The sequence below is a fragment of the Caldimonas tepidiphila genome (assembly GCF_003569765.1).
Classification (GTDB): domain Bacteria; phylum Pseudomonadota; class Gammaproteobacteria; order Burkholderiales; family Burkholderiaceae_C; genus Caldimonas; species Caldimonas tepidiphila.
Map to the genome: position 1 here is coordinate 1 of NZ_QXMG01000030.1, position 55,638 is coordinate 55,638.

Annotated in this window: 49 protein-coding genes and 2 pseudogenes (1 of these 51 only partly in view); 26 read left to right on the forward strand and 25 right to left on the reverse strand. The window is 70.3% G+C overall.

The annotated features are described in order from the left end of the window. Positions 1 to 1,633, forward strand: a 1,633-nt coding sequence (locus D3A59_RS16255; RefSeq protein ID WP_119156132.1) for a hypothetical protein, incomplete at its 5' end; no start/stop codon positions are given. Beyond that, entirely contained in the window at positions 1,614 to 2,048 is a 435-nt protein-coding gene (locus D3A59_RS16260; RefSeq protein ID WP_119156134.1) for a hypothetical protein, read from the forward strand. The genes D3A59_RS16255 and D3A59_RS16260, both read left to right, overlap by 20 nt. 72 nt (positions 2,049 to 2,120) lie before the next feature. Here D3A59_RS16260 and D3A59_RS26415 read toward each other — a convergent pair. Then, a pseudogene (locus D3A59_RS26415) lies at positions 2,121 to 2,782 on the reverse strand (transposase family protein); the annotation flags it as partial. Positions 2,783 to 3,675: 893 nt separating this feature from the next. Here D3A59_RS26415 and D3A59_RS16270 point away from each other — a divergent pair. Together D3A59_RS16270 and D3A59_RS25455 are read left to right on the forward strand one after the other, a co-directional pair. Beyond that, positions 3,676 to 5,043 (forward strand): radical SAM protein, encoded by a 1,368-nt coding sequence (locus D3A59_RS16270; protein WP_119156245.1) that lies wholly within the window; start codon positions 3,676 to 3,678, stop codon positions 5,041 to 5,043. Continuing rightward, positions 5,036 to 5,749 (forward strand): hypothetical protein, encoded by a 714-nt coding sequence (locus D3A59_RS25455; RefSeq protein ID WP_157991559.1) that lies wholly within the window; start codon positions 5,036 to 5,038, stop codon positions 5,747 to 5,749. Before D3A59_RS16270 ends, D3A59_RS25455 begins: the two co-directional genes overlap by 8 nt. Before the next feature lie 522 nt (positions 5,750 to 6,271). Here D3A59_RS25455 and D3A59_RS16275 read toward each other — a convergent pair. Further along, the gene (locus D3A59_RS16275) at positions 6,272 to 7,207 is read right to left on the reverse strand and encodes an IS5 family transposase (RefSeq protein WP_119156138.1); all 936 of its coding nucleotides are present in this window, start codon (positions 7,205 to 7,207) and stop codon (positions 6,272 to 6,274) included. A 319-nt stretch (positions 7,208 to 7,526) separates the two neighbouring features. On the opposite strand from D3A59_RS16275, the pseudogene D3A59_RS16280 reads away from it, so the two are divergent. Next, positions 7,527 to 7,799 (forward strand): annotated as a pseudogene (locus D3A59_RS16280) (flavodoxin family protein); the annotation flags it as partial. A 56-nt stretch (positions 7,800 to 7,855) separates the two neighbouring features. Next, entirely contained in the window at positions 7,856 to 9,520 is a 1,665-nt protein-coding gene (locus tag D3A59_RS16285) for an MFS transporter (protein WP_119156140.1), read from the forward strand. 81 nt (positions 9,521 to 9,601) lie between these two features. Here D3A59_RS16285 and D3A59_RS16290 read toward each other — a convergent pair whose 3' ends face one another. Beyond that, entirely contained in the window at positions 9,602 to 10,543 is a 942-nt protein-coding gene (locus tag D3A59_RS16290; protein WP_119156142.1) for a LysR family transcriptional regulator, read from the reverse strand. Between the two features lie 113 nt (positions 10,544 to 10,656). Here D3A59_RS16290 and D3A59_RS16295 point away from each other — a divergent pair, with 113 nt between their 5' ends. Next, the gene (locus D3A59_RS16295; RefSeq protein WP_119156144.1) at positions 10,657 to 11,307 is read left to right on the forward strand and encodes an NAD(P)-dependent oxidoreductase; all 651 of its coding nucleotides are present in this window, start codon (positions 10,657 to 10,659) and stop codon (positions 11,305 to 11,307) included. A gap of 1 nt (position 11,308) precedes the next feature. Further along, complete coding sequence (locus D3A59_RS16300; protein ID WP_119156146.1) at positions 11,309 to 11,953, forward strand: DsbA family protein; 645 nt, start codon at positions 11,309 to 11,311, stop codon at positions 11,951 to 11,953. Positions 11,954 to 12,042: 89 nt separating this feature from the next. Here D3A59_RS16300 and D3A59_RS16305 read toward each other — a convergent pair whose 3' ends face one another. The 6 genes from D3A59_RS16305 to D3A59_RS16330 are packed head-to-tail and all read right to left on the reverse strand — an operon-like array spanning position 12,043 to position 18,100. Beyond that, positions 12,043 to 13,494, reverse strand: a complete 1,452-nt coding sequence (locus tag D3A59_RS16305; protein WP_119156148.1) for an aldehyde dehydrogenase — start codon at positions 13,492 to 13,494, stop codon at positions 12,043 to 12,045. Between the two features lie 13 nt (positions 13,495 to 13,507). Next, positions 13,508 to 14,272 (reverse strand): ABC transporter ATP-binding protein, encoded by a 765-nt coding sequence (locus D3A59_RS16310; RefSeq protein WP_240636087.1) that lies wholly within the window; start codon positions 14,270 to 14,272, stop codon positions 13,508 to 13,510. Next, on the reverse strand, positions 14,269 to 15,030 hold the full coding sequence (locus D3A59_RS16315) for an ABC transporter ATP-binding protein (protein WP_119156152.1): 762 nt from the start codon (positions 15,028 to 15,030) through the stop codon (positions 14,269 to 14,271). Before D3A59_RS16315 ends, D3A59_RS16310 begins: the two co-directional genes overlap by 4 nt. Further along, on the reverse strand, positions 15,023 to 15,970 hold the full coding sequence (locus D3A59_RS16320) for a branched-chain amino acid ABC transporter permease (RefSeq protein ID WP_119156154.1): 948 nt from the start codon (positions 15,968 to 15,970) through the stop codon (positions 15,023 to 15,025). Before D3A59_RS16320 ends, D3A59_RS16315 begins: the two co-directional genes overlap by 8 nt. Further along, positions 15,967 to 16,842, reverse strand: coding sequence for a branched-chain amino acid ABC transporter permease (locus D3A59_RS16325; protein WP_119156155.1), 876 nt, complete (start codon positions 16,840 to 16,842; stop codon positions 15,967 to 15,969). Before D3A59_RS16325 ends, D3A59_RS16320 begins: the two co-directional genes overlap by 4 nt. Before the next feature lie 40 nt (positions 16,843 to 16,882). Then, positions 16,883 to 18,100: an amino acid ABC transporter substrate-binding protein gene (locus tag D3A59_RS16330; protein WP_119156157.1), complete on the reverse strand. Its 1,218-nt coding sequence runs from the start codon at positions 18,098 to 18,100 to the stop codon at positions 16,883 to 16,885. Between the two features lie 187 nt (positions 18,101 to 18,287). On the opposite strand from D3A59_RS16330, the gene D3A59_RS16335 reads away from it, so the two are divergent. The 3 genes from D3A59_RS16335 (at position 18,288) to D3A59_RS16345 (ending at position 22,138) form a co-directional block, all read left to right on the forward strand. Further along, positions 18,288 to 19,232 (forward strand): AraC-like ligand-binding domain-containing protein, encoded by a 945-nt coding sequence (locus tag D3A59_RS16335; RefSeq protein WP_240636091.1) that lies wholly within the window; start codon positions 18,288 to 18,290, stop codon positions 19,230 to 19,232. A 258-nt stretch (positions 19,233 to 19,490) separates the two neighbouring features. Next, a complete protein-coding gene (locus D3A59_RS16340; protein ID WP_119156161.1) occupies positions 19,491 to 19,736 on the forward strand; it encodes a hypothetical protein in 246 nt (81 codons plus the stop codon). A gap of 164 nt (positions 19,737 to 19,900) precedes the next feature. Continuing rightward, positions 19,901 to 22,138 carry a sugar nucleotide-binding protein gene (locus tag D3A59_RS16345; protein ID WP_119156163.1) on the forward strand — a complete coding sequence of 746 codons (2,238 nt, stop codon included), beginning with the start codon at positions 19,901 to 19,903 and terminating at the stop codon, positions 22,136 to 22,138. 87 nt (positions 22,139 to 22,225) lie between these two features. On the opposite strand, the gene D3A59_RS16350 is transcribed toward D3A59_RS16345, so the two are convergent. The 3 genes from D3A59_RS16350 to D3A59_RS16360 all read right to left on the reverse strand — a co-directional run bounded on the left by D3A59_RS16350 (position 22,226) and on the right by D3A59_RS16360 (position 25,352). After that, entirely contained in the window at positions 22,226 to 22,933 is a 708-nt protein-coding gene (locus tag D3A59_RS16350; RefSeq protein ID WP_119156165.1) for a competence protein CoiA family protein, read from the reverse strand. Positions 22,934 to 22,974: 41 nt separating this feature from the next. Further along, entirely contained in the window at positions 22,975 to 24,255 is a 1,281-nt protein-coding gene (locus D3A59_RS16355) for a M16 family metallopeptidase (RefSeq protein WP_119156166.1), read from the reverse strand. Positions 24,256 to 24,326: 71 nt separating this feature from the next. Further along, a complete protein-coding gene (locus tag D3A59_RS16360; protein ID WP_119156168.1) occupies positions 24,327 to 25,352 on the reverse strand; it encodes an AI-2E family transporter in 1,026 nt (341 codons plus the stop codon). Positions 25,353 to 25,753: 401 nt separating this feature from the next. Here D3A59_RS16360 and D3A59_RS16365 point away from each other — a divergent pair, with 401 nt between their 5' ends. From D3A59_RS16365 to D3A59_RS16375, 3 genes are all read left to right on the forward strand, one after another. Next, a complete protein-coding gene (locus tag D3A59_RS16365) occupies positions 25,754 to 27,184 on the forward strand; it encodes a sensor domain-containing diguanylate cyclase (protein WP_119156247.1) in 1,431 nt (476 codons plus the stop codon). A gap of 105 nt (positions 27,185 to 27,289) precedes the next feature. Then, positions 27,290 to 28,171 carry a ZIP family metal transporter gene (locus D3A59_RS16370; RefSeq protein ID WP_119156170.1) on the forward strand — a complete coding sequence of 294 codons (882 nt, stop codon included), beginning with the start codon at positions 27,290 to 27,292 and terminating at the stop codon, positions 28,169 to 28,171. A 148-nt stretch (positions 28,172 to 28,319) separates the two neighbouring features. Beyond that, complete coding sequence (locus tag D3A59_RS16375) at positions 28,320 to 29,231, forward strand: recombination-associated protein RdgC (RefSeq protein ID WP_119156172.1); 912 nt, start codon at positions 28,320 to 28,322, stop codon at positions 29,229 to 29,231. 87 nt (positions 29,232 to 29,318) lie between these two features. Here the strand turns inward: D3A59_RS16375 and D3A59_RS16380 are convergent, their stop codons facing one another. Continuing rightward, positions 29,319 to 31,241 (reverse strand): PhoX family protein, encoded by a 1,923-nt coding sequence (locus D3A59_RS16380; RefSeq protein ID WP_240636088.1) that lies wholly within the window; start codon positions 31,239 to 31,241, stop codon positions 29,319 to 29,321. A 134-nt stretch (positions 31,242 to 31,375) separates the two neighbouring features. On the opposite strand from D3A59_RS16380, the gene D3A59_RS16385 reads away from it, so the two are divergent. Further along, on the forward strand, positions 31,376 to 31,843 hold the full coding sequence (locus D3A59_RS16385) for a CreA family protein (RefSeq protein WP_119156176.1): 468 nt from the start codon (positions 31,376 to 31,378) through the stop codon (positions 31,841 to 31,843). A 19-nt stretch (positions 31,844 to 31,862) separates the two neighbouring features. Here the strand turns inward: D3A59_RS16385 and D3A59_RS16390 are convergent, their stop codons facing one another. After that, positions 31,863 to 32,192 (reverse strand): hypothetical protein, encoded by a 330-nt coding sequence (locus D3A59_RS16390; protein ID WP_119156178.1) that lies wholly within the window; start codon positions 32,190 to 32,192, stop codon positions 31,863 to 31,865. A 245-nt stretch (positions 32,193 to 32,437) separates the two neighbouring features. Between D3A59_RS16390 and D3A59_RS16395 the strand changes: the two genes are divergently transcribed. Beyond that, positions 32,438 to 32,893, forward strand: coding sequence for a hemerythrin domain-containing protein (locus tag D3A59_RS16395; RefSeq protein WP_119156180.1), 456 nt, complete (start codon positions 32,438 to 32,440; stop codon positions 32,891 to 32,893). A gap of 580 nt (positions 32,894 to 33,473) precedes the next feature. Further along, positions 33,474 to 36,614 (forward strand): sensor domain-containing protein, encoded by a 3,141-nt coding sequence (locus D3A59_RS16405; protein WP_119156183.1) that lies wholly within the window; start codon positions 33,474 to 33,476, stop codon positions 36,612 to 36,614. 38 nt (positions 36,615 to 36,652) lie between these two features. Here D3A59_RS16405 and D3A59_RS16410 read toward each other — a convergent pair whose 3' ends face one another. Continuing rightward, positions 36,653 to 39,688: a bifunctional diguanylate cyclase/phosphodiesterase gene (locus D3A59_RS16410; RefSeq protein ID WP_119156185.1), complete on the reverse strand. Its 3,036-nt coding sequence runs from the start codon at positions 39,686 to 39,688 to the stop codon at positions 36,653 to 36,655. 294 nt (positions 39,689 to 39,982) lie between these two features. Between D3A59_RS16410 and D3A59_RS16415 the strand changes: the two genes are divergently transcribed. Beyond that, a complete protein-coding gene (locus D3A59_RS16415) occupies positions 39,983 to 40,639 on the forward strand; it encodes a lytic transglycosylase domain-containing protein (protein ID WP_119156187.1) in 657 nt (218 codons plus the stop codon). Positions 40,640 to 40,655: 16 nt separating this feature from the next. Here the strand turns inward: D3A59_RS16415 and D3A59_RS16420 are convergent, their stop codons facing one another. Beyond that, complete coding sequence (locus tag D3A59_RS16420) at positions 40,656 to 41,303, reverse strand: nitroreductase family protein (RefSeq protein ID WP_119156189.1); 648 nt, start codon at positions 41,301 to 41,303, stop codon at positions 40,656 to 40,658. Between the two features lie 211 nt (positions 41,304 to 41,514). Here D3A59_RS16420 and D3A59_RS16425 point away from each other — a divergent pair, with 211 nt between their 5' ends. Then, entirely contained in the window at positions 41,515 to 41,913 is a 399-nt protein-coding gene (locus tag D3A59_RS16425) for a YkvA family protein (RefSeq protein WP_119156191.1), read from the forward strand. A 110-nt stretch (positions 41,914 to 42,023) separates the two neighbouring features. Next, positions 42,024 to 42,716, forward strand: a complete 693-nt coding sequence (locus tag D3A59_RS16430; RefSeq protein WP_119156193.1) for a type 1 glutamine amidotransferase domain-containing protein — start codon at positions 42,024 to 42,026, stop codon at positions 42,714 to 42,716. 46 nt (positions 42,717 to 42,762) lie between these two features. Here the strand turns inward: D3A59_RS16430 and D3A59_RS16435 are convergent, their stop codons facing one another. Continuing rightward, on the reverse strand, positions 42,763 to 43,353 hold the full coding sequence (locus D3A59_RS16435; protein ID WP_119156195.1) for a thioredoxin fold domain-containing protein: 591 nt from the start codon (positions 43,351 to 43,353) through the stop codon (positions 42,763 to 42,765). Between the two features lie 232 nt (positions 43,354 to 43,585). On the opposite strand from D3A59_RS16435, the gene D3A59_RS16440 reads away from it, so the two are divergent. Then, positions 43,586 to 43,939 (forward strand): DUF2845 domain-containing protein, encoded by a 354-nt coding sequence (locus D3A59_RS16440; RefSeq protein WP_157991560.1) that lies wholly within the window; start codon positions 43,586 to 43,588, stop codon positions 43,937 to 43,939. On the opposite strand, the gene D3A59_RS16445 is transcribed toward D3A59_RS16440, so the two are convergent. Next, positions 43,918 to 44,772 carry a nucleotidyltransferase gene (locus tag D3A59_RS16445; protein WP_119156199.1) on the reverse strand — a complete coding sequence of 285 codons (855 nt, stop codon included), beginning with the start codon at positions 44,770 to 44,772 and terminating at the stop codon, positions 43,918 to 43,920. The two genes, D3A59_RS16440 and D3A59_RS16445, sit on opposite strands and share 22 nt — an antisense overlap. Before the next feature lie 199 nt (positions 44,773 to 44,971). On the opposite strand from D3A59_RS16445, the gene D3A59_RS16450 reads away from it, so the two are divergent. After that, on the forward strand, positions 44,972 to 45,241 hold the full coding sequence (locus D3A59_RS16450; RefSeq protein WP_119156201.1) for a hypothetical protein: 270 nt from the start codon (positions 44,972 to 44,974) through the stop codon (positions 45,239 to 45,241). A 244-nt stretch (positions 45,242 to 45,485) separates the two neighbouring features. Further along, positions 45,486 to 46,742 (forward strand): hypothetical protein, encoded by a 1,257-nt coding sequence (locus D3A59_RS16455; RefSeq protein WP_119156203.1) that lies wholly within the window; start codon positions 45,486 to 45,488, stop codon positions 46,740 to 46,742. A gap of 33 nt (positions 46,743 to 46,775) precedes the next feature. Here D3A59_RS16455 and D3A59_RS16460 read toward each other — a convergent pair whose 3' ends face one another. Next, positions 46,776 to 47,414, reverse strand: coding sequence for a lysozyme inhibitor LprI family protein (locus D3A59_RS16460; RefSeq protein WP_119156205.1), 639 nt, complete (start codon positions 47,412 to 47,414; stop codon positions 46,776 to 46,778). A 186-nt stretch (positions 47,415 to 47,600) separates the two neighbouring features. Between D3A59_RS16460 and D3A59_RS16465 the strand changes: the two genes are divergently transcribed. Further along, positions 47,601 to 48,119, forward strand: a complete 519-nt coding sequence (locus tag D3A59_RS16465; protein ID WP_157991561.1) for a hypothetical protein — start codon at positions 47,601 to 47,603, stop codon at positions 48,117 to 48,119. A 40-nt stretch (positions 48,120 to 48,159) separates the two neighbouring features. Here D3A59_RS16465 and D3A59_RS26725 read toward each other — a convergent pair whose 3' ends face one another. From D3A59_RS26725 to D3A59_RS16490, 5 genes are all read right to left on the reverse strand, one after another. Continuing rightward, the gene (locus D3A59_RS26725; protein WP_119156209.1) at positions 48,160 to 49,902 is read right to left on the reverse strand and encodes a methyl-accepting chemotaxis protein; all 1,743 of its coding nucleotides are present in this window, start codon (positions 49,900 to 49,902) and stop codon (positions 48,160 to 48,162) included. Positions 49,903 to 50,078: 176 nt separating this feature from the next. Next, positions 50,079 to 50,885 carry an EAL domain-containing protein gene (locus tag D3A59_RS16475; RefSeq protein ID WP_119156211.1) on the reverse strand — a complete coding sequence of 269 codons (807 nt, stop codon included), beginning with the start codon at positions 50,883 to 50,885 and terminating at the stop codon, positions 50,079 to 50,081. Between the two features lie 82 nt (positions 50,886 to 50,967). Beyond that, a complete protein-coding gene (locus D3A59_RS16480) occupies positions 50,968 to 51,579 on the reverse strand; it encodes a L,D-transpeptidase (RefSeq protein ID WP_240636089.1) in 612 nt (203 codons plus the stop codon). Between the two features lie 136 nt (positions 51,580 to 51,715). Then, the gene (locus D3A59_RS16485) at positions 51,716 to 52,510 is read right to left on the reverse strand and encodes a Mut7-C RNAse domain-containing protein (protein ID WP_119156215.1); all 795 of its coding nucleotides are present in this window, start codon (positions 52,508 to 52,510) and stop codon (positions 51,716 to 51,718) included. Positions 52,511 to 52,536: 26 nt separating this feature from the next. Continuing rightward, on the reverse strand, positions 52,537 to 53,784 hold the full coding sequence (locus D3A59_RS16490) for a cytochrome P450 (RefSeq protein WP_119156217.1): 1,248 nt from the start codon (positions 53,782 to 53,784) through the stop codon (positions 52,537 to 52,539). 120 nt (positions 53,785 to 53,904) lie between these two features. Between D3A59_RS16490 and D3A59_RS25990 the strand changes: the two genes are divergently transcribed. Beyond that, on the forward strand, positions 53,905 to 54,777 hold the full coding sequence (locus D3A59_RS25990; protein ID WP_205665215.1) for a hemerythrin domain-containing protein: 873 nt from the start codon (positions 53,905 to 53,907) through the stop codon (positions 54,775 to 54,777). A gap of 309 nt (positions 54,778 to 55,086) precedes the next feature. Here D3A59_RS25990 and D3A59_RS25460 read toward each other — a convergent pair whose 3' ends face one another. Beyond that, the gene (locus D3A59_RS25460) at positions 55,087 to 55,278 is read right to left on the reverse strand and encodes a hypothetical protein (protein WP_157991562.1); all 192 of its coding nucleotides are present in this window, start codon (positions 55,276 to 55,278) and stop codon (positions 55,087 to 55,089) included. A gap of 218 nt (positions 55,279 to 55,496) precedes the next feature. Here D3A59_RS25460 and D3A59_RS16500 point away from each other — a divergent pair, with 218 nt between their 5' ends. Next, positions 55,497 to 55,638: the 5' portion of a DUF3293 domain-containing protein gene (locus D3A59_RS16500; protein ID WP_119156219.1), read on the forward strand. Its footprint extends 761 nt past the window's final position; only the first 142 of its 903 coding nucleotides appear in the window; its start codon is at positions 55,497 to 55,499; its stop codon lies off the right edge, out of view.

Genomic DNA, 55,638 nt, shown 5'->3' on the forward strand with positions numbered 1-55,638 from the left:
CGAGGCTGTCAAGCGCCGCGCCCTAACCGACAGCACCGCCATTTGTGCAACAGAGCCCCTCCACCGGCTCTATGACGCCCGTGAAGCGCTTGGCTTCACCCTCGTGGACCCAGAGGGGCTGAAGAGGCTGGCTGCGGCCTCGCCCGATCACGACGGTAAGCAGACTCCGTACATTCCGCCGCGTATCTGGGTGTACCAGGTGGAGCGCCTGCGCGAGTGCTTGGCGGATTTCCTAGAGCACAGGTCACAAGTCGAGGCGTGCTTCCGGTTTTGTCTTGACGCCTATATCGCGAACTACGGGTCGCTGGAGGTGGCGCTCACCTTGGGAAAGAATAGTCAAAAGAATCCCTTCTCGTTGACTTGCCTCCAATGGAAAAGCTGCACCTACCAGGGCAAGTTCCCTGAGACGGCCAGCCGCTTCGGCATCGCTGGCCTGCTGAAGAAGTGGATTACAGGGGGCCAGGAGATCGATTGGGTCTCGTATTTCTCGTCCTACCTGTCACTCGTTACTGCCGCCGGGCTGGCGTACATCGCCAACTTCACGCTGCAGCGCAAGGAGGAGGTCGCGGCGCTCAGAGCATCCTGCCTGCTCTGGGAGGAAGACGAGAAGCTCGGCCGGGTGCCTATCATCTGCGGCGAGACCACCAAGACCGACCCAGATTCGGACGCGAGGTGGGTGACCAGCCCGAGCGTCGAGATCGCCGTTGAGGCCGTCTCGGCCATTGCACGCTTGAGGATGTCGAGCGACGTTGCGCATCCAGTGATCCGCCCCAGCGCCTCGGACCAGGAGGATCCCTACCTGTGGAACAACGCGACCGAGCCTTGGAGTTCCGGATCAGGGAAGGCGAAGCCGTATGGCATTCGGTCGACGCTCGGAGACTTTTCACTCATCCTCAAGTCGTACCCGCTGCTGCTCGATCAGGAGCGGATGAGGATAACGGCCGAGGACTTGAATATAGCGCTGCAAATCACGCCCTCCCTCCGTCTGTCTCCCGACATCTATGCCGTCGGCGAGGTTTGGCCGCTGAGGTGGCACCAGTACCGGCGCACCGGCGCCGTGAACATGTTCGCCTCGGGGATCATCTCGGACAGCACGATGCAGCAGCTGATGAAGCACTGCTCGCGCCTGATGCCCCTCTACTACGGCAGCAACCACACCCGCCTGCACTTGAACCAGGAGGTTGAGAAAACCTTAGTGAATGCGATGTACGAGGCGCAGGCCAAGACAATCAAGAAGGTCTCCAGCGAAGAACGGTTCATCTCGCCGCACTCCCAGGAGCGCAAGGATGCGCTCGTCACGAGAGTGATCAGCGTGAAGACCGAGAAAGAACTGATCGCAATGGCAAAGAGAGGGACGACCCCCTACCGTCAGACTCGCTTGGGTGGATGCATGTTGGGTGGGGCCTGTGAGTACGGCGGCATCGAGTCGGTCGCGCACTGCGCGGGCGGAGACGGCCGCAAGCCATGCGCGGAAGCCATCTATGACCGCGAGAAGGAACCGCAGGTACGCGCCGACCATCGCCGAGTAATTGGGGAGATGGAACGGCTGCCCAAGAACAGCCCGCGCTACAAGGCGCTCGCTGCCGAGCGTGTCGCAATGGAGAACTACTTCAATGCCATTTCTGCCCGATGAACCAAAGAGCGCGGAAGAGCGCTTCCGCCAAGCCTTCGAGCGCTTGAAGGCAGGCGATCCGAAGGTGCTGCCACCTGGGACGCCCGTCACCCAGAACAATGTGGCCAGGGAGGCCGGCTGTGACCCGTCGGCCCTCAAGAAGGCACGATTCCCTGTGCTCATTGCCCAGATCCAAGACTACGTCGAGAACCACAATGGCGCCGAGCAGTCCACTGCCAAGAAGGCCAAGAAGCAGCGAAACGCCAACAGGTCCCTGCAGGAGCGGCTCGATGATGCAGTTCGACAGCGCGATCAGATTCAGTCGGTGCTTGCAAGTGCCATCGCGCACATCGTCGATCTGACTGAGCAGGTTGAGATTCTGCAGCAGGAGTTGGATGGGCTTCGCCCTCCGCCGATAAGGCTGCCCGGCCGTTGAACCGGCAGATCCTCCTTATGCAGTGCTGTTCTGCATCGCCCCGTGCAGCTAACTTAACCGGCGACCTGTTGAGGACTGCCCAGTGCGCCTGTACCTGAGGTGCTCGGCGAAGGCCATGCCATTGCCGGTCAGCACCGTGAGGATCTTGTACGGGAAGGCCTCCACAACCTCCTGCAGGAAGGCCGCGCCGTTGAGCTTCGTGGTCGTGTAAAAGAAGGCAACGTGGGTGAACTTCGAGACACGGTCGATCGCCAGGAACATGTGCAGCTTGCCCTGAGCCAGGCGAGTTCGCTGCTATCGATGTGCACGTAGCCGATCGGCGTCTCGGAAAAACGCCCTCGCTTGGAGTCCTTCTCGCTGCGCGGTAGCCGGCTGATGCCATGGCGTACCAGGCTGCGGTGCAGTGCACTGCGGCTGAGCTGCGGGAACGTCTCGCGTAGGCACCCCAGGACAGCGTCCAGGGGCAAGAGCGTCCTGCGCCGCAGCTCCACTACCGCCGCTTCCTCGGCTTCGCTGAGACTGGCGCAATGGGGCTTCGTCGTTCCGATCGGTGCATCGGCAGTCGTGGTCCGCCGTCGCCACTTCGCCACCGTCTTCTCGTTCAGCCCGTATCGGGCGGCCAGGGAGCGGGTCGTCTCTTGCGACGCTTAGAGTTCGGCTCGAATTCGCGGCGTCGTGCGGGCTGAGCCATGAAGGCTTGCTGCCTTAGCGCATCCTCCTGCTGAGCAGTCAATGATGCACCATGACTTCCCAGGACTGCACACCTAGTGCCCTCGGTCGGCGCCACACCGCCTGAAGCAGGCGCTCGTGACAGGAGGGTGATATGTAAAATAAAGCCATTACGATTCACGCCAAACAATTGAAATAAGGAAAATTTCTCTGGATTCCTTAAAAATGCACAGTAGAGGTGTGGTGTCAGCACTTCACTGGCTTGATAGTCGTGTTACATTCTAGCACTTTCAGTATCCCGATCTTCATGGTCCGCATTTCCCCCGCATCCTCGTCAAAGTCGGCCCTCAGCGTCAGAGACCGCCTGGAGTTGGAGTTGTCGTCGAGGCTAGAGCGCGTCCTGTCGGACGCTTGCGTGCCCCACTCTGTTGCCAGGACACCGGGAAGGCGTCGCGACAAAGTTGACATTAGTGTACTTTACTAGGCAGGCGAGACACTCTTGCTGAAGTTCAAGGCCAGACCGATTGATGGCAGACTTGAGGGGATCATCAAACGCAATGTCGGTAGTGCCAAGAAAGCCTTACGCAAAATCTGTGGACAGTTCTCCCGCATATGTACCTGAGAGCTCAATAAAGTTGGCCTCGCTGTTCATCTTCACCATCTTCAAGCCCCGCAGGATTTCAACATGCTGCAAGACGTCAGGGGTGGTCGCGTATACAGATTGCTGACACGGATGACATGCAATGCCTCGTCTCGCATATGTGGGACCTTCTGAGTTCTAAGGTATGTGGCCCGGAACCTGTGCAAGTTCACTCCTTCTTCAAGAACAGCTTTTGTGCTGCCGTCAATGTCAATGCACTAATTAAGTGCCTCGATAGGGGCAGCAATCAGTTTGTTAATTAACAAAACCCAACAATCCAACTCTCTGGTTTATTTCCAACCCCAATACAATCATCCCATGGCCTATCATATTTCTCACTCCGTAACCGCCCACAAAAACATTGATGGTGATTGGGTTCTATACAACTGGACCAATGGCGAGTACGCGTCAATCTATGATAAGGAACACCCGATATATAAAATAAAAGAACGCTCCGAATCTGTGGTTGAGCCCTTTTTATATCAGGGAAGCCATGATGATTTCAACTGGCTGCTGGAAAATAAATTTCTTGTGAAAAATAGGGAGGAAACAATAAATGAGGTGTTGCTTTCTTATAACAAAATTCGCTCCGATGATATTTTGCACCTAATAGTTTTGCCGGTCGATCAGGCCTGCAACTTCTCATGCGTTTATTGCTATGAGGATCATGCGCAAAAATCAAGAATGGGGGAAATGCATATAAATGCAATTCTTGCATTGGTGCGAAGAAAACACCCCAAAATGCTCCATATAGAATATTTTGGGGGCGAGCCGCTGTTAAACAGCAAATTTATTCTGGAGCTAAACAAAAGGGTTATGGATTTATGCAGGGAGATTGAGATAAGCTTCAAGTCTAGTGCCACCACAAATGGATCTCTGCTTAGCGAGGATCTGATAAGAGGCCTCTATGATAATGGATTGAGATCCTATCAAATTACGATAGATGGCCTCCCGGAAGACCATAACAAGCTTAGAATTGCCAACAATGGGAAGCCCACCTTTGAACTTGTTTGGCGCGCGCTTGCGTTAATGGCAAAAATGGAGGGGCTTGATAATTTGAATGTACTTATTCGAATTAATTTCAATGAAAAATCTGCCCAGGAATCGAAGAGATATGCCTTTATCGAGAAAATCAAGTCCTTGATTGGCAAGGACGGGCGCTTCTCTGTTCTCCCTAGGCAGATTGGGGATTACAGTGGCCTGAATGGATCCCCCAAACCTGAATCAGATTACCTTTGCTCACCAAAGAAAGGGGGCGCTCTAAAAGAGGATTACGAGCGCGACATTATAAATTCGGGACTTCGACTGGGTGACATTAGCACTTGGGTTGGCGTGGGTGGCTCCGCATGTTATGCGGGGAGGCCCAATAGTTTAGTTGTATTCCCAGATATGAAGTTGCAAAAATGCACGGTTGCAATTGACAATCCACTGAATACAGTTGGCGAACTAAAAGTTGACGGCACTTTGGAGCTTAACGGCAACTGGGATTTGTGGACAAGGCCCTCAATTTTTGGAAAAAATGAATGCAACACCTGCCATTTTTCAATGCAGTGCAACAGTTCGGCCTGCCCATTAATTAATATTCAAGAAAAAAAACAGATATGCCCGCCTGACAAACTCAACCCTCAAGACAAAGTAGAAAAAATTATATTTTATAATGAAATGATGGAGCCTGGAAATGAATAACAAATTTACGATTGACTCTAGACAGAAATTTACATTGCGCGCCAACGGAAAGGTCTTTGTTAAGCTTGTCGGAGTGAGTGATGGTAATGGGGAGATTTCGGTTGTCAGTCAATCGAGCGCAGTTGTGGCGTCATTGTCATTCAAGGAAGCCGAGGTTGATTTAAATATTAATGACCAGGAGAACTCCGAGCGTCAGAGGGAGCGAGCAAAAGCTTTTTTTGATTCCATCAATGGAAGAGAGGGGTTTTGGGGCGCAATAAAAGGCGTCATAAGCAAAGCGACATTTTTATCCGGCGAGGAGTCGAGCGATGATGGCGCTATTTTTGTAGAGGTAGCACTCCCGCCTTCTTTCAAAAATATTCTAGCAATTACGGAGAATGCCGATTTTTTGTTTGAAGGAATGGCTGTTGGGGAATTGGACTTGAGGGGCAACAACCTCAAGGCACGCTGCGCTCCAGATGTTTCCATTAAGAGCATTAATTTGGAGTCGAACAATCTTCGGCTTGAATTCTCTGCTACTCAAGAGCTTGCGGGAGCGAAAATAAAATCCAACAACGCAAAGATTAATGTTATGAGAAACGATGGGTTTGATGGTGTGTTTGAAGTCAAAGCCAACTCTTCTAAAATAGAAGGCGTCCTAGGGGGGGCGAACCATTCAAAAAAGATTTCCATTAAAGCTAACAACTTGAAGTTGCGGGTCAGTTAGTCTTGCCGGCCTTGCCAAATGGGGGTGCCCTTAATATTCCTGCATTGACGTCGGCGCCTGTTTGCGTTATAATCCATGACGCCCAATTGGCGTCATTTTTAAACGGGCGCGGCTTCTTGGTCGTGTTTCGTGTTTTTTCTTATTATCTAAATACTTTGGCAATGAAAAAAAGCTCTGTTAATTCGATCAAAAATAAAGATTCCCAAATTGATGTTTTCTGCAACAGCCCCGTAAATATCCCCTGCAGATAAAAAGTCGCGCCATGAAAAAATCGAACAGAAAGATTGAAGCCAAAGCCGACCAATATGGTGCCGATAAAAGCTGCAACTTCATTTGCTGGTAGTTGATTTTCGCCGACCGGCCTTGTCTTTTATTTGGCAAGGTCGTGATGCCTATACTTGCATTAAAAATTGCTTCAATAAACCGCACCTTTCAAGCTTGAGGCAGGTGGTGCTTGGTGGTGCCGGACGGCTCTGTTGCACAAATGAATTGAGAACGAGCTTCCCCTGACCCCGGACGGAGTTACGCCACGGCCATCGTTTGTGGCCGGCCGAGGGCGGTAAAGCGGTTGAGCAGTGCGGCGCGCACCTGCAACTCCGCGACCTGACGATCGAAGGTGCGGGCCATGACGCGCTCGCCCAGCAGCTTGAAGCAGCGCATCTTGGTCTCGACAAGGCTGCGGCGGTGGTAGCCGCTCCAGGTCTTCCAGATGCTGCGTCCCAGGCGCTGGATCACGCGCATCGTCTCGTTACGGGCCAGTGCACCCGCCGTCAGCTTCTTCTTCCACTGCCGCGCGTTGCTGCGCGTGGGAATCACGGCCGCGGCCTGGCGTTGCGCAATGGCCTCATGGCAGCTTCGTGTGTCGTAGGCGCCGTCGGCACTGACGCTGGCGATGGTCCCGCCCACTTGCTGCAGCAGCGCTGGCAGCATCGGCGCGTCGCCCACCGAGCTGTCGGTGACCTCGATGGCTCGGATCTCCAGGCTCTGCGCATCGATGCCCAGATGCACCTTGAGCCAGCGCCGGGCGTAGTCGGCCCCGTGCTTCTTACGCTTCCACTCGCCTTCGCCCAGCATCTTCACGCCGGTGCTGTCCACCAGCAGGTGCAACGCCGGGCTGGCCCGATAGTCGATATGGACCTGCAAGTCCTTCTGGCGGCGGCTCAGCGTGCTGAAGTCCGGCACCGGCCAGTCCAGCCCTGCGAGCTTGAGCAAGCTCTCCACCATCCCGATGCTCTGGCGCAGGGCCAGGCCAAACAGGCACTTCACACTCAGGCAGAACTGCATCGCCGCGTCCGAGAAGGTCCGGTTGCGCCCTCGCCTGGCCTGCGGCGCGGCCAGCCACTGCATGTCCCGGTCGAGCCACACCAGCAGCGAGCCCCGCGCTTTGAGCGCCGCGTTGTACTGCGCCCAGTTCGTGGTCTTGTAGCGGCGCTTCGTCTTGTCTTCTTGCTTCGTCACGCCTTCAGCCTACCGAGGCTGTCAAGCGCCGCTCCCCGGCCTGCCGGCACCGCCATTTGTGCAACAGAGCCCCTCCAGACCACCCTGTCAAACAGAACCTAGCGGTTTCTGCACGCATAACGGAACGAGATTGCGGAAAGGCATGAATTCTTTTGTTGCTACATCGATACGAAACAGAGGCAGTATTCTCCATGGACACAGAAGGTTAAAAAACCACCTTTTTTTGAAAAATCGCATGGACATCGAGAGTTGTGCCAAACTCCTGTCAGGACAAGGAAATCTCAAATGTCCATGGTTGGCAACTCGCGGGTGGCTAAGCCGCAGCTACTACCCGGCGCTCGGCCGCATCGAGGGCCGCCCCTACGCGACGCTGGTGTGCGCCGGCAGCGACGGCCGCGGCGCGGCGCGACAGATCGAGCGCATCGTCACCGGCTGGCGGCTGCGTGCCGTCGCCGAGCCGCTGATCGTCCTCACGCACGCGCAGACGCCCGAGGCGATCCTCGCGCCCAAGCGCATCGCTGCCCAGGAGCTGGCCCGCTGCGCGGAACTCGGCGCCGCGCTCGCGCTCGGCCTCGCGCTGGGCGTGTTCTGATCCGGCCGGGCCGGGGGCGTGCCCGCCCGGTGCGCGGACAAGCGCGCGCCGCGACAATGCCCTCTGCGCCGTCTCCCGATCCGACCGCCTTGAGCATCCCGCCCTCCGCCGAACCCACCCCGCCCCCCGCCCCGGCCCGCCGCGAGGGCACCGCGCTCGAGCCGCTGAGCGGACCGGTGTTCCGCATGCTGTGGCTCGCGTGGCTGACCGCGAACATGTGCATGTGGATGAACGACGTCGCGGCGGCGTGGCTGATGACCACGCTGAGCGGCTCCCCCGGCATGGTCGCGCTGGTCCAGACCGCCTCGACGCTGCCGGTGTTCCTGCTCGGGCTGCCGAGCGGCGCGCTCGCCGACATCCTCGACCGCCGCCGCTACTTCATGGCCACGCAGTTCTGGGTCGCCGGCGTCTCGCTGCTGGCCTGCGCGGCGCTCGCCACCGGCTCGATGACGCCGTCGCTGCTGCTGGTGCTGACCTTCGCCAACGGCATCGGGCTCGCGATGCGCTGGCCGGTGTTCGCCGCGATCGTGCCGGAGATCGTGCCGCGGCCGCAGCTGCCGGCGGCGCTCGCGCTCAACGGCGTGGCGATGAACGCCTCGCGCATCTTCGGGCCGCTGCTGGCCGGCGCGCTGATCGCGAGTGCCGGCAGCACCTGGGTCTTCGTGCTCAACGCGGTGCTGTCGGTCGCCACCGGCTTCGTCATCATGCGCTGGCGGCGCGAGGCCAGGCCGAGCGGCCTGCCCGGCGAGCGCTTCGTCGGCGCGATGCGCGTCGGCCTGCAGCACGTGCGGCAGTCGCCGCGCATGCACTTCGTGCTGATGCGCGTGTCGCTGTTCTTCTTCCAGGCCGCGGCGACGATGTCGCTGCTGCCGCTGGTGGCCAAGGGGCTGCCCGGCGGCGACGCCGGCACGTTCACGCTGCTGCTGTCCTCGCTCGGCGCCGGGGCGATCGCCGCGGCGCTCGGCATGCAGCAGCTGCGCCGCCGCTTCGGCCGCGACCAGCTGCTGCTCGGCGGCAGCCTCGTGCAGGCGGCGGCGACCGTGGGACTGGCGTTCGCGCCGAACGTCTTCGTCGCCGCGCCGGTGATGGTGATCAGCGGCGCGGCCTGGATCTCGGTGGCCAATTCGCTGACCGTGACGGCGCAGATGGCGCTGCCCGACTGGGTGCGCGCGCGCGGCATGTCGGTCTACCAGATGGCGCTGATGGGCAGCTCCGCCCTCGGCGCCGCGGTGTGGGGCCAGGTCGCGAACGTGATCGACGTGCAGGCCAGCCTGATCGCCGCGGCGGCGACCGGGGTCGCGGCGCTGTGGTTCGCCCGCGGCTACGGCGAGAACGTGGCGGAAGAGGAGGACCTGCGCCCGGCGCGGCTCGCGTCGCTGCCGGTGACCGCCGAGCCCGTGGACCCCGACGCAGGCCCGGTGCTGATCACGATCGAGTACCGGATCGACCCGGCGCGCGCGGCGGAATTCCGTGCCGTGATGGCCGAGACGCGGCGCGCGCGGCTCAAGCAGGGCGCGCTGTCGTGCGAGCTGTTCCGCGACACCGCCGACAGCAGCCGCTACATCGAGCACCTGATCGACGAGTCGTGGACCGAGCACCTGCGCCGCTTCGACCGCACCACCGCCGCCGACGCCGCGCTGCGCGAGCGGCGGCTGCAGTTCCACATCGGCGCCGAGCCGCCGGTGATCCGGCGCTGCATCGCGGAGCCGGAGGGGCGGTAGGACCTCGCGCCCGGGCGGCGCGGAGATCCGCCGGTGCCGCCCGATGACGGCCCTGCGGCTCGCCCGGAACCCCGCCGGGACTCAGCCCCGAGGTGCCTTCGGCCGCGTGCTCCGTGCAGGAGCGGGGGTGACGCGGCTGCGGTAGAACTCCACGAAGGCCCGTGCGAGCGGCGAGATGCCGCGTCCCGGCGGATAGACCGCATGGATCCCGCCGGCCGGCAGCTGCCACTGCGGCAGCAGCCGCAGCAGCCGGCCCTCGCGCAGGCCCGCCTCGGCGCTCAGCGAATCCAGCACGGCCACGCCTGCGCCCCCCTCGATCAGGGTGCGCAGGCCCCGGGCCGAGTCGACCCGCAGGCGGCTGCGCATGCGCACCGTGCAGGTGCTGCCGTCCGGCGCGGTGAAGGTCCAGGTCAGCGGTGCGTCCAGCAGGCTCAGCGCGACCCACTCCAGCGCGACCAGTTGCTCGGGGTGCGTCAGCTCCGCGCCGAGGCGCTGCAGGTAGGCAGGCGAGGCCGCGACCACCTGTCCGAAGTCACCCAGCCGGACCGCGCGCTGCGACGAGTCCCGCAGCCAGCCGACGCGAAAGGCCAGGTCGATGCCGGTCTCCACCGGGTGGACCACCTGGTCGCTCGCGCGCAGATCGACCTGCACCAGCGGGTGCAGCCGCATGAACTCGACGATGGCGCCGGCCAGGCCCTGCGCCAGGAAGTCCGAGGTGCAGGCGATGCGCAGCGCCCCGGCCAGGGCCTGCCGGCCCTCCTGCACCTCCGAGACGCTGTCCAGGATGGCCGCCAGCGGCGCGGCGCAGCGCTCGTACAGGGCGCGGCCGGTCTCCGTGAGCGACACGCGCCGGGTGGTGCGGGTGAAGAGGCTGGCGCCGACCTGCTGCTCCAGCCGCGCGACCGCGAAGCTGACCTTGGCCTTGCTCAGGCCCAGCCGCGCGGCCGCCGCGGTGAAGCCGCCGGCCTGCGCCACGGCAAGGAAGATCGGCAGCTGGTTGAGGTCGAGGCGCGCGGGGTCCATGCGAGAGATTGTATGGATTCCGATGACAGTGAATTCCGGACTGGGCTGTTTTTCCGAACGACTGGAGGACGCAAGATCACGCCATCGATTCACTCCCTCACGAGGTTTTCACCATGTCCGCTCCCCAGAACATCGCCCTGATCGGCGCCACCGGCTTCATCGGCAGCGCCCTGCTGCAGGAAGCCCTCGCACGCGGCCACCATGTCACCGCACTGGTCACGCGCCCTGAGCGCCTGCCGGCACAGCCGCGGCTGCGCGCCGTGAAGGCCGACGTGACGGAAACCGCGGCGCTCGCGGATGCGCTGCACGGCCACGACGCGGTCCTCAGCGCCTTCAGCGGCCACGCCCAGGGCGACGTGCGCGGCTACTACCTGCAGGGCGTGCGCAGCATCCTCGCTGCCGTGCGCACGAGCCGCGTGCCGCGCCTGCTGATGGTCGGCGGCGCGGGCAGCCTCGAGGTCGCGCCGGGCGTGCAGGTGCTGGACTCGCCGGACTTCCCGGCGCAATGGCGCGCCTCCGCCGAGGGCGCCCGCGACGCGCTGAACCTGCTGCGCACCGAGACCGGGCTCGACTGGACCATGCTCAGCCCCGCGGCGCTGATCGAGCCGGGTGCGCGCACCGGGAGCTTCCGCCTCGGCGGCGACCAGCTCGTCGTGGATGCCGCCGGCGTGAGCCGCATCTCGGTGCAGGACTACGCGGTCGCGATGCTCGACGAGCTGGAGCGCCCCGCGCACAGCCGCCGCCGCTTCACGCTGGGGTACTGAGATGACGGCGGCCGTGCTGCACTACCTCCACGACCCGCGCTGCGGCTGGTGCTATGCCGCCGAGGCGCTGGCCAGCACCGCCGCCGCGCTGCCCCTGTCGCTGCGCCTGCACGGCGGCGGCCTGTTCCCGCCCGGTCCGCTGCCACAGGCGATGCGCGAGCACATCCGGGTCGCCGACGCGCGCATCGCCGCGCTCAGCGGGCAGGTGTTCGACGCCGCCTACCTCGACGGCCTGCTGGCCGACCCGCAGGCCAACTTCGGCTCGCGCCCCGCGATCGCGGCGGTGCTGGCGGCCGAGGCGATCGATCCCGCCGCGGCGCTGCCGATGCTGCAGGCCCTCCAGCACGCCCATTACCGCCGCGGCCTGCACATCGCGGACATGGACGTGCAGGCCGGGCTCGCCGCCTCGCTGGGACTGGACCGGACGGACTTCGAGGCGGCGCGGGCGAAGGCGCTGCAGGGCGCGGTGGATGCGCACATCGCGCAGACGCGCCGGCGCATGGCGGGCTGGGGCCTGCAGGGGTTCCCGTCCTTCGTCCTGGAGCACGACGGGCGCGAGCAGGTCGTGCCGCACCAGGACTGCTACGGCAGCCCCGGGACATTCGCGGCACGGATCGGGGCACTCCTCGCGGCACGCCGGGGCTGAGCGGCGGGAGCGGCCCGTGCCGTCCGGCCCGTGCCGTCCGGCCCGTGCCGGGCGTCGCGGGCGCGAGGAGCTTCTGCCTGCGTCCCGCCTCAGAACGGGTAGTGGCGCGGACGGGTCTGGACGGTGATCCAGCGCAGCTCCGTGAACTCGGCCACACCGGCCTGGCCGCCGAAGCGTCCGTAGCCGCTGTCGTTCACGCCGCCGAAGGGCATCTGCGCCTCGTCGTGCACCGTGGGGCCGTTGATGTGGCAGATGCCCGCCCGGACGCGCCTCGCGACCTCCCAGGCCTTCGCGACGTCCCGGCTGAACACCGCCGACGACAGGCCGAAGGGGTTGTCGTTGGCGCAGGCGACCGCCGCATCGACGCCGGCCACCCGCACGATGCCCTTGACGGGACCGAAGGTCTCCTCGTGGTAGATGGCCATCTCCGGCGTGACGCGGTCGAGCAGCGTGGCAGGCATCAGCGTGCTGTCGGCCTTGCCGCCGCAGACCAGCGTCGCGCCCTTGGCCAGCGCATCCTCGATCATCGCGTTGCAGCGCTCGACCGCGGCCATGTCCACGACCGAGCCGAGAACGACCGGGCCGTGGCGGGGGTCGCCGAGAGGCAGGGCCCGGGCCTTGGCCGCGAGCCGTGCGACGAACTCGTCCGCGATGGCCTCGTCGACGATGATCCTCTCGGTGGACATGCAGATCTGGCCCGAGTTGGCGAAGGCGCCGAAGGCCGTGCCGTTCACCGCGGCGTCGAGATCGGCGTCGTCGAGCACGAGCACGGGCGCCTTGCCGCCGAGCTCGAGCACCGCGGGTTTCAGGTACTTCGCGCAGGTGCCGGCGATGATGCGCCCCACCCGGGTCGAGCCGGTGAAGTTCACGCGCCGCACGGCCTCGTGCGCGATCAGCGCCTCGACGATGGCCGGCGCGTCTTCCGGCGCATTGGTGAGGAAGTTGACCACGCCCGCCGGGAATCCCCCCTCGATCAGGGCCTCGACGATCAGGCCGTGGGTGACCGGGCAGAGCTCCGAGCCCTTCAGGACCACCGTGTTGCCGCAGGCGAGCGGGGTCGCGATGGCCCGCACCCCGAGGATCACCGGTGCGTTCCAGGGCGCGATCCCCAGCACGACGCCGGCCGGCTGGCGGATCCCCATCGCGAGGCTGCCCGGGACGTCGGACGGGATCACCTGGCCGCTGATCTGCGTGGTCAGCGCCGCCGCCTCCTGCAGCATGCCGGCGGCCAGATGCACGTTGAAGCCGGCCCATGCGGGAGAGGCGCCGGTTTCGGCAGCCATCGCGGCGATGAAGCGGTCCGCGCGCGCCTCCAGCGCGTGAGCGGCCTTCAGCAGCAGCGCCCGGCGCTCGGTCGGCCCCGTCTCGGCCCAGGCCGGGAAGGCCGCTGCGGCGGCATCGCAGGCGGCCCGGGCGTCGTCGAGGGTTGCCGCCGGTGCGCGCGAGGCGGCTTCGCCGCTGATCGGGTTGCGGCGCTCGAAGCTGGCGTTGCCGGTGGCCGCGCAGCGCTCGCCGCGGATCAGGAGGGTGGTTTCTTGCATTTCAGGTCTTTCGTCATGAGCGGGCGGCCGGCGTCGCGGCGCCGTCGCCCAGGTAGGCATTGCGGATCACGTCGGAGCGCAGCAGCTCGGCCGCGGGGCCGGAGGCGACCAGCCGGCCGCGCTCGAGCACATGGCCGTGGTCGGCGACGGCGAGCGCCTTGCGCACGTTCTGCTCGACCATCAGCACGGTGGTTCCCTGGTCGGCGATGCGGCGCACGATGGCGAGCAGCTCGTCGACCATGCGGGGCGCCAGGCCGAGCGACGGTTCGTCGAGCATCAGCAGGCGCGGCGCGCTCATCATGGCGCGCGCCACCGCCACCATCTGCTGCTCGCCGCCGCTCATGGTGCCGGCGAGCTGCTGGGCACGCTCCTTCAATCGCGGGAAGTCCTCGAAGGCCTGCGCGATGCGGCGCTTTCGTTCCGCAGGGGCGACGAGCCAGCCGCCGAGTTCCAGGTTTTCCGTCACCGTCATCTGCGGAAAGAGCGCGCGGCCCTCGGCCACGAGCGCGAGGCCGCGCTTGACCGCCGCGGTCGGGTTCGCACCCGCCAGCGGCTCGCCGTCGAGCAGCAGCTCGCCGCCGCGCGGCAGCAGCCCGGCGAGCGCGCGCAGCAGCGTCGTCTTGCCCGCACCGTTCGGCCCGACGATCACCGTCAGGCCGGGAAACACGTCGAGCTCCAGCGCGCGCAGCACCTGGAAGCCGGCGTAGCCGGCGGAGAGCGAGCGCACGGTCATCGTGCAGCCCAGGCTCGTCGGCTGAGCCTTCGTTGCGGTCCTCATGCCTGCGCCTCCAGCATCGCCTCGTCGGCCATCTCGTCGCCGAGATAGGCCTCGATCACCTGCGCATCGCGCACCACCTCGGCGGGTGTCGCGTCCGCGATCTTGCGGCCCTGGTGCAGCACCAGCACGCGCTCCACGTATTTCAATAGCGTCGTCACCGCGTGCTCGATCCACACCACCGTCAGGCCCCATTCGTCGCGCAGGCGCCGGATTCGCTGCGCCATCGCCTGCACCTCGCTCTCGGTGAGTCCTGCGGCCACCTCGTCGAGCAGCAGCAGGCGCGGGCGCGTGCCGAGCGCCATGCCGATCTCCAGCAGCCGCTGCTGCGAGGGCGTGATCTCGCTGGCAGGACGGTCCGCCAGTTGCGCGAGACCCAGCATCGCGAGGATCTCCGCCTCGGTGGAGAGCCCCGCCGCGCCGCGCCGGTGGCGGCCCGCGAACTCCATGCCGAAGCGCACGTTCTCGCGCACGGTCATGCCGGCGAAGACGCGCGGCGTCTGGAAGGTGCGCGCCACACCCTGCGCCGCGTAGTGCTGCGGCGCACGGCCGGTGAGAACCGTGCCGCCGGCGATCAGCTCGCCCGAGGTCGGGGAAATGACGCCCGAGATCGCGTTGAAGAAGGTGGTCTTGCCGGCGCCGTTCGGGCCGATGATGCCGACGAGTTCCCCGGCGCCGAACCGGGCGCTCACCGCGTCCACCGCGGTCAGGCCGCCGAAGCGCACCGTCACGTCCCGGGCTTCGAGCAGGATCTCAGCCATGCTGCACCTCCATCGCCGGGACTTCGTTCTTCTTCGGGCGCTTGCGCCACAGCGACGCGAGGCCGTCGGGCAGGTAGAGCACACACAGGATCAGCAGCATGCCGAGCACCATCATGTAGGCGTAGGGCAGCTGCAGCCGCAGCGTCTCGGCCAGCACGCTGAACACGATGGCCGCGACGATCGGGCCCCCGAGGCTCGCCGCGCCGCCGATCAGCGCGATCAGCACGGTCTGGAAGCCGATGAAGGGGTTGAAGACTGCGTGCGGGTCGATGTAGGTCCAGCGCACCGCCATCGCCGCGCCCACCGCGCCGGCAAATGCCGCGGTCAGCGCGAAGCCGGCGACCTTCACGAGGCGCGTGTCCACGCCGAGCGTCTGCGCGCGCTGCTCGTCGGCGCCGATGCCGGCCAGCGCCAGGCCGAAGCGGCTGCGGCGCACCACGATCAAGCAGGCCACCGCGCCGAGCGCGAGCACGAGCACGGTGAGGTAGACGGTGCGGTCCTCGGGCACGATCGCGAGCACCCGGCCCACGGTGCCGGAGAACTCCTTCTCGAAGTGCGTGACCGCGTGGCGGATCAGCTCCGTCATGCCGAAGGTCAGCACCGCGAAGTAGGTGCCGCGCAGGTGCAGCACCGCCGCCCCCATGATCGCGGCCACCAGCGCGGCGATCGCCGCGCCGAGCGCGATCACGAGCGGCCAAGGCAGGCTTTCGAGCAGCATGGCGCTGGTGTAGGCGCCGATGCCGAAGAAGGCCGAGGTCGCGAGCGACAGGTAGCGCGTGCTGCCGCAGAAGAGCGACCAGCTCACCGCCAGCGTCACGTACATCAGGCAGCTCAGCGCCACCGAGAGCAGGAAGTCCGACGCGAGCCAGGGCAGCGCGGCCGCTGCCGCGCCGGCCGCGGCCAGCAGCGGCCAGGGCGTCTTGAGGTTGAATGCGTTCATTTGGAGAACAGTCCGTTGGGACGCCACATCAGCACGGCGATGAACACCGCGTAGGACAGCAGCATCTTGAGCGAGGGGCTGGTGAAATGCATGCCGAGCGCCTCGACCACGCCGAGCATCAGGCCACCGGCCAGACTGCCCGCGACGCTGCCGAAGCCGCCGAGCGTAATGACGATCAGTGCGGTGACGGTGTAGGGCTCGCCCATCGACGGCGTGATCTCGTAGACCATGCTCAGCAGCGCCCCCGCCACGCCCGACAGGCCCAGGCCGATGCCGAACATCAGCGGGTGCAGCCGCTTGGTGTCGATGCCGACGAGCTGCGCACCGGTGGGCGACTGCATCAGCGCGCGCACCGCCTTGCCCAGCAGCGTGTATTTCAACAGCGCGATCAGCGCCAGGCTCAGCGCGAGAGCCACGCCGAAGACCATCAGCTTGTTCGCGGTGAAGCGCATGCCCGCGGCCTGCACCGGCTGCGACAGGAAGTCGTAGCCGCGCAGGTCGCCGCCCCAGATCACGAGGGCGGCGTTCTGCACCAGGAACATCAGCCCGAAGGCCGCCATCAGGCTGCGCGCCTCGAACACGTCCACGTTCGGAGCGCGCGCGGCGAGCGGCCGGAAGCACAGCGTGTGCACCGCCATGCCCAGCAGCAGCAGCGCGCCGAAGGCGAGGGGCAGGAACACGAGCGGCGACCAGCCGAGCGCCGTGTGCGCCCACCAGGTGAGGAAGGCGCCGAGCATCAGGAACTCGCCATGGGCGATGTTCATGATGCGCATCAGCCCGTACTGCAGGTTGAGCCCGATTGCGACGAGGGCGTAGATGCCCCCGGCGATCAGGCCCGAGGCCACGAGTTCGGCCCAGGCGGTCGGGCTCATCTCGCACCTCCCGCTGCGCGATGCGACAGCTTCATCATGCTCATGCCGCCTTCCATGCCGGCTTCGGGGCCACGAGCTTCGAGGTCGCGCGGTTCTGCGGCCACACCACCTCGAACTCGCCGTTCTGCCACTGGCTCACGGTGCCCGGGACCGAGGCGTTCTCGCTGCCGGCGAACCTGACCGGGCCGAGGATCGTGGCGAACTCGGTCTTCGCGATGTGCTCGCGCAGCGCCTTGCGCTCCAGGCCGGCCTTCGCGACGGCCTGCTGCAGGATCTCCAGTGCTGCCCAGGAATGGCCGCTGGCCCAGCGGTCCGGCTCCTTGCCGAACTTCTTCGTGTGCGCGTCGAAGTAGGCCTTCGCGCCGGGACTGGTCTTCGGGTTCCACGAGCCCATGCCGATCACGCCCTCGGTGCCGGGGCCGAGCACGTTGCGGTAGAGCTGGAAGGCGGTGCCGACCGAGGCGTAGAAGAAGCGCGGGTTGAAGCCGATCTCGCGCGCCTGGCGGCTGGCGAGGATGGTGTCGGGCGGGTAGGTGATGCCGATGAAGGCCTCGGGCTGGCGGTCCTGGATCGCGCGCAGCACCGGCGACAGGTCCTTGATGCCGAGCGGGTAGCTCTTGCGCTCGACCACCTCGATGTTCGTCTTCTTCAGCGCGAGGTTGAGCGCGGCGAAGTTCTCCAGACCGAAGAGGTCGTCCATGTAGACGATCGCGACCGTCTTCACGCCCTGCGCGACCAGCATGTCCACGAGCGCGCCCATCATCTTGTCGGGCTGCTGCAGCAGCGAGAAGAAGTAGGGCAGGTTCATGTCGATGAGCTTGCGCGACAGGGCCGTCGGCGCGAGCATCGGATAGCCCATGCGGTTGGCCAAGGGTGCTACCGCGAAGTTCATCGCCGAGCCCCAGGGCGGCAGGATCAGGTCGACCTTGTCGCTGCCCATGAGCTTCTGGTAGGTGCGCACCGCGGTCTCGACCTCGCTGCGATCGTCGTAGCCGATCAGCTCGATCGGGCGCTTCGTGCCTCGCACGTCCAGGCCCCCCGCAGCGTTGACCTGCTCGGCCCACAGCAGGTAGTTCGGCTCCTGGCTCACCTGCGCGCCGGCGGCGAAGGCGCCGGTGCGGGAAATGGCGTAGCCGATGCGCACCGGGCCGCCCTGCGCCTGCGCGAGCGAGGGCAGGCCGATGCCCGCGCCGAGGGCTCCGGCTGCGAGACCCTGCGAGAATTGGCGGCGTGTGAGGCCGCGACGGGAACCGTTCATCTCTGTCTCCTTGTGCCGGCGCACCGCGCCGGACCTTGTCGATTGGGATGAATGAATGCTAGGCAGGGACCGCAGCCCGGTCTTGCCTGCGCGTGCAGTTCGGTTTGCACGTCCGTGCACGCCGTCTAGGGCAAACCCGCAGCGCATGGAGGCGGCGCCGTCCGCCAGAGGAGTTCCCGTGAGCGAAATGAGCTTGTTCTCGACCGACGGCCTCGCACCGAACGACCGCCTGAGGCAGTGGGGCGGCGCGGTCTGGCAGCTGATCGGCGGCCTGGACTCCGACGCTTTCGGCGACGACAACTTCCAGGGCCGCATCGAGTCCGGCGAGGCCGGCGCGCTCAGGCTGTGCCGCCTGCAGGCTTCCCGGCATCGCGTGGTGCGCACGCCGCCGCAGATCCGCCGCAGCGACCGCAGCTTCTTCAAGATCGTCGCGCAGTTGCAGGGCCGCGCGTCGTTCGAGCAGGAGGGGCGGCAGGTCTGGCTGTCGCCGGGCGAATGGAGCCTCTACGACACGACGCGCGCCTACACGGTGATCAATCCCGAGCCGGTGGAGCAGCTGGTCATCGTCGTGCCGAAGGAGCAGATGCCACGGGGCCACCTGCCGCTGCAGGACCTGATGGTGCAGCGCTTCTCGGGCAGCTCGGGCGTGAGCCGTCTCGCATGGGAGACGATGCTCTCCACGCACCACGAGATGCCCGGGATGCCCTCGGCCACTGCGGATGGCGTTGCCGACGTCATCGTCCAGCTCGTTCACATGACGCTGCTCGAGCGCGCCGGTCGCGGCACCGCACTGACCCAACGCGAGGCGCTGCGCGACCGCTTCAAGTCCTATGTGGCGCGGCACCTGCACGATCCGTCGCTCAACGTGGAGCAGATCGCGCAGGCACTGGGATGCAGCCGCCGCCATCTCTACAACGCCCTGGCGGAGGAGTCCGACGGGGTGGTCGGGTACATCATGGCCCAGAGGCTCGCTGCCTGCCGCAAGGAACTGCTCAGCGGAGACGCCTCCGAGCGGACGATCACCGAGATCGCGCTGACTTTCGGTTTTGCAAACGTCGCGCATTTCAGCCGTGTCTTCAAGGAGAAATACGGCTGCACGCCGAGCGAATGCCGTAGCGGCGAGGTGACCTGACCGCGGGGGACACTCCCTGCGTATCCGGCGGAGAAGGCGCATCGGGCCTGGTCGGGAATGGCCCGCCCCCCATGAGGTCGGCTGCCACCGGCCGGTGACGCGGACCCTGCCACCCGCCGTGGAGCGCGTGATGGCGCCTCTGGAAAGCCGGCGGTCCCACCGGGCCCTGGCAGGCCCGGGCTCGCCCCCCGGCAGGAAGTCCGGTTCGACGAGGCACGCCCCTTGCCGATGGCTTGTCACCATCGAACGGGGAGCGGCATGTACCTCATCTACGGAATTTGCGGACGCGGCCGGCTGAGACGCCGGGAGCTGCTGGGCATGGAGGCGGACGAGTCGCTGGCGCGGGAGCGGGCACGGGCGGTCGCCTGCCTGGCCGCCTACTCGGCCATCGTCCAGGACACCCTGGCAGGGACGATCTTCGTCTACCCGCACTCGAGGCAATTCAGATGGCCCCGCTACGGCTCGACCGCCCAGGTGATACCGCTGCAGCGCCAGCCCCACTGAGGCCCCCTGCCGCCCGGCAGAAGGCCCTTGCGGCGCACCCCTCGCGCCCGGCACCGGACGCGTCTGTCCGCAGGGCGCACCGCAGGCGACGGACCGCGCGGACACGTCCGCGCGCCGGCAGCACCTGAACCACGGCACCCAGCCCCATCCAACACAGGAATCCGATGAACGAAGCAAGCCAACCGGCACCTCATGGACAGATCGAGTTGTGGGGCGGACTCGAATGCACTGTCAACCGCGTGCTGGACGAATACTTCAGCCAGATGGAGAGGAACGGCCACGCCACCCGGCGGGACGACCTGGAGCGTTTCGCGTCGCTCGGCATCCGCGCCATCCGCTACCCCGTGCTGTGGGAGCGCACCGCGCCCGAGGGACTCGACCGCGCCGACTGGTCCTGGCCGGACGAGCGGCTGCCCGCGCTGCGCGATCTCGGCGTCGCCCCGATCGTCGGCCTCGTGCACCACGGCAGCGGGCCGCGCCACACCAGCCTCGTCGACCCCGGCTTCGCGGAGCAGCTCGCGGAATTCGCCGGCGCGGTCGCGCGGCGCTACCCCTGGGTCGAGCTCTACACGCCGGTGAACGAGCCGCTCACCACCGCCCGCTTCAGCGGTCTGTACGGCGTGTGGTACCCGCACGGCCGCGACGAGCGCTCCTTCATCCAGGCCCTGCTGAACCAGTGCCGCGCCGTGGTGCTGTCGATGCGCGCGATCCGGGAGGTCAACCCGCAGGCGAAGCTCGTGCAGACCGACGACCTGGGCAAGACCTACGGCACGCCCGAGCTCGCCGAGCTGAGCGACTTCTACAACGAGCGCCGCTGGCTGTCCTGGGACCTGCTGTGCGGCAAGGTGGACCCGGAACACCCGCTGTGGGAGTACCTGTGCGCCACCGGCATCGACGCCGCCGAGTTCCTGTGGTTCCGCGACAACCCCTGCCCGCCCGACGTCATCGGCGTCAACTACTACATCACCAGCGAGCGCTGGATCGACCACCGCGTCGAGCGCTATCCCGAGCGCTACGTCGGCACCTACCGCGGCCACCACCATGCCGACATCGAGGCGCCCCGCGCGCTCGCGAGCCCGATGCCCGGCATCGGCCCGCTGCTGCAGGAGGCCTGGGAGCGCTACCGGCTGCCGATCGCGGTGACCGAGGCGCACATCGACGCCAACCGCGAGGACCAGCTGCGCTGGCTGCTGGAGATCTGGGAGGCGGCGAAGGCGGTGCGGCAGCAGGGCGCCGACGTGCGCGCCGTCACCGTCTGGGCCCTGCTCGGCTCCTACGACTGGAACTGCCTCGTCACCGCCTGCAAGGGCTACTACGAGCCGGGCCCGTTCGACGCGCGCTCGGAACGGCCGCGCCCCACCGCGGTGGCGAGCCTGATGCGGGAGCTGTCGGCGGGACGCCCGCTGTCGCACCCCGTGCTGCAGGGACAGGGCTGGTGGCGGCGGCCCGGCAGGTTCTTCTGCCCTCCGGTGGACACCCTCGTCACCGCGTCCGCCCATGCGGCAACGCATCGGGTCGGGGGGGAAACCGGGGTCCAGCCGATCCTGATCACCGGCGCCTCGGGCACGCTGGGACGGGCGTTCGCCCGCATCTGCGAATCCCGCAACCTCACCTACCGGCTCATCGGCCGGCAGGAGATGGACATCGCCAACCCCGCGTCGGTGGAGCGCGCGATCGAGAAATACCGGCCCTGGGCCATCATCAACGCCAGCGGCTACGTCAGGATCGACGAGGCGGAGCTCGAGCGGGAACGGTGCTTCCGCGAGAACACGCAGGGCCCGTCGCTGCTCGCGATCGCCTGCGTGCGGCACGGCATCCAGCTGATGACCTTCTCGAGCGACCTGGTGTTCGACGGGCGGCAGGGCGCGCCCTACGTGGAGACGGACGACGTCTCGCCGATCAACGTCTACGGCATGAGCAAGGCCGAGGCCGAGCGCCGGGTGCTGGACACGCACCCCGAGTCGCTCGTGGTGCGCACCAGCGCGTTCTTCGGTCCCTGGGACGAACACAACTTCCTCACCCGCGCGCTGCGCACGCTCGCCTCGGGCTCGCGCTTCGTCGCGGCCAACGACGTGACCGTGTCGCCCACCTACGTGCCCGACCTGGTGAACGTCTGCCTCGACCTGCTGATCGACAAGGAAAAGGGCATCTGGCACCTGACCCACGCCGAACCGGTCACGTGGGCCGATCTGGCGCTGAAGGCAAGCCAGCTGGCGGGCCTCGATGCCAGCCGGCTGGAGGCAAGGGCATTCGCCGGTCTCGGCCGCGGCGCGCCCCGCCCGAGCTACAGCGCCCTGCGCAGCGCGAACGCCGTGCTGCTGCCGAGGCTCGACGACGCGCTGTCGCGCTACCTGCAGCAGCGCTCGCCCGCGCAGGACCTGCCGGGGCAGGCGGTGGGCTGAGACGCGATTGCCTGCTGTCGGGATGCCGCACGCGGCACGCGCGGCATGCGGCGCGGGCGGAGCGCGGGATCGCCGGCCCGCTGCCGCTCAGGGCGGAGCCGGCGCCGGCGGCGCGACGACCGCCAGGAAGCTCTCGGTCTTGAGCGGGCGCAGCGCGAACTCGCCGCGCTGCAGCTCCCGCAGCAGGTCCTCGGAGCGGCGGCGCGTGGCGAAGTGGTGCAGCTGCCCGCCGATGTCCAGCAGCACGTAGGCCGAGGACCGCTTCCACTGCTCGATGAACTGCACGCTGCGCCCGGGCAGGCGCAGCACGGTGAAGTCCGCGCCCTGGCTGCGGGCGCTGCGCCCCCCGGCGGCGATCGAGACCTGCATGCAGGTGCGCAGCGCGCCCTGCCCCTCGTCGTGCACGTGCAGCAGCCAGTACAGCCGGCCCTGGCGCAGGTAGAAGTCCTCGCGCCGCCAGATCTCGGCCTCCGGCAGCGGGGCGTGCTGCAGCTCCACCACTGTGCGCCGCCCGCCGGTCCCGGGCGCGCAGAGATCGGCGCGATGGCGCTCGCTCGTCGCCGGGTCCTCGAGCGGGATCTCGCGCAGGGCGGCCGGGAAGCGCTCCTTCCACGCCGCGTGCCAGGCGAGCTCGGGCTCGTCCCAGGCATCGCAGTCGCCCGCGACATGCCGCCACTGCGGCGGCCCGTCACCCGGCAGCAGCGCGAGCAGCGGGCCCGCGCAGGCGCGGCACGCCGCGCGCTCGCCGGGGGCGCGCGGCTGCCGCAGTTCACCGTCGATCAGGCCGTAGAGCATCGGAATAGGTCGCCTCGGGGCGCCGCAGGCGCGGCCCCGCCCTAGCGGTGCGCGCGATGAGCGAGTATCCGCGCGCCGACGCTTTCGAGGAAGCGCTCGTCGGCGCCCTTGCCGGCCAGCGCGATCGAGGGCGGCGCGGCCAGCATGCGGGCGAAGGCCTCGCGCACCTGGGCCGCCGAGACGGCGTCGACCCGGTCGAGGAAGGACTCGGGCGACTGCACCTCGCCGTGCACGAACAGGTCCTCGGCGGCCGCCTCCAGGCGCTGCATCGGGCTCTCCTGCGACAGCAGCATCGAGACCTTGAGCTGGTTGCGTGCGCGCTCCAGGTCGGTGGCGTCGATGCGCTCGGCCTGCTCCAGCAGCAGCTGCGTCACCTCGGCGAAGAACTCGTCGAGATGCTCGGGCGTGGTCAGCGCGTCGATCACGAACAGGCCGCTCGTGTCCATCAGGTCCACCGAGCTCGCCGCGTGATAGACGAGGCCGCGGCGCTCGCGGATGCGGTCCAGCAGCGGCGAGCTCATGCCCTCGCCGAAGAGCGAGGCCGCCACGAGGCTCGGATAGTGGTCCTCGCGCAGCGACTCCACGGGGAAACCGATCAGCACCTGCGACTGGCTGAAGCCGGCCTTGCGCCGCACCCGGATGCCGCCGCGGTACGCGGGCGTCGCCACCGGATGCGGCTCGCCGCGCGGCAGCGTGCCGAACAGCGCCTGCGCCTGCGCCTCGATCTCCTCGGGCTTCACCCGGCCGGCCACGGCGACGACGATGTTGGCGCCGGTGTAGCGGCTCGCGACGTACTCGCGCAGCTCCTCGCGCGTGAAGCGCTGGATGTTGCGGCGGCTGCCGATGATGGGACGCCCCATCGGCTGCTCGCCCCAGCAGACCTCGTCGAACAGCCGGTCGGCGATCGCCAGCGGGTCGTCGGCGAGCTCGGCGTACTCCTGCAGGATCACGCCGCGCTCGCGCTCGAGCTCCTGCTCGGGGAAGCTGCTGTTCTGCACGATGTCGGCCAGCATCTCGAGGAAGCGCGGCGCGTGCTCGGCCAGGCCGCTCATCAGGTAGGCGGTGCTGTCCTTGTCGGTGAAGGCATTGACGCCGGCGCCCAGGCGCTCGGCGTCGAGGTTGATGCGCTGGCAGTCGCGGGTGTGCGTGCCCTTGAAGGCCATGTGCTCGAGGAAGTGGCTGATGCCGGAGCTGCGCGCGCTCTCGTCGCGCGAGCCGGTGCGCACGAACACGCCGACGCTCGCGCTGCCGAGGTGCGGCATCGGCAGCGTGACGACGCGGATGCCGTTGGGAAGGGTGGCGACGGCCACGGGATGGGTCATGGGCAGGAACTTCTCTTCTCGGGACGAGGTGCGGGCAAGGGCGGGACGGGAGAGCGGGCGCGGCGCCGCGCTCAGACCAGCTCCGCCGCCTGCAGCTCCTTCTTGACGTAGGCGTAGTAGAGCGGCGCCGCCACCAGCCCCGCCACGCCGAAGATCGTCTCGAACACGAACATCACGGCGAGCAGCTCCCAGACGGCGGTGCTGGTGCGCACCCCGACCACCTTGGCGTTGATGAAGTACTCGAACTTGTGGATCGCGATCAGGAACACGAGGCAGGCGAGGCCGACCAGCGGCGACACCGACAGCCCGACCAGCGTCAGCACCACGTTGACGATCAGGTTGCCGACGATCGGCAGCAGCCCGAGCACGAAGGTCAGCGCGATCAGCGCGTACGCGTAGGGCATGTCCACGTCGAAGAGCGGCAGCGCCAGCAGCAGGAACAGCGCGGTCAGCGTGGTGTTGAAGGCCGCGATCCAGAACTGCGCCGCGACGATCTGCCGGAAGGCGTCGATGAAGTGGCCCGCGCGCTCGCGCAGCGCGACCGACAGCGGCCGCGGATGGGGCGGCGCCTTGCGGATCGCCAGCAGCGCGCCGACGATCAGCCCCACGTACACCAGCAGGATCGCGTGCAGCCACACCCGTCCGGCGAGCGCGAGCGAGCCCGCCTGCGCGCGCAGCCGCTGCGCCAGCCACTCCTGCACCGCCACCGTGCCCTCGGGCAGTTGCGCGGCGAGCTGCGCCGGCAGCTTCTGCCGGATCTCGAGGATGGTGTCGGCCAGGTGCCGCAGCAGCGCCTCGTACTGGCCGATCGCCAGCAGGCTGTAGCCCTTGGCGTTGAGCAGCAGCAGCGTCAGCCCGACCACCGGCGTGATCGCGACGATCGCCACCGCGAGCCAGCCGGGCAGGCGATGCCTGGGCCCGAGCGGCACGCGCACCAGCCCTCGCGTGAGGAGGAAGCTCGCGCACACGGCGAGCAGGCCCGGCAGCAGGCCGGTGAACAAGGCGGTCGCGCACAGTGCGGCGGTGAGGCCGAAGCTGCCGAGGGCAACGAGCATTTCCTGGCGGATGGGACCGAACGGCGGGGGATTCTTGGACATGGGGCCTGCATTCTCCCAGCCCGCGGCTCTCCCGCGCCGCCGCCGCACCATTCCGGCACGTTCGCAGCGCAAAAAAAAGCCCGAGACGGGAGGTCTCGGGCCGCAATCCACCAAGGAGGGTGGAGGAGACAAGCCGGGGGAGGACCGCTGTCCGTCCCACAATGGCGCCAATTTAAGGGTTTACCCCAAACCTTGCCCTTCCCAGGGGTATCGGGGACGGCCGCGCCCTGCGGCTTCCGCGCCGGCACCTCGCCGCCCCCGGCGTGGAATATTGCCTGCCGCGCTTCGCCTGCCTCCGGCCACCCGCCGGCAGGGCGCCGCTTCCGTCCCCTCCACGATGCGAAAATCCCCCGCTTCGCGCATCGCATCAGGAGCTTCCTTTGGTCGATCTGTACTCGGACATGTTCGAGCTGGCCCCGGTCTCGCTGTGGCTCGAGGACTACAGCGAGGTCAAGCGCCTCTTCGATGCCTGGCGCGCCGAGGGAGTGAGCGACCTGCGCGCGCACCTGCGGGGCCGGCCCGCGCTGGTCGCCCAGTGCTCGGGCCGCATCCGGGTGCTGCGCGTGAACCGCCGCACGCTCGAGCTCTTCGGCGCGGCGAGCCTCGACGAGCTCCGCGACCGGCTCCACCACGTGTTCCGCGACGACATGTTCGAGCAGCATGTCGAGGAGCTGGGGCGGCTGTGGGACGGCCACACCGAGTTCGGCGGCGAGACCGTCAACTACACGCTGCAGGGCCGCCGGCTGGCGATCCTGCTCAAGGCGAGCGTGCTGCCGGGACACGAGGCCGACTGGAGCCGGGTGCTGGTCGCGCTCGAGGACGTGACCGACCGCAGCCGCGCGGTGCGCGCGCTGCGCGCGAGCGAGCAGTACGCCCGCGGCCTGTTCGAGCATTCGCCGGTCTCGCTGTGGGTGGAGGACTTCAGCAGCATCCGCGCGCTGCTCGAGGAGGTGCGCACGCAGGGCATCGACGACTTCCGCGTCTTCCTCGACGTGCACCCGGAGTTCGTCACGCGCTGCATGGAGGAGATCCGCGTCATCGACATCAACCGCCAGACGCTGGCGATGTTCCGCGCCCCCGACAAGGCGACGCTGCTGGCGCGGCTGCCGGAGGTGTTCCGCGACGACATGCGCGCGCACTTCGCCGAGCAGCTCCTGGAGCTGTGGCAGGGCCGGCTGTTCCAGCAGCGCGAGGTCGTGAACTACGCGCTCGACGGCGAGCGGCTGCACGTCTACCTGCAGTTCTCGGTGCTGCCCGGGCACGAGGCGCGCTGGGACCAGGTGCTGGTCTCGCTCACCGACATCACCGCGCGCAAGAAGGCCGAGGCCTACCTGGAATACCTGGGCAAGCACGACGTGCTCACCGGGCTGCGCAACCGCGCCTTCTTCACCGAGGAGCTCAGCCGCCTGGAGCGCAAGGGCCCCTGGCCGGTGACGGTGGTGGCGGTCGACCTCAACGGGCTGAAGGCGGTCAACGACCAGGCCGGCCACGCCGCCGGCGACGCGCTGCTGCGCCGGCTCGGCGAGATCCTGCAGAAGACCGTCGACCGCCCCGCGAGCGCCTCGCGCATCGGCGGCGACGAGTTCACGCTGCTGCTGCCCGGCACCGACGAGCGCGGCGGCGAGCGCGTGGTCGAGCAGCTGCTCGAGCTGCTGGCGCTGAACAACCAGTTCCACGGCGGCGAGCCGCTGAGCGTGTCGATCGGCACCGCCACCGGCCACGCTCCGCAGCGCCTGGAGGCGGTGCTGCACCAGGCCGACGCGCGCATGTACGAGGAGAAGCGCGCCTACTACCGCCGCAGCGGCAGGGACCGGCGCGCCGGCCGGGGCTGAGGCGGCGGCGCGGTCTTCCGGCGGGCGGCGGCCGGCGCGGCTGGCAGGCCGATTGCTCGGACCTGCCTGACGCCACTGCCCGACCGCCTCCGCCGCGCTGCTTCCATGGCCCAGATCCAGACCACCCGCCCCCGCCTGCTGTTCGGCGCCTGCATCGTGCTCGCCGGCCTGCTGGTCGGCGCCCACAACGTCTGGCAGGCGATCGTCTTCCACGATCCGCGGGTGGCGCAGGCCCTGCTCGGCGGGCTGGTCGCCGCGGGGGCCACCGCGCTCGGCACGCTGCCGGTGCTGCTGGCGCGCGAGCTGTCCCAGACGGTGCTCGACACGCTGCTCGGCTTCGGCGCCGGGGTGATGCTCGCCGCCAGCGCCTTCTCGCTGGTGGTGCCGGCGATCGAGGCGGCCGGCGAGCTCGGCGCCGGGCGGCTGGAGGCCAGCTCGCTGGTCGGCGCCGGCATCCTGCTCGGCGCCGGGCTGCTGCTCGCGCTCGACCGGCTGCTGCCGCACGAGCACTTCATCAAGGGCGTCGAGGGCTCGCAGCGCCGCCGGCTGCGGCGCACCTGGCTGTTCGTGTTCGCGATCGCGCTGCACAACGTGCCCGAGGGCCTCGCGATCGGCGTCGCCTTCGCCGGCAGCGACGCGGTCGGGGCCTGGGCGCTGGCCAGCGGCATCTCGGTGCAGGACCTGCCCGAGGGGCTGGTGGTGGCGGCGGCGCTGCGCGTCGCCGGCTACGAGCGCTGGCGCTGCGCCGCGATCGGCGTGGCCTCGGGCCTCGTCGAGCCGGTCGCCGCGGTGCTCGGCGCCTCGGTGGTGACGGTGTCGGCGATGCTGCTGCCCTGGGGGCTCGCCTTCGCGGCCGGGGCGATGCTCTTCGTCATCAGCCACGAGATCATCCCGGAGTCGCACCGCAAGGGCCACGAGCGCCAGGCCACCACCGGCCTGATGATCGGCTTCGTGCTGATGATGGTGCTCGACACCGCGCTCGGCTGAACGCCAGGGCCCTCGGGCGGGAGGAGTTCCCGCCCGGCCGCCCTGCCCCGCTGACGCCTTGCCGCGTTGCGTGGACAATCTGCGCCTTTTCCCCCGAGGCGGGCCGCCCCCGGCGCCCGCCGCGAACCCTGCACAGAAGAGGACATCCTTGTTCAAGAACCTGTTGGTGTACCGGCTCGGGCCGGACTGGTCCGCCACGACCGAGCAGATCGAGGAGGCGCTCGACAAGGGCCGCTTCGCGCCCTGCGGCGCGACGCAGCCGAACTCCAGTGGCTGGGTGCCGCCGCGCGGCACGCCGCACGGCCCGCTGGTCGAGCCGGTGGGCCGCCACCTGCTGCTGAAGCTGATGACCGAGCAGAAGGTGCTGCCGGGCTCGGTGGTGAAGCGCCGCACCGAGGAGCTGGCGCAGCAGGCCGAGGCCGCATCGGGCCGCAAGCCCGGCAAGAAGCAGATGAAGGAGCTCAAGGAGCAGGCCGAGCTCGAGCTGCTGCCGATGGCCTTCACGAAGCAGTCGGCGCTGAAGGTCTGGATCGACCCGGCGGACCGTTTCCTGGTGATCGACGCGGGCAGCCCGGGCAAGGCCGAGGAGGCGGTGACGGCGCTCGTGAAGGCGCTCGACGGCTTCGCGGTCGGCGCGCTGCACACCGAGATGTCGCCGACCGCGGCGATGTCGGACTGGCTCGCCAGCGGCGAGCCGCCGGCGGGCTTCACGGTCGACCGCGACTGCGAGCTGAAGTCGGCCGACGAGATGAAGTCGGTGGTGCGCTACGCGCGCCACCCGCTCGACATCGACGAGGTGCGCCAGCACATCGGCGCCGGCAAGGTGCCGACCAAGCTCGCGCTGACCTGGGACAGCCGCGTCTCCTTCCTGCTCACCGACACGCTGCAGATCAAGAAGCTCGGCTTCCTCGACGTGGTGTTCGAGGGCGTGCAGCCGGGCGGCGACAAGGACGAGGCCTTCGACGCCGACGCGGCCATCGCCACCGGCGAGCTGAGCCGGCTGCTGCCCGACCTGATCGACGCGCTCGGCGGCGAGAAGCCGCAGCCGATGGCCGCCTGAGGGCACGGGGGGCAGGAGGAGCGCCGACGGTGAGCTTTCCTGGGAAAGCCCGCCGTCGCGCCGCGATGCCCTGCCGGCCGTCCCGGCTCAGGTGCCGATCACGCCGCCGTCGTCCTTCGTGATCACGACGGTGGCCGAGCGCGGCCGCCCGCTGCCGTCGGGCCACGCGGAGTGGCGCGTCGGCCGCGCCGGGTCGCTGCGGTCGCCCGGCGGCTCGCCCGGGTGCTGGATGTTGACGAAGAAGGTGCGCAGGTCGGGCGTGGCGGTCAGCCCCGTCACCTCGCAGCCGTGCGGCCCGAGCAGGAAGCGGCGCATCTCGCCGCGCGTCGGGTCGCAGGCGAGCATCTGGTTGTTCGGCAGCCCGGCGTAGTCGCCGCGGCCCGTCGCGCTGCCCGACGCGTCGGTCATCACCCACATCACGCCACGGCCGTCCACCCACAGCCCGTCCGGGCTGCCGAAGGCGTCGCCCTTCACGTTGCCGCGCGCGCCGGGGCGCTGCGCCTGCGGGTCGCCGGCGAGCACCAGGTGGCTCCACGCGAAGCGGCGCGCGTCGAGGTCGCCGTCCTCCTTCCAGCGGATGATCTGGCCCATCGTGTTGTTCGCGCGCGGGTTGGCCGCGTCGACGCCGGGCCGCCCGGGCTCGCCGCGCTGGCTGTTGTTGGTCAGCGTGCAGTAGACCTCGCGCGTGAGCGGATCGACCGCGGTCCATTCCGGGCGGTCCATCTTCGTGGCGCCCAGCAGGTCGCTCGCCTGCCTCGCCTTGACCAGCACCTCGCCGGGGTCGGCGAAGCCGTTCGCCGCGGTGAGCGGGCCCTGGCCGTGCACCAGCGGCAGCCACTCGCCGCGGCCGTCGGCGTTGAAGCGCGCGACGTACAGGGTGCCGTGGTCGAGCAGGTCGCGGTTGGCGGCGTAGCCGCCCTCGCGCACCGCGTCGCGGCTGACGAACTTGTAGATGTACTCGAAGCGCGCGTCCTCGCCCATGTAGACGACGACCCGGCCGTCGGCGGTCTGCGCCAGCGCCGCGCCCTCGTGCGCGGCGCGGCCGAGCGCGGTGCGCTTGACCGGCACCGATTCCGGGTCGTAGGGATCGATCTCGACCAGCCAGCCGTAGCGGTTGAACTCGTTCGGGTGCAGCCGCGCGTCGAAGCGCGGCTCGTGCTCGTGCCAGCGGTAGAAGCTGCCGCTACGGCGCCCCAGGCCCCAGCGCCGCTGGTGCGCGTCGGGCTGCTCGGGGGCGCGGAAGTAGTCGGCGAAGTTCTCCTCGCAGGTGAGGTAGGTGCCCCAGGGCGTGTAGCCGCGCGCGCAGTTGGCCATCGTGCCGAGCACGCGGCGCCCCTCGGGGTCGGCCTCGGTGCGCAGCATCGGGTGCCCGGCGGCGGGGCCGGCGACGCGCATCGGCGTGTCGGCGGTGATGCGGCGCGCGAAGCGCGAGGGCCGCACCAGACGCCAGCCGCCCTGCGGCGCGCGCGCCACCTCGACCACCGAGACGCCGTGCGCGGCGATCGACTTGCGCACCTTCTCCTCGCTCCAGGTGCGCTGCCCGTCGGGGTGCAGCAGTCCGTCGTCGACGTACTCGTGGTTCACCGCGAGCAGGCCGCGCGCCGAGCCGTCGAGCGGGAAGTAGTGCATGCCGTCGTGGTGCATGCCGGCCTGCAGCGCCTGCTCGGCGGCGGTGTTGCCGCCGTCCGGCCGGAACGCCGGCATGCGCCCGGCGATGCCGATCGCGTCGCCCCAGCGGTAGAGCACCTCGGCGCGGTAGCCCGGCGGCACCACCACCCGGTCCACGGCCGCCATCGGCACGCTGCGAAAGCCGATCGATCGGCCCGGCAGTCCCGGCGCAGCCGCTGCCGCCGACACGGTGTGTCCCCCCGGCGAAGCGCAGCCCGCCGCGGCGAGCGGCCCGAGCAGCCCGGCCGCGGCGGCGGCGAGGCCGCCGCGCACGAAGACGCGCCGCGCCGGATCGGAGACCTCGTGGATGGAGGGGTTGCCGCTGCGGTTGGAGTCCTCCATCCGCGAGAAGTCCTTGGGCATGGTGGCGGGACCGGGTTGCGAAAGCCGCCATCATGCGCGAGGCGGCGCCCGTGCGCATGTCCCGGCAAGGCGCGCGGCCTTATGCTCGGGCCCCCTGCCCCGGAGCCCTTCGCATGAGAAAGCCGATCGCCGCCCTGACCCTGCTCGCCGCCTGCGCGGGCGTCCATGCCGAGAAGATCGGCGAGGTGGACACCGTCTTCAAGCTGATCGGGCCCGACCACAAGATCATCGTCGAGGCCTACGACGACCCGAAGGTGCCGGGCGTCACCTGCTACGTCTCGCGTGCGAAGACCGGCGGCATCAGCGGTGCGGTGGGCCTCGCCGAGGACAAGTCCGAGGCCTCGATCGCCTGCCGGCAGGTGGGGCCGGTCTCCTTCCCCGCGCCGCTGCCCGCGCAGGAGGAGGTGTTCAACCAGCGCACCTCGCTGCTGTTCAAGCGGCTGCGCGTCGTGCGCATGGTCGACAGCCGGCGCAACACGCTCGTCTACATGACCTACTCGGAGCGCGTCATCGAGGGCTCGCCGCAGAACAGCGTCACCGCGGTGCCGGTGGACCGCGCCACGGCGATCCCCGTGAAGTGAGGAGCCACGCGCGGGCGGCTCAAGGAGCGGGCTGGCGCAGCCGCGCGAGCAGCTCGGCGGCGATCTCCTGCGCGGCGCGCCCGCCGGGGCCGGGCAGGCGGCCGTGCGTGTCGAAGAAGCGCACCGCCAGCCCCTCGGCCACTGCCGGGTGCGGGCCGGCGAGGCTCGCGGCCAGGCGCGTCTCGGGATAGCCGGCCATCGCCTGGCGCAGGCGCCGCGAGAACAGCCGGTAGGCGACCGCCTTCACCGGCGCGCGGCCCTGCTCCATCGCCTCCAGCTGCTGCGCCAGGTGCTCGATGAAGAGATGCTTGCCCTGCAGGGCGGGTTCGTGCGGGATTCCGGCTTTCATGCGTGCGCTCCTTCGGTGTCCGCGCCGCACCGCCGGCTGGAATGCCGGCGGCGACGGGGCTGCCACTCACTACGGCCCCCGGCGGCGGCGGTGAAGGGCAGCGGGCGGCCGGGGTGCGGCGGATGTCACGGAATGGCCGCGCGGGCGGGCGGCATGACGATTGCCGCCGCAGGACGAAGCCGGGCAGCCGCCCGGTCCGTTCAACCGACAAGGAGATCACGATGGCCCCCGCAAGCAGCGCAGACATGGATGCCGTGCAACTGCTGACCGAAGACCACGAGCAGGTGCGGCAGCTCTTCGAGCAGTACGAGCAGCTGGTGAGCTCGGACGCCGATGCGCAGGAAAAACAGGAACTGGCGGAGCAGATCTGCCTGATGCTGACGGTGCATGCCGACCTGGAGGAGGAACTCTTCTACCCGGCCGCCCGCGACGCGCTCGACGAGCAGGACCTGCTCGACGAGGCGCAGGTGGAGCACGCGAGCGCGCGCGACCTGATCGAGCAGATCCAGGAGATGGACCCGACCGAGGACCTGTACGACGCCAAGGTCAAGGTGCTCGGCGAGTACGTCAACCACCACGTCCAGGAAGAGGAGAACGAGCTCTTCCCGAAGATCCAGGACGCGGGCATCGACCTCGAGGCGCTCGGCGAGGAACTCGCCACGCGCAAGCAGGAGCTGATGGAGGAAATGGGCGCCGAATGAGCGCGCACCCGGCCGGCGCGCGCAGCCACCGGCCGGCGCGCCGCCGGGCCCCGCCTCAGCGGCGCCTGGCGCGCCTGCGCGGATGGGGTGGGGCCATCAGGCCCCCGCCCCAGCCCCCGGCGACCTGACCCATGTCCTTGCCGAGCCTCCGGTCCGCCTCGCGCCGCGCCTGCGCGAGGACAGGGCCGTGCATTGCGCCGGCCACGACAGGGAGACTGCCGAGCCGCGGGTTCGGCCAGGGAGGATTGCGGGTCCGGGAGTTCTTCATCGACGCTCCTCGCGGCCGCCGGGCCGCTGCCCGGGAGCGGCAGGAATCGTTCCCGGGCGCGCTGCCCGGCCTCCCGAAGCGCCGCGCTCGATCCCCCGGTGGTGAGCGAGGCGGGCGGCTTCGCCTTCATCCCGCCGGACCTGCCTTGCCAGGCGCTCGCCCTCGGCGCTGGGGAACCGGCGCGCGCGATCGGCGCGCGCGACGACCCGGGCGCGCAGGCCCGGGCCTGGCGCCGGCCACCGGACGGGGCCGCAGCGCGACAGCGGCGGCACCGGCGGCGCAGGCGCGCAGCCGCCGCGGAGGAGGACCGGCATGAGTTCCGTGCTCACCGCCTCTCCCTCGCCCCCGGCCCCGGACGGGAGCGCGGCTGCGCTGTTCGCCGGCCCCGGCGAGATGCGCGCGCTGTGCCGCACGCACGGCTGGGCGGCCACGCCGCTCGGCCCGGTGGAAGGTTGGCCCGAGGGCTTGCGGCTCGCGGTCGCGCTGGTGATGGCCTCGCCAGTGGCGATGAGCGTGCTCTGGGGGCCGCAGCTCGTGCAGATCTACAACGACGCCTACCTGACGCTGGTGGGCCGCAAGCACCCCCGCTTGCTCGGACTGCCGGCCGACGAGGGCTGGCCGGAGCTGAGCGGGCTGCTGCGCCCGGTCTGCGACGCGGTGCTGCAGCGCGGCGAGCCCTGCCTGCTCGAGGAGCAACGGCTCGTCGTCGAGCGCTACGGCGCTCCCGAGGAGATGTTCGTCACGCTCGCCTACAGCGCGCTGCCGTGCTCGACCGCCGGCGCGACGATCGGCGGCGTGCTGGAGACGGCGATCGACGCCACCGACCGCGTCCGCATGCGCGCGGCGAAGGCTGAACACGAGCGGCTGCTGCGGACGCTGCAGGCCCGGCCGGCGCAACTGCTGGAGGATCTGTTCCGTCAGGCCCCGTCCTTCCTGATGGTGATGCGGGGGCCGGAGCTGGTCGTGGAGATGGCCAACGAGGCCTTCTTCCGGCTCGTCGGCCGGCGCGAGCTGGTCGGGCGCCCCGTCCTGGAGGCGCTGCCCGAGCTGGCGCGCACGGACATTCGCGAACGCATCGCGCGCGTGCTGGCGCGCGGCGAGCCCTTCTCGGAGCAGGAGGTGGAGCTCGCGCTGGCGCCCGCGCCCGGCATGCCGCCCGAGCGGCGCTTCGTCGACCTGTCCTGCCAGCCGATCGCGGACACGGGCGGGCGGCGCGTGCGCATCCTCGGCCACGGCAGCGACGTCACCGAGCACGTGCTGCGCAGGCGGCGCACCGAGGCGGCACTCGAGGCCAGCCGCACGCGCTTCCTGAGCCTGTCGCTGGCGCTGGAGCGGCTGGCGAACGCCGGGACACGCCGCGAGATCCTGCAGGTGGTGCTCGAGTCGGCGCGCGGCCTGGCGGTCGCGGACGGCGTGTCGGTGGTGCTCAGCCGCGACGAGGCCCGCCCTTCCATCGTGGAGGACGCGGCGGGAGATGCGCCGCCGCCGGGGGCGCACCACCCGCTGCTGTCGTGCATCGCCGCATGGGCCTTGCGGCAGCGGCGGACCGCGGTGCTTCCCGACGTGGGGGCCGACGAGCGCGTGCCGCCCGGGCTGCGCGAGCCGGGGCCGGTGCGCAGCCTGGTCGCCGTGCCGGTGGGGCAGCCCCATGCCTGCGCCGTGCTCTGCGCCCACTGGGCGCGGCCCCACCACCCGGACACGGAGCAGGTCGCGGTGCTGGAGGCGCTCACCCGCGCCGCCGGAGCGGCGCTCGACCGGCGCCAGGCCGCCGAGGAACTGCGCGACAGCGAGGAGCGCTTCCGAGTGCTCGTCGAGGGCGTCGCGCAGTCGGTGTGGGAGGCCGATGCGCAGGGCGCGCTGGCCGATGCCCCGAGCTGGCAGGCCTACACCGGGCAGAGCCCGCAGCAGCAGCAGGGCTTCGGCTGGCTCGACGCGGTGCATCCAGAGGACCGCGCGGAGGCCGAGCGCATGTGGCACGCCGCGCTGGCCGGGGGCGCTCCGGCGAGCGCCGAGTTCCGGCTGCGCCACCGCAGCGGCGAGTGGCGCTGGACGCATGTCCATGCCGCGCCGCTGCTCGGCCGCGGCGGCGCGGTGCGCAAGTGGATCGGCATGAACATCGACGTCACCGAGCGCAAGCTCGCCGAGGAGCGGGCGCGCGAGGCGGCGCTGCACGACCCGCTGACGGGGCTGCCGAACCGCCGCCTGGTGTTCGAGTACGCCGAGCACCTGCTCGCCGCCGCGGCGCGCCGCCATGGCCGCGGCGCACTGCTCTACCTCGACCTCGACCGATTCAAGCCGGTCAACGACCTGCACGGCCACGAGGCCGGCGACCAGCTGCTGCAGGAGGTGGGCCGCCGCCTGCTCGGCAGCGTGCGCGAGGAGGACCTGGTCGGGCGCATCGGCGGCGACGAGTTCGTGATCGTGCTGCCCCATCTCGACGACCCGCGCCACGCCGCCCGGGTGGCGCGCGCGGTGATCGACGCCGTCTCGGCCCCGTTCCGGCTGCGCGAGGCCGAGGCCTCGGTGTCGGTGTCGGTCGGCATCAGCCTGTTCCCGCAGCACGGCAGCGACATCGACACGCTGATGCACGCCGCGGACCTGGCGATGTACCAGGCGAAGGCCGCCGGCCGCGGCAACCACCAGGTCTACACGCCCGAGCTCGAGCGCCGCGCCGACGAGTCCTCGTCGGTGGAGGCGCGGCTCAAGCGCGCGCTTGCCGGCGAGGGCCTGGCCCTGCACTACCAGCCGGTGATCGACATGAGGCTCGGCCGCTTCAGCAGCGTCGAAGCCCTGCTGCGCCTGCGCGACGACCGGGATGGCGCCCCGCTCGGGCCCGACCGTTTCATCCCGGTGGCCGAGGCAGCCGGCCTGATCGGGCCGCTTGGCGAATGGGTGATCGCCGAGGCCTGCCGGCAGCACGCCGCGTGGATCGCCGAGGGCCTGCCGCCGGTGCCGGTCGCGATCAACGTCTCGCCGCTGCAGTTCCGCCAGCGCGCCTTCGCGCAGCAGTTCATCGCGACCGTGGCCGGGCACGGCCTCGACCCCCGCTGGATCCAGGTCGAGGTGACCGAGGGCACCGTGATGGACGACGTGCCCGCGGCGATCGCGACGCTCGAGGAGCTGAGGGCGGCCGGCATCCGCGTCGCGCTCGACGACTTCGGCACCGGCCACTCGAGCCTCGGCCTGCTGGGCCAGCTGCCCTTCGACCGGCTGAAGGTGGACCAGTGCTTCGTCAAGCGCATCGGGCAGGACCGCGCCAGCCGCGCGATCACCGACGCGATCATCGCGCTCGGCCGCACGCTGCGGCTGGAGGTGGTCGGCGAGGGCATCGACTCCCAGCAGGCGCTCGCCTACCTGCACGCGCACGGCTGCCACCTGGGCCAGGGCCACCTGTTCAGCCCGGCGCTGCCGCCCGCCGACTTCGCGGCCTGGTACCGCGAGCACTGGAGCTGAGCGGCCGAGCCGCCGCAGGCCCGGCGCCCGGCCCGCGTTCAGCCGGCGCTCAGCGGGGCCGCGGCACCAGACCCGGCCTCGGTGCACCCGAGGAAGGCGGCCAGCGCCGGCGCCTCCATCGGGCGGGCGAACAGGTAGCCCTGGGCGAAGCGGCAGCCGAGCCGGTGCAGTTGCCAGCGCTGCCCGGCGTGCTCGACCCCTTCGGCGATCGTGTAGAGGCCGAGCGCGTCGGCGATGCCGACGATCGCCCGCACGAGCGCCGCCTCCCGGCCGCCGACATGGACCCTGTCGACGAAGGCCTTGTCGATCTTCAGCACGTCGATCGGGAAGCACTGCAAATAGGCCAGCGACGAGAAGCCGGTGCCGAAGTCGTCGATCGCGAAGCGCACCCCGAGCGACTTGAGCCCGTGCATGCGCTCGAGCGTGGCCTCGCGGTCCTGCATCAGCACGCTCTCGGTGATCTCGAGCACCAGCCGCGCCGGCGCCAGCCCGGAGGCGTCCAGCGCGTCGCGCACGTCGCCGAGGAAGGCCGGGTCCTGGAGCTGGCGCGCCGACACGTTCACCGTGATCGACGGCGCCGTGCCGCCGGCCGGGCCGCCCTCGGCCTGCGCCGCCCAGTGCAGCGCCTGCCGGCAGGCCTCGCCCAGCACCCAGCGGCCCAGCGGCACGATCAGCCCGGTCTGCTCGGCAATCGGGATGAAGTCGTTGGGCGGGACCAGCCCCCGCGACGGATGCCGCCACCGCACCAGCGCCTCGGCGCCGGCGACGCGGCCGGTGCCGGTCTCGACGATCGGCTGGTACATCAGCAGGAACTCGCCCGCACCGAGCGCCCGGTGCAGCTCGTCCTCCAGCGTGAGCCGATCGAGCGCCGCGGCGTGCATGCAGGGCGTGAAGACCTCGTAGCGCCCCTTGCCGCCGTTCTTGGCGCGGTACATCGCGAGGTCCGCGTTGCGCAGCAGGTCCTCGGTGCTGTCGCCCGGGCGTCCCAGCGCGATGCCGACGCTCGCGCCGACGCGGATCTGGCGCCGCTCGAGCAGGAAGGGCGCGGCGAGCGCGGAGACGATCCGCTCCGCGACGCGCCCCGCCTCCTCGGCGCCGTGCACCTTCTCGAGCAGCACCGCGAACTCGTCGCCGCCGAGGCGGGCGACCGTGTCGCAGCCGCGCATCACGCCGAGCAGCCGCACCGCGACGAGGACGAGCAGCCGGTCGCCCACCTCGTGGCCGAGCGAGTCGTTGACGGTCTTGAACTCGTCGAGGTCCACCAGCAGCACCGCCGGCCGGGGCGCGGCGGGCGCGGCGCCGGCCAGCGCCTGCCCGATCTGCTCGCGGAAGCGCACCCGGTTCACCAGCCCGGTGAGCGCATCGTGGTTGGCCCGGTGCCTCAGCTCGTCGGCGAGCACCTTGCGCTCGGTGATGTCCAGGCTCACGCCCACCATGCGCCGCGGCCGGCCCGCGGGGTCGCGCACGATGCGGCCCATCACGTGCTGCCAGCGGACCTCGCCGTCCGGCCGAAGGAGGCGCAGCTCCTCCTCGAAGTCCGACTCGCCGGTGCAGGCCCGCGTGCACGTCGCCTCGACGCGCACCCGGTCCTCGGGATGCACGCTGGCGAGGAAATCCGCATAGCTGCCGAGCCGCTGCACCGCCGACGGCGCGACGGCCATGCGCGCCGGCGGCCGGTCGCGCGCGGCATCGGCGGCCGCCCCGCCCTCGTCGCGCAGCTCGATGTCCCAGGCCGACATGCGCCCGGCGCCGAGCGCGAGGCGCAGGCTGCGCTCGCTCTCCGCCAGCGCGAACGCCATCTGCCGGCGCTCGGTCACGTCCGCCACGGTGCCGACCGCGCCGATCGCCCGGCCGGCCTCGTCGCTCAGCGGCGCCGCGTGGCCCTGCACGTGCCGCACCGTGCGGTCGGGCAGCAGCAGCCGGTACTCCGCCTCGCACTCCTGCTGCGCCGCCAGCGCCGCGCCCCAGATGTCCAGCAGGCGGTGTCGGTCCTCCGGATGGACCCGCGCCGTCCAGCCGTGGCCGAGCACCTCGGACTCGGCGCAGCCCCAGATCTCCAGACCGCGTGGATTGGCATAGGTGACACGGCCCTCGCAGTCGGACTGGAAGATCCCGACCGGCGAGGACATGCTGAGCGCGCGGAAGCGCGCCTCGCTCTCGCGCAGCGCGGCCTCGGCCTGCTTGCGCGCGTCGATGTCCTCGACGACCGACACGAAGTACTGCGGGCGGCCGGCGTCGTGCACCAGCGCCACCGACAGCTGGACCCAGACGGGGGTGCCGTCGCGGCGGAAGTAGCGCTTCTCCATCGTGTAGCGCTCGGCCTCGCCACGCATCAGACGGCGCACCTGCTCGAGGTCGTGCGGCAGGTCCTCGGGGTGGGTGATGTCGATGAAGCTCATCTCGGCGAGCTCGGCCTCGGAGTAGCCGAGGATCTCCGAGAGCCGGGGGTTGAAGCGGATCCAGCGCAGGTCGAGCCCGACCAGCGCGAGGCCGACCGCCGCCTGCTCGAAGGACATCCTGAACACCGCGTTGGCCTCGCTGACGAGGCGCAGCTGCTCGTCGACGGCCTGCCGCGCCTGCACGGCCGCCTCCCGGTGCTGGATCTCGCGCGCCGCGATCGCCGCCAGGTCACGCAGCAGCGCCTCCTGCCGCGGCGACAGCACCGCCGCCTCGTGCCCGATCACGCACAGCGTGCCCAGCGCCACCCCTTCGGCCGAACGCAGCGGCATGCCGGCGTAGAAGCCGATGCGGGGCTCCCCGGTGACCAGCGGGTTGTCGGCGAAGCGCTCGTCGGCGCGCGCGTCCGGAACGACGAACGGCCCCGGGGAGTGCAGCGCATGGGCGCAGAAGGCGAACTCGCGCGGCGTCTCGCAGGCCTGCAGCCCGACGCGGGACTTGAACCACTGCCGGTCGCGGTCGACCAGCGTGAGCAGCGCGATCGGGAAGCCGAGCAGCTCGCTCGCGAGCCGCGTGAGCCGGTCGAAGGCCTCCTCCGCCTCCGAGTCGAGCAGGCCGAGGAGTTCCAGCAGGCGGATGCGCCGGTCTTCGTCGGCGGTCAGGGGAGCAGGACGCATGGGCGGCTTCGGATCGGGGGAAGTCCGGGACGGAACCGCGGGCCGGCCATACCCGGCACCACGGCGTTCCCGGGTTTTCGGCCCTGATCCCTGGAACTTGAGTGGAATGGCGGGCACAAACGCCGGGTTTGCTATAAACGCGCAGCCATCGCGCAGACCGCCACCCCGCGGGCAGAAGGGCCTCGCGCCTTCCTGCCCCCCAACCAGGAGTTTTCGAGTGACGAATCTGACGAAGAACCGCTGCGGCCCCGCCTGCCGCCCCGTCCGCGCCGCGCGCCGGGCTCCCGGCGCCCGATGAGGGGCCGGCTCCCCGAGTCGCTGTCCCGAGCAGCGGCGGCCCTGGTCCTGGGCTGGGCCGCGGCGCTGTCGTGCGCAGCCGCGTTCGCAGCCGCGCCCGAGGCTGGCGCCGCCACCTCACAGGCCCGGGACGCCGAGGAGGCCGAGGCGCTGCCGGAAGACGGGCTCGCCGCGCTGCCCGCCTACATCCGCAAGCGCTGGGGCGTGGACATGAAGCGCGCCGAGGAGGTGGTGGCGGCGGCGCAGGCTGCGGCCGCCCGGGCCTCGGTGGACCCGCTGCTCGTGCTGGCGATCATCGCGAAGGAGTCGAGGTTCATCCACTTCGGCAACCCGAAGAACCTCGCGCCCGACGGCAAGGGCGAGAAGGTCGATCCGATGGCGCCGCACGGCCCGATGCAGGTCGCCGGGCGCTGGCACCGCGACAAGATGCCGCGCGACAGCAACGGCCGCATCCGGCCCACCTCGGTCAAGGAGAACATCGTCGCGGGCACGCAGGTGCTGCGCGAGTACCTGGAGCACCACGGCGGCAACCTGCGGCGCGCGCTGCAGCAGTACAACGGCTGCCGCGGCAAGGACTGCGACCGCTACCCGAACAGCGTGCTCGGCGTCCGCAACGAGCTCGAGCGGGCCGTCGGCCGGGGCCGCGAGGACTGAACCGGCACCTGGCGCGTCACGCCCCGAAGACCGAGAGCAGCTGCTGCGGCTCGGGGCGATGCCGCACCGGCCTCGCATGCGCGACGCTGCCCAGGCTGACGAAGCAGACGGCGTGCTCGCCCTCGGCCAGCCCGAAGGCTTCGCGCAGCGCGCGCGACTGCAGCGCGCGGCCGCTGCTCAGGCCCGAGCCGTAGCCCATCGCGCGCGCCGCCAGGATCACGTTCTGCACCGCGCAGCCGAGCGACAGGTAGCGCTCGGCATCGCTGATGTCGGGCTCCGCGGGGCGCAGGTCCGCCACCGCCAGCAGCAGCACCGGCGCGCGCGCCGCCTTGTCGCCCGCATCGTGCAGTTGCGCCTCGGTGGCCTGCGGGTCGCGTTCGAGCAGCGCGGCGCGGAACACCCCGGCCAGACGCTCCCGCGCGGCCGGCGGCACCAGCACGAAGCGCCAGGGCGTGAGCCGGCCGTGGTCGGGCGCGGCGGCGGCCGCCTCCATCAGCAGCCGCAGCTGCGCCTCGTCGGGGCCGGGCGCGAACAGGCGCTTCGGCGCGACATGCTGCCGGCCGTGGATCAGCCAGCCGGCGAACTCGAGCGCCTCCACCGCCTCGTCGGCGCAGGCGGCGGCAGGGGACGGGGCGTCTTCGGCGGGGGGAAGGGGCGCAGTCATGGATGCAGAGGTTACACGCTGCGCGGGCGCCGCGGCACGTCCCCGTCGCATCCGGGCGATGTAGCGCGGCGATGTCCCGACCCGTCCCCGGGCCGGCCGCCTGCTGCCGGGAGTCGGGGCGTTCCGGCGGTCGTCCGCCGGCCGAGCCTGTCCCGGCCGACGGGCGGCGCTGGATAAGATCGGGTGCCCGGACCCGATACCGCCCTTTCCCTTGAACCCGATCCAATCGTCCCGCGCCTGGGCGCGGCGCATCAAGCGCGACGCCGTCACGCTCTGGTTCGCCGGCCGGCATCCCCGCACGCCCTGGCACGCGAAGCTGCTCGGCCTGTTCGTAGTGGCCTACGCGCTGAGCCCCATCGACCTGATCCCCGACTTCATTCCGGTGCTCGGCTACCTCGACGACGTGCTGCTGCTGCCGGCGCTGATCTGGCTGACGGTGCGCCTGCTGCCAGCGGACGTGCTGGCCGAGTGCCGGGTGCAGGCGCAGGACTGGATGGCGCGCGCCGGCGCGAAGCCGAGGAGCGCCTGGGGCGCGGTGCTGGTCGTCGCGGTCTGGATCGGCGTCTCGCTGGCGGCCTGGTTCTGGTGGCTCGCGCCGCGCGTCGGCTGAAACGGCGGCGCTGTTCCCTGCCGATCCCGGGGGCTCCCGGGCGGGCCGTGCCGACGCGGCGCATGCGGCGCTAAGGTCCGCGGCATCGACACCCACTCCGAGGAACGTCCATGAAGATCCTGATCGTGCTGACCTCGCATGACCGGCTCGGCGACACCGGCAAGCCGACCGGCTTCTGGCTGGAGGAGCTCGCCGCACCCTACTACGTGTTCAAGGAGGCGGGCGCGGACCTCACGCTCGCGTCGCCCAAGGGCGGCCAGCCGCCGCTGGACCCCAAGAGCCACGAGCCGGACGCGCAGTCCGAGGACACGCGCCGCTTCCAGCAGGACCCCGAGGCGCAGCGCGCGCTCGCGAACACCGTGCCGCTGGCCTCGGTCGCACCGAAGGATTTCGACGCGGTCTTCTATCCCGGCGGCCACGGCCCGCTGTGGGATCTGGCCGAGGACCGCGCCTCGATCGCGCTGATCGAGACGATGTACGCCAACGAACAGCCGCTCGCGCTGGTCTGCCATGCGCCGGGCGTGCTGCGCAACACCCGGGGCCCGGACGGGCAGCCGCTGGTCAAGGGCAAGGCGGTGACCGGCTTCGCCAACTCCGAGGAGGATGCGGTGGGGCTGACGAAGATCGTGCCCTTCCTCGTCGAGGACGAACTGCGCCGCTGCGGCGGCAACTACTCGAAGGGCGCGGACTGGCAGCCCCACGTCGTCACCGACGGCTGGCTCGTCACCGGCCAGAACCCGGCCTCGTCGGCCCCGGCGGCCCGGGCGCTGCTGGAGGCGCTGGGGCGGCGCATGCCGCGGTGACGGACAGGGCGTCCGCCGCGGCGCGGGCGCCGGTCCGCCCGGCCGCTCAGGCGCCGAGGCCGAGCAGCCGGCGCAGCTCCTCGGTGCCCATGCCGCCCGCATGCATGCCGAACGCGCCCGTGGCGGCATTGCGGAAGTAGAGCGCCGGCACGCTGTCGGCGCCGAGGCGGCGCAGCAGCTCGGTGTTGTTCTGCACGCGGGTGCGGACCGCCTCGTCCGAGGACGTCTCGCCCTGCTGCGCGCGCTTCTCGCGCACCAGCACCGCATGGCGGTCCATCGCCTCGGCGGGCTGCGGCGCGGCGAGGATCGCGGCGCCGTGGCCGACCGAGGCCGGCGACAGCAGGCCGACCGGCATCCACACCATCTTGATGCGCCCGAACAGCGGCTTCGACGCCTCCCACAGCGTCGCGCAATGCGGGCACAGCGGGTCGAAGAACACCTGGACCGCATGGGCGGCCATCATCTGGCCCACCGTGAAGCCGCTGCCGCCGGCGGCGAGCTGGTAGGCGGCCTGCGGGTCGGCCGGCGGCGGCGGCAGCGCCGCTTCGGCCGGCCTGGTCTCGTCGCGCGAGCATGCGGCCAGCAGCCAGGGGCTCAGCAGCACGGTGCCGCCCAGGAGGAGGTTTCTTCGCTTCATGCAGGATCGGGGCAAGGTGGAGGGAGAGGGTTCCCGGCCGCTCGGGGACTGCGCCCGGCACCGGACGGATGCGCGCAAGCTTAGAGAAATTCCCCGCGCCCTGCAGTGCGTCCGCGCACTGCCGCCCTCGCAGCGGCTGCGGCCTTCGCCGGCGCCGCGGGCGTGAGATCGACCGCACCCGTGGCGCCGGGCTCCATTGCGCGGGACCCGGCGCCGTGCAAGAGTGATGCCCATGAAGTTCGCCCTCTCCCTGCTCGGTGCCCTCGTCCTCGGGCTCGGCGCGGCGTGGCCGCAGCCGGCGGCGGCCGAATCGCTGCGCTGCGGCCGCGGCATCGCGGACATCGGCGACACGCGGCTGTCGGTGCTCTACAAGTGCGGGGAGCCGCTGATGCGCGACAGCTACTGCGCGCCGGTCTACCAAGGCCCGGTGTACCCGGGCGCGCCGCTGCCGCCTGCCGTCCTCGGCCTGCCCTGCCAGCCGGTCGACGAGTGGCTCTACGACCGCGGGCCGGGCAACCTGATGGCCACGGTGCGCTTCCAGTCGGGCGCAGTGCAGTCGATCCGCTACGGCCGGGTGCCGCAGTAGCCCGGCGGGCCGGCCCGGCGCCCGGGAATCGCCTCCGTCCAGATGGCGATGTCCTCGGTGCTCATCGAGCCGTTCGGCTGCTCGCGGCCGTCGCCGTAGCCGCGGCGCTCGACGTCGTGCAGGTACTGCTCGCGCGACAGCAGCGTGCCGCGGCAGATGCCTTCGGCCGGCAGCGGCGCCCGCATCTCGTCGTGCAGCCGCTCCATCAGGCGCTCCATCAGCCAGCGCGGCACGCGGTCGCGATCGTCGGGATAGACGAAGCCGAAGAGGATCAGGTGGTTCAGCAGCACGCGCCAGTGCGGCCCGATGCGCTCGAGCAGGCGCGCCCAGTCCAGCACGTCGGCATGCGCGTGCATCAGGTGCGCGACGTCGGCGCCGTCGTAGCGCTCGCGCTCCATCACGAAGACCTTGGACCAGATCATCTCCTCGACCGGCACGAGCTTCACCGGCACGCCGAGGATCTCCGCGTCCCGGCCATGCTCGAACCAGACGTCGTCCACCCGCGCGATGCCGTTGCCCGAGTTGTAGACGAGGTCCACGCAGGTCGGGCCGGCATGCACCTTCCCCAGCCAGTGCGGGAAGGTGCGCTCGGTCTCGTGCCCCGCGGCGGCGAGGACCTGCGCGCAGCGCGCGAAATCGGCCTCCCGGATGAAGAGGTCGAGGTCCTTGGTCTGCCGCCGGATCCCGGTGTGGTCCGCGAAGGCGTAGGTCCCGCCGACCAGGAAGGGCACGCCCGCGCGGCTCAGCGCCTCCAGCACCTGCCGGTAGCAGGCCTCCGCGGCGGAATCGGGCGTGGCGGCGCCGGGGGGCGTCTGCGGCGTGTTCTGCTCCATGCCCGGCTCAAGCAAGCGACATGCCTTCCCCGCATGCAGGGGGGAAGCGCTATTGAAACAAGCTTTTCCGCACAGCAATCGGTGTCAACCCTAGGTGTTTGAGGCCTGGAGGTCTATGATCCGCGCTGTCTTGAGCGTGATCAGACTTGCCGGGGGCGAATCGCCGCCCCGGAGGCAAGATTTCAGGGGAGACGACGGTTTGAGCAATCTGCTGGACGAAGCAGCGCGATTCTGGCTGCACCTGGTCTACCTGCAGCAGAGCGCCCAGCGCCTCGACAAGGAGGTGTTCCGGGCGGCGGAGATCTCGGTTCGCAACTGCGCCCACTGCCAGCAGGGTCGGGACGCGGGGCACCGGGAGTTCCACCACTGCGACAAGGTCGGGCTCATCGTCAACCGGCGCGACTGCTGCACGCAGTTCGCCTTCGAGAACGAGGCGGAGACCTGCTTCCCTTCGAGCCAGCCGGCCTGAGGGGGCCGCGCCCCCCGCGCCGGAGCCCTTGCGAAGGGCAAATCCTTCGGCCGCCCTTTGGGCGCCGGGCGGAGGCCAAAGCTGCCGGCCCGTCGTCGGCGGGGTGGGCAGGCGCAGCAACCCGCCGTCCCCTGAGAAGTCACCCGCGGTCCCTGCCGATCGATGCCTCGGCCGCAGGACGGGAGCGCGGCCGTCGTCGCAATGCAGGTCCCGCCGCGGGGTCGGCGGGAGATCGAGGGTGGACATGCTGAGGGCATCGCTGTGGGGCGCAGCCGCCGTCGCGCTGGCGCTGCTGGCCGGCTGCGCCAGCACCGAGCAGGTGGCCGGCGCCGCGGTGCGGACCAACCTGGTGCAGGAGCAGGCGCACAACCAGATGCTGGTGCTGAACGTGCTGCGCGCCTACGAGCGCAAGCCGATGCACTTCACGCAGGTGACGACCGTGCGCCTGCCTCCCGCGTTCGGCAATGCCGGCCTCTCGCTCGGCCTGCCCTTCGGTGGCGACGCCGCCAGCGTCTACTCGCTCGGCCCCTCCTTCAACGTGCAGCACTCGGTGGACACCGCGGTGCTTAACACGCAGGAGTTCATGCGCGGCGTGACCACCCCGGTGCCCGTCTCGCTGATGCTGTACTTCCTCGACCAGGGCTGGCCGCCGCAGCTGGTGCTGCACATGTTCGTGCGGGGGGTCGAGTTCTACGAGGGCCAGGACATCACGCCGATCGAGCGCGTGACGAACTATCCGGAGAACAGGAGCGAGTTCGAGCGCTTCCAGCGCGTGCTGGGCGACCTGCGCCGCTGCGACTTCGAGCCGCGCAAGCAGTACGAGCATGTCTTCTACAGCGCCATCCTCGACGGCAGCGAGTTCAAGAAGCTGCCGGAGATGGCGGCGGTGAAGTCGGCCGGGCTGGTGCCGGTTCCGGTGGACCGCGACGGCAAGGCGACCACCGACGAGAAGCAGCAGGTCGGCTTGCGCTTCGCCGCGGTGACGCAGACGCTCGGCTTCGATCTGAAGAACCGGCCCGGCGGCGGCGAGCCCTGCGAGGGCCTGCGCGCGTCGAGCTGGCGGGTGCCGACCAAGACGCTGACGACGCGCGCCGACCCGCAGGCGCAGGACCCGAAGGCGCGCTCGGTGCGGCTGCTGATCCGCTCGCCCGAGGCGATGATCTACTACCTCGGCGAGATCGCCCGCGCCCAGCTCCACGGCCAGTTCACGGACGCGTCGCCGCAGCGCCTGCCCGTCGAGCCGGGCTTTCCCTCCATCGGGCCGCTGCCCGACGAGGGCGCCGCGCAGCGCCCGCCGCCGGAGACGCTGTTCGAGCTGAAGGAAGGCGTGGTCGAGAACGCCGCGCTGACGCTGGAGTACGGCGGCAAGACCTACTCCATCCCGCCCTCGACGCTGCACAACCGCAGCATGCACGTGCTGTGGCTGCTGTCGCAGATCCTCGCGCTGCAGAACAAGGGCACCGACCTGCCGTCGACCCCCAACGTCCGGCTGATCCAGTAACCGGCCGGTCGGCGGGCAGGGATCCGCCGGAGCTCAGTCGAGGCCGAGCGCGTCCCGGTAGAAGGCGATGCGGGCGGCCTGCTCGCCGGCGACGCACTCCCGGTCGGCCCCGCAGGCCTTGAGCCGCCGGTAGAACTCGTTCTTGTGCCGGCCCTGCTCGGCCCGCGAGAGTTTCAGCCCGTCGCGGTAGGACTGCCACAGCCGCCCGAGCCGCAGGTCCTGCTCCGACAGCTCGCGGTCCCGGCAGACCAGCAACTCGTGGGGCGCCCGCGCGTTCCGGCACCAGGCCGGGCGCGGGAAGTCCCCGGCCTCCTCGGCCGCCGCCGGCGGTTCCTCCCGCTCGCGCGCGGGCGGCGCGTCCTCCTGCGGTCGCAGCAGCGCGGCATAGCCGGGCTCGAAGCGGAACAGCGATCCGTCCAGTTCCTGCGCCGCCCCCTCGCCCTCCCAGTCCACCACCGGATTCCCCCGCTCGTTGACCGACCAGCAGCCTGCGGTGCGCTGCCCGCCGAGGCTGCGAAAGGCCTGCCGCCGCTCCCCGCCCTCACCCTCCGTGCACGGCTCGGTCCTCAGGACGACGGCGAGGTCGCCGTCGCGGTAGCTCGCCAGCGGGCCCGCCGCCACGCCGGCGCCGCTCGCCAGCACGGCGGCCATCAGCAGCACTCGGAAGAACACCTGCCTCTCCTTCTTCGCCTTGCAGCGGCCGCCGCGGCAATCACCCGCGCCGATCGCCGGGAAGCCGGGCTCGGGACCACCGCGTCCCGTCCAGGTGGAGCAAGGGACGAACCGGCCGCGGCCGACGACGCGCTCCGTCCGGAATCGGGTCGAGAACTTCGGGCAAGGCCCGCGCCTCCAAGAAGGATGCACCGTTCGCTGCTCGTCCTGGCCCTGGCGCTCGCCGCAGGCACTTCTGCCGCACAGCAAGGAACAGGAAGCCTGCGCTCCCCGCACTGCGTTCGCGCGCTGGACATGCTGCAGGCGGGCGAGGGCGAGGCTGCGGCCGAGGCGGGGCGGCGGGCAGGCTCCCCGCCGTCCCCGGTCGCACGCGCCCGGCTGGAGACGCTGCGGCGCCAAGCGGCGCGGGCCTGCCTCGGCGCGGGCGCTGGCGCGGACCGTCCCGTGCCCGCCGGGCGCCTCGCGCAGCCGCCGGTCGCGGTGCCGCCGCTGCCCCTTCCACCGCCGCGCCCCCTTGCCCCGCCGCAGGCCTCGCAGCCGCTGCCGCCGCTGAAGCCGGTCGAGCCGCCGCCGACCCTCACCGGCTGCGATGCCACCGGCTGCTGGGCGAGCGACGGGACGCGGCTTCAGCAGGTGGGGCCCGCGCTGCTCGGCCCCCGCGGGTTCTGCCATGCGCAGGGGGCGCTGCTGCAGTGCCCGCCGTGAACGGTGCGCGGGAATCCGGGAGGCGGGTCCCGGACCGGGTTCAGAAGCTTTCCCAGTCGTCCGCGCCGGTCTTCACGAGGGCGGCATCATGATTCGCCCTGGCGGGCAGGACCTTCGGCTGCGCGAGGACGCGGGCAGCCGGCGGGTCCGCGCGCTCGACGGGCGCCACAGCCGCGGGGGCGAGCGCAACGGCCGTCCCGCCGGCAGGGACCTCACCGGACGGGTGCAGGGCCTGCGCCCGGCTGCCGGGGGCAAGCTTGAACGCCGCCACCAGCTCGACCAGGCCTTGCGCCTGATGCTTCAGCGCCTCGGCCGCCGCTGCACTCTCCTCGACCAGCGCCGCGTTCTGCTGCGTGACCTGGTCCATCTGCGAGACGGCCTGCTCGACCTGGCCGACGCCGCTGCTCTGCTCGACGCTGGCGGCGCTGATCTCGGCCACGATGTCGCTCACGCGCCGGATCGCGGCGACGATCTCCTCCATGGAGCGGCCGGCCTCGTCCGCGAGCGCGCCGCCCTGCTCGACCTGCTCCACGCTGCCGGTGATGAGCGTCTTGATCTCCTTGGCCGCCTCGGCGCTGCGCTGCGCCAGGCCGCGCACCTCGCCGGCCACGACCGCGAAGCCGCGGCCCTGCTCGCCCGCGCGCGCCGCCTCCACCGCCGCGTTGAGCGCGAGGATGTTGGTCTGGAAGGCGATGCCGTCGATCACGCCGATGATCTCGGAGATCTTGCGCGAGCTCTCGTGGATGCCGCGCATCGTGTCGACGACGCGCCCGACGACCTGCCCGCCTCCGACCGCGAGGCCGGACGCGCTCTGCGCGAGCTGCTCGGCCTGCCGCGCGTTGTCGCTGTTGTTGCGCACGGTGGAGCCCAGCTGCGTCATCGTCGCCGAGGTCTGTTGCAGCGCGCTCGCCTGCTCCTCGGTGCGCTGGCTCAAGTCCGCGTTCCCGATCGCGATCTGGGAGGTGCCGGTGGCGATGGACTCGCTGCTCTGCACCACCTGCGTGACCATGCCGGCGAGGCCCTGCGTCATCGTCTGCAGCGCCTGCATCAGGCGCGCAGTCTCGTCGCGCCCCTCGGGGCGGACCGTGCGCGTCAGGTCCCCGGCCGCGACCGCTTCGGCCAACTCGACCGCATCGGCCAGCGGCCGGGTGATCGACCGCACCAGCGCCCAGGCGAACAGCGCCGCGCCCAGGCCCAGCACCGAGACCAGGCCCACCGTGAGCCAGACCTTGGCCTCGTAGGCCTGCTGGCTGTCGGCATAGGCCTGCCCGGCCACGCGCAACTGCAGCGCGCTCAGCTCCCCCATGATCCCTGCGACCGGGTCGATGGCCGGGTACATTTCCTGGGCCGCGTAGTGGCGCAGGCCTTCGGCATCGCCGCGCCGCAGGATGTCCAGCAGCGCCTGCGCCGCCCCGTCCGCCGCCTTCATCAGCGGCTCGGCCCTCGCCGCCAGCGCCTCCTCCTCGGCGGTCATCTCGGTCGCCGAATAGGCCCGCCACTCCTGCTCGACCGTGCCGCGGGCCTTCGAGATCGAGGCCGCCGCGGCCTCCAGCGTGAGGGCTCCGTCGCGCGCCTTGTGCGCGGCGTCCACGATGTCGACGGCATAGGCGTCGGCCACCCTCTTGATCTGCTCGAGCGGAACGATCCGGTCCTGGTAGATGGAGCGCAGCGTCGTGTTGGCGCCGCGGAGTTCGAGCAGGCCGGTAGCGGCCAGGAGCAGGGAGAGTCCGAGAAGGACGGCCGCCAGCAGGGTGAGCCGGGTCTTGATGAGCAGCTTGTTCATGAAAGCAAGAAAGCGGCAGCCGGAAGTCGAGGCGCTGCCTGTGAAGAAAAAGAAAGGTCGATGAATCGGGGACAGCCCCGGTTCGCGGCGTCCCTTGCGCGCACTGGCCCGGCCCCCCGGCACCGGGATCGCGGGCCTCGGCGGAGCGGCCTGCGCCCGCCGGGCCGCCTCGGCCCTCAGCGCTGCGGTCCGAAGATTTCCTCGGCGCTCGTCAAGGCACTGAAGGCCGGCCGGGCGAAGAAGTAGCCCTGCATCAGGTGGATGCCCGCGTCGGCGAGGAAGTCGCGCTCGCCGGCAGACTCGACGCCCTCGGCAATCAGGACGATCCCGAGTTCCCGGCACAGGCCCGCGGTGGCGCGCACGATGGCCTGGCGCGGACGCGAGGCCTCGACCCCGCGGATCAGCTCCATGTCCAGCTTGACGATGTCCGGCACGAAGTCCGCGAGCAGCGCGAGACCTGCGTAGCCGGCGCCGAAGTCGTCGATCGCCGTCTTGAAGCCGATGCGCTTGTATTCGCGCATCACCTCGGCGTACCAGGCGGCGTCCTCCACCCGCTCGCCTTCGGTGGTCTCGAAGACGATGTTCTCTACCGGGAAGCCGTAGGCGCGCGCTGCCTCCAGCGTGGTGCGGATGCAGACCTCGGGCCGGTAGACCGCGTTGGGAAGGAAGTTGATCGACAGCCGCCCGTCGAGGCCCAGGTCCGAGGCCTGCCGGATCGCCTTCACGCGGCAGGCCTGGTCGAAGCGGTAGCGGTTGGCCTCGTTCACCTGCGAGAGCACGGTTGGGGCGGGTTCGCCGTTCGTCCCGCGCACGAGCGCCTCGTGGGCATAGACCGAGCGGGACGCGATGTCGACGATCGGCTGGTAGGCGAAGGCGAATCCGAAGCCCAGCTTCGCCGCGTCGGCGCAGTCCCCGCCGCAGGGGCGGGTCGCACCTTCAGGGGAGCCGCCGCGGGACTGCACGGGAAATGTCGTCTGGCTCATCTGTGGGCCTCTTCTGCCGGGATGCAATAACCAATGGAAAAACGAAGTACGGTTCGTGACGGAAATGTCGACACCGGCCCCCTCACAGGTCGCGCATTCCGGCGAAGACCTCGTGCACCGGCCGCGTCTCGGGCAGCACATAGACGATCGCCCGGCTGCGGCCGAGCGCCGGCAGCACCACGTCCTCGTAGAAGGCGACCGGGACCACTACGCAGCCCAGCGAGACGCGCCGGTCGGCGAGGCTCGCGGACTTCAGGCGCTGCTCGCGGCGCTCGCGGCTGCTGCCCGGGCGCACGCGGTGGATCGCGAAACCGCTCTCGTACTCGACCCAGACGACGTGCTCGCCCTCGAGGTTGCGGCCCGGCTCCGACACGAAGCGCCCGGCCGGCGTGGTGCGCTCGTGCGGCAGGATCTTCGACAGCGGCCGCTCGCCGATGCCCGGCACCGTGTGGTCGCCCGGCGCAAGGCCGAGCAGCGCGGCCGACGTGCCGAGCAGCCTTCCGCCCGGCGCGAACACGAAGATCCGCGCGTCCTTCTTGTCGACGATCGCGAAGGGCAGGCCCCCGTGGTCCCCGGAGTGCATCACCCAGTGCGCAACCCAGCGCGCGTCGGCGGACGCGCGCAGCCCGCCGAAGTCCACCTGCACGGCGGCGGGCGGCTGAACCGCGCCCGCGGTGCCGGCCAGCGTGAACATCCATGCCGCCAGCAGGGCGCGAAGGCCCCTTCTCCCTCCAAGCCGCATTCCGATCCTCTTGTCACCATTCGGCACACATGCTCACCCATGTGCCGATCCGTTGCGGGAGGGCCGATCCTAGCGGCAGCCGCCCTCCTTATTCCTTCTCAAGCGAGCGAAGGTGGGCAAAATTGCCGCACTCCGCCACCGGCTTTTCGGCCGGCCCGCCCTCGCGGGCACCGAGTTCGCGCCGCATCCGCTCCCAGTGCGAACCACGCCAGTAGACGCGGGCGCATTCCGGGCAGCGCCAGAAAGCATCGAAATGTTCCCGCGTGCGCGGCGGCAGCTGCGCCGCGACCTCCGCCTTCGGCACAGGCTCGAGCACCGCGTTGCAAAGCATGCAGCGGCCCGCCCCGCCGCCCTCGGGCGCCAGACCCACCCGCCGCGCCAGCTCGCGGAACTGCGCCAGCGCTTCCGTCTCGTGCAGGTAGCAGCCCTGCCGCACCTCGCGACGCATCAGCAGGTCGCGGTCGCGCGTCAGCAGCATCCGGTCCTCCGCGGCCGCGGTGGCGACCAGCTCGGCGTCGGGCCAGTCGTTGCGGAACAGCGTGTCGTAGCCGGCGAAGCGCAGGTAGCGCGCCAGCCGCCCGAGGTGCGCGTCGGCGGCGAAGCGCGGCGGCGCGGGGACGGGTTCGCGTGCCTCCTGCAGCGGCGCGAGCGTGCGGAACGCCGGGAAGACGGCGACACGGTCGCCGTCGCGCAGCGGCCGGTGCTCCAGCCCCACCGGCTCGCCGCCGAGCAGCACCAGCGCGACCTCGGTGTGCGGCACGCCGAGCGACTCGACGACATGCTTCACGCTCTCGTGCGGCGCGGCGGCATGCGCGAAGGCGCGGCCGCGCCGCTGCGGCGCGAGGAAGCGGTTGAGTTCGGCGTAGAAGCGCAGCTCGGCCATGCACGCAAGCCGGGGTCCGCCCTGGCTCAGCCGGCGGCCCGCACGTCCGAGATCACGAAGCCGCTGCGCGGCAGCGCGGGCAGGCGGGCGAAGTCGAGGCGCAGGTCCTGCGGCGGCAGCGCGTAGCGCATGCGCCTCGCGAGGAAGTCGACGGACACCTTCATCAGCGCCACCGCGACCGGCTCGCCCGGGCAGCGGTGGTTCGTGCGCACCTCGCCGCCGCCCTGCGGCACGAAGCGGAAGCCCCCGGGCTCCGCGTCCGTGAAGCGCTCGGGCCGGAATGCGTCGGGATCGTCCCAGACGCGCGGATCGTGGTCGGTGCCGTAGAGGTCGAGCATCGTGCGCCGCCCACGCGGGAAGCGGAAACCCTCCCAGTCGAAGTCCCGGCGCACCCGCGCCACCACCGCGGGGAAGAAGGGATAGTGCCGGCGCACCTCCTGCACGAAGCGCTCGACCGCTTCCGGGTCGCCGGCCTGCAGCGCCGCGCGGCTTCCGGGGTAGCGGTGCAGCGCGTGCGCGGCCTGCACGATGAAGACCGACACCGCGACGGTCGGGCGCAGCAGGTTCAGCAGCTCGACCGCGGCGATGCGAGGCGCGAGCAGCCGCTCGTGCTCGTCGCGGTGCCAGGCGACGGCATCGAGCGCGCTGCCGGGACGGGCCTCGAAGCGATGCGCCCGCACCGCCTCGATCAGTTGCGCGAGCCAGGCCTCGGCGCGCATGCGCTGCAGGCGCGCGTGCAAATGCTGCAGCGACGCTGCCTCGTCGTAGAGCGCGGTGAGCTGCGCCGTGCGCCGCGCCACCTCCGGCTCCGGCAGCGGCACGCCCGCCCAAGCGCAGACCGCGCGTGTCAGCAGCGAGCGCATCGCGTCGTAGAGCACCACGCGGCGCCCGTCGGCGGCCCAGCCGCGCACGCAGCGCCGCCAGCCCTCGGCGACGCGGTCGGCGAGGTCCTCGACCTTCTCCGGCGTCAGCAGTTCCAGGAACAGCGCCTTGCGCCGCCGGTGCGCGGCGCCATCGAGGCTCTGCACCGCGCCCTTGCCGAACAGCGTCGCGCGCAGCGGCTCGGGTGCCGCGCGGCAGCGCTCGAAGCGCTCCGGGTCGTAGAACAGCTCGGCGGCGCGTGCGCCGCTCATGCAGATCGTCGGCTGCAGCATCAGCCGCGCCTCGAACACGTCCGAGCCGTGCTCCCGGCAGCGCCGGGAGATGTAGCGGTAGGGATCGGCAAGCAGCGCGAGGCTGCTGTCGGGTGCGTGCTCTCGCGGCATCGGGGTCATCGGGTTCGCTCCTCGGGCTCGGGCGGCAGGGCCTGCGAGAGCGGTCGGCAACCGGCGTGCCGGGGGGCGGGGCATGCGACTTGCCTGTTTCCGGAGTCACCATTGCCGCCGGAGCAGCCCATGGGCTTCCTGATGAACAACCTGTCACCCACGGTGACGAACATGATCCGCTTCGACCACAGCCACGTGCTGTCGACCTTCCAGCAGTTCCACGCCGGCACCTCGCGTTCCAAGAAGCAGGCGCTGGTGAACTCGGCCTGCCTGGCCCTGGAGGTCCATGCCCAGCTGGAGGAGGAAATCTTCTACCCGGCGCTGCGCGAGCTGGCGCCGGACCTGACGATCATCGAGAAGAGCTACTCCGAGCAGGCCGAGATGCGCCGCCTGATCGACAAGCTGCGCACGCTGCCGCCCGAGTCGCCCGACTACGACGCGACCTTCATGGAGCTGATGCGCGACACGCTGCATCACGTCGCCGACGAGGAGACGACGATGCTGCCCGCGGCGGAGCAACTGCTGTGCGGGCGCTTGCGCGAGCTCGGCGCCGAGATGGCGCGCCGCCGCCTGCAGCTCACCGCGGTGCGCGCGACCGAGCTGGCGTCGAACGCGCTCTACTCCTTCCCGCAGAGCGCGATGGTGATGGCCGCCGGGCTGATGAACGCCGGCGCCTTCCTGTTCAGCCGCACCGGTTCGTCCACCTCGCACGCGACCTACTCGTCCTCGCCGCCGCCGGGGGCCGGCTACGGCGGCACGAGCCACGGCGGCGCAGGCTACGGCAGCGCGGGCACGGGCGGCTACGGTGGCAGCTCCGGCACGGGCAGCTACACGGCGGGCGCTTCCGGCACGGGAACATCGGGCGCCCCTTCCGGCTACGAAAGCGCGGCGCCGGACACCGCCGCGGCCGCGGCCGCCGACCTCGCCGCCGCTGCGGCGGGCGTCACCGGCTCGGTGGCACCGCCCTACACGCCCCGCGACCCGCGCGACCCGCGCGCCTGAGCGGCACCGCTCCCGGCCCCGCGCCGATCGCTCGCCGCAAGGGCGGGCACGGCGCAGGCCCGGCCGGCAAGAGCGCGTTGCGGCGCCCGGGCCGCAGGCGCCGCCCGTTCCACACCTCGACACGGGCTGCCGGCTCTCTGCGGCAGCACCCCGACGCGCGGACGCGGGCCGCTGCATGCGGCCGACGCCCGCGGTGCCGTGCACCCCGCGTCCGCCTCGGCGGCGTTCAGCCACCGGCTGCCGGCAGCCGGTTCGGTCACCGCTCGTCCGTCCGGGCGCCGGGACATCCGCCCCGGCCGCCGCCCCGCCTCAGTGCAGCGAGGGCGGCGCGTCGTCGTCCGGGTACATCAGCGCATCGGCATGCAGCATCGCGCGCCACAGGTGCGCCGGCATCGCCTGGATCTGCTCCGGCCGCGGATGCTTCATCACGTAGCTGCGGATCTCCAGGTACTGCTCCTGCGTCAGCAGGCCCAGGCTGCGCATTTCATCCAGCGTTTGCATCGTCGGGCCTCCTTGATGCCGGTTTATCCGGCTGACGACGCCAAGATAACACCGGAACCGCGGGCCGCGTGCGCCGGGGGAATCCGGGAATTCCGCGGCGCGGCGCCGGCCCTGCGGCTGCGGGGACCGGGCGCGCGTGCCCGCCGGTGCCCGCTGCGGCGCTGGCGAGGCCAGCCCGTCCCCGACCACCGCGCGCGCAACTTGCTCCGAAGCAGGGCATGAAAGTCACGATCCGCAACCAGGTCGCGGGCGAGAAGCTCGTCCACCTCATGCCGCCGTCCTATCGCGACGAGGCGCGCAAGGGCACCCGCCCCGAGGGCCGCTACTCCGTCCTGCTGTTCGCGCACGCCTCGCGTGACG

Excerpts from the sequence above, each read along its gene's own strand:
- D3A59_RS16260 (WP_119156134.1), top strand. The coding sequence starts at position 1,614 with ATGCCATTTCTGCCCGATGAACCAAAGAGCGCGGAAGAGCGCTTCCGC.
- D3A59_RS16270 (WP_119156245.1), top strand. The coding sequence starts at position 3,676 with ATGGCCTATCATATTTCTCACTCCGTAACCGCCCACAAAAACATTGAT.
- D3A59_RS25455 (WP_157991559.1), top strand. The coding sequence starts at position 5,036 with ATGAATAACAAATTTACGATTGACTCTAGACAGAAATTTACATTGCGC.
- D3A59_RS16285 (WP_119156140.1), top strand. The coding sequence starts at position 7,856 with ATGCCCTCTGCGCCGTCTCCCGATCCGACCGCCTTGAGCATCCCGCCC.
- D3A59_RS16290 (WP_119156142.1), bottom strand. The coding sequence starts at position 10,543 with ATGGACCCCGCGCGCCTCGACCTCAACCAGCTGCCGATCTTCCTTGCC.
- D3A59_RS16295 (WP_119156144.1), top strand. The coding sequence starts at position 10,657 with ATGTCCGCTCCCCAGAACATCGCCCTGATCGGCGCCACCGGCTTCATC.
- D3A59_RS16300 (WP_119156146.1), top strand. The coding sequence starts at position 11,309 with ATGACGGCGGCCGTGCTGCACTACCTCCACGACCCGCGCTGCGGCTGG.
- D3A59_RS16305 (WP_119156148.1), bottom strand. The coding sequence starts at position 13,494 with ATGCAAGAAACCACCCTCCTGATCCGCGGCGAGCGCTGCGCGGCCACC.
- D3A59_RS16310 (WP_240636087.1), bottom strand. The coding sequence starts at position 14,272 with ATGAGGACCGCAACGAAGGCTCAGCCGACGAGCCTGGGCTGCACGATG.
- D3A59_RS16315 (WP_119156152.1), bottom strand. The coding sequence starts at position 15,030 with ATGGCTGAGATCCTGCTCGAAGCCCGGGACGTGACGGTGCGCTTCGGC.
- D3A59_RS16320 (WP_119156154.1), bottom strand. The coding sequence starts at position 15,970 with ATGAACGCATTCAACCTCAAGACGCCCTGGCCGCTGCTGGCCGCGGCC.
- D3A59_RS16325 (WP_119156155.1), bottom strand. The coding sequence starts at position 16,842 with ATGAGCCCGACCGCCTGGGCCGAACTCGTGGCCTCGGGCCTGATCGCC.
- D3A59_RS16330 (WP_119156157.1), bottom strand. The coding sequence starts at position 18,100 with ATGAACGGTTCCCGTCGCGGCCTCACACGCCGCCAATTCTCGCAGGGT.
- D3A59_RS16335 (WP_240636091.1), top strand. The coding sequence starts at position 18,288 with ATGAGCTTGTTCTCGACCGACGGCCTCGCACCGAACGACCGCCTGAGG.
- D3A59_RS16340 (WP_119156161.1), top strand. The coding sequence starts at position 19,491 with ATGTACCTCATCTACGGAATTTGCGGACGCGGCCGGCTGAGACGCCGG.
- D3A59_RS16345 (WP_119156163.1), top strand. The coding sequence starts at position 19,901 with ATGAACGAAGCAAGCCAACCGGCACCTCATGGACAGATCGAGTTGTGG.
- D3A59_RS16350 (WP_119156165.1), bottom strand. The coding sequence starts at position 22,933 with ATGCTCTACGGCCTGATCGACGGTGAACTGCGGCAGCCGCGCGCCCCC.
- D3A59_RS16355 (WP_119156166.1), bottom strand. The coding sequence starts at position 24,255 with ATGACCCATCCCGTGGCCGTCGCCACCCTTCCCAACGGCATCCGCGTC.
- D3A59_RS16360 (WP_119156168.1), bottom strand. The coding sequence starts at position 25,352 with ATGTCCAAGAATCCCCCGCCGTTCGGTCCCATCCGCCAGGAAATGCTC.
- D3A59_RS16365 (WP_119156247.1), top strand. The coding sequence starts at position 25,754 with ATGTTCGAGCTGGCCCCGGTCTCGCTGTGGCTCGAGGACTACAGCGAG.
- D3A59_RS16370 (WP_119156170.1), top strand. The coding sequence starts at position 27,290 with ATGGCCCAGATCCAGACCACCCGCCCCCGCCTGCTGTTCGGCGCCTGC.
- D3A59_RS16380 (WP_240636088.1), bottom strand. The coding sequence starts at position 31,241 with ATGGAGGACTCCAACCGCAGCGGCAACCCCTCCATCCACGAGGTCTCC.
- D3A59_RS16385 (WP_119156176.1), top strand. The coding sequence starts at position 31,376 with ATGAGAAAGCCGATCGCCGCCCTGACCCTGCTCGCCGCCTGCGCGGGC.
- D3A59_RS16390 (WP_119156178.1), bottom strand. The coding sequence starts at position 32,192 with ATGAAAGCCGGAATCCCGCACGAACCCGCCCTGCAGGGCAAGCATCTC.
- D3A59_RS16395 (WP_119156180.1), top strand. The coding sequence starts at position 32,438 with ATGGATGCCGTGCAACTGCTGACCGAAGACCACGAGCAGGTGCGGCAG.
- D3A59_RS16405 (WP_119156183.1), top strand. The coding sequence starts at position 33,474 with ATGAGTTCCGTGCTCACCGCCTCTCCCTCGCCCCCGGCCCCGGACGGG.
- D3A59_RS16410 (WP_119156185.1), bottom strand. The coding sequence starts at position 39,688 with ATGCGTCCTGCTCCCCTGACCGCCGACGAAGACCGGCGCATCCGCCTG.
- D3A59_RS16415 (WP_119156187.1), top strand. The coding sequence starts at position 39,983 with ATGAGGGGCCGGCTCCCCGAGTCGCTGTCCCGAGCAGCGGCGGCCCTG.
- D3A59_RS16420 (WP_119156189.1), bottom strand. The coding sequence starts at position 41,303 with ATGACTGCGCCCCTTCCCCCCGCCGAAGACGCCCCGTCCCCTGCCGCC.
- D3A59_RS16430 (WP_119156193.1), top strand. The coding sequence starts at position 42,024 with ATGAAGATCCTGATCGTGCTGACCTCGCATGACCGGCTCGGCGACACC.
- D3A59_RS16435 (WP_119156195.1), bottom strand. The coding sequence starts at position 43,353 with ATGAAGCGAAGAAACCTCCTCCTGGGCGGCACCGTGCTGCTGAGCCCC.
- D3A59_RS16440 (WP_157991560.1), top strand. The coding sequence starts at position 43,586 with ATGAAGTTCGCCCTCTCCCTGCTCGGTGCCCTCGTCCTCGGGCTCGGC.
- D3A59_RS16445 (WP_119156199.1), bottom strand. The coding sequence starts at position 44,772 with ATGGAGCAGAACACGCCGCAGACGCCCCCCGGCGCCGCCACGCCCGAT.
- D3A59_RS16455 (WP_119156203.1), top strand. The coding sequence starts at position 45,486 with ATGCTGAGGGCATCGCTGTGGGGCGCAGCCGCCGTCGCGCTGGCGCTG.
- D3A59_RS16465 (WP_157991561.1), top strand. The coding sequence starts at position 47,601 with ATGCACCGTTCGCTGCTCGTCCTGGCCCTGGCGCTCGCCGCAGGCACT.
- D3A59_RS26725 (WP_119156209.1), bottom strand. The coding sequence starts at position 49,902 with ATGAACAAGCTGCTCATCAAGACCCGGCTCACCCTGCTGGCGGCCGTC.
- D3A59_RS16475 (WP_119156211.1), bottom strand. The coding sequence starts at position 50,885 with ATGAGCCAGACGACATTTCCCGTGCAGTCCCGCGGCGGCTCCCCTGAA.
- D3A59_RS16480 (WP_240636089.1), bottom strand. The coding sequence starts at position 51,579 with ATGTTCACGCTGGCCGGCACCGCGGGCGCGGTTCAGCCGCCCGCCGCC.
- D3A59_RS16485 (WP_119156215.1), bottom strand. The coding sequence starts at position 52,510 with ATGGCCGAGCTGCGCTTCTACGCCGAACTCAACCGCTTCCTCGCGCCG.
- D3A59_RS16490 (WP_119156217.1), bottom strand. The coding sequence starts at position 53,784 with ATGACCCCGATGCCGCGAGAGCACGCACCCGACAGCAGCCTCGCGCTG.
- D3A59_RS25990 (WP_205665215.1), top strand. The coding sequence starts at position 53,905 with ATGGGCTTCCTGATGAACAACCTGTCACCCACGGTGACGAACATGATC.
- D3A59_RS25460 (WP_157991562.1), bottom strand. The coding sequence starts at position 55,278 with ATGCAAACGCTGGATGAAATGCGCAGCCTGGGCCTGCTGACGCAGGAG.